General features: G+C 60.1%; 47 protein-coding genes (2 of these 47 cut by a window edge). 29 read left to right on the top strand and 18 right to left on the bottom strand.

The window, feature by feature from the left end:
- Together KGB20_RS26510 and KGB20_RS26505 are read right to left on the bottom strand one after the other, a co-directional pair.
- Positions 1-1,164, bottom strand: partial view of an amino acid ABC transporter permease gene (locus tag KGB20_RS26510; protein WP_057713400.1) — the 5' portion only. The gene continues 18 nt to the left of window position 1, outside the view; 1,164 of the gene's 1,182 nt are visible here — the first part of the coding sequence; the start codon lies at positions 1,162-1,164; the stop codon falls past the left edge of the window.
- Between the two features lie 65 nt (positions 1,165-1,229).
- Positions 1,230-2,261, bottom strand: a complete 1,032-nt coding sequence (locus tag KGB20_RS26505) for an amino acid ABC transporter substrate-binding protein (RefSeq protein ID WP_008018591.1) — start codon at positions 2,259-2,261, stop codon at positions 1,230-1,232.
- 469 nt (positions 2,262-2,730) lie between these two features.
- On the opposite strand from KGB20_RS26505, the gene KGB20_RS26500 reads away from it, so the two are divergent.
- The 5 genes from KGB20_RS26500 (at position 2,731) to KGB20_RS26480 (ending at position 8,069) form a co-directional block, all read left to right on the top strand.
- Positions 2,731-3,387 carry an alpha/beta hydrolase gene (locus KGB20_RS26500; RefSeq protein ID WP_154860478.1) on the top strand — a complete coding sequence of 219 codons (657 nt, stop codon included), beginning with the start codon at positions 2,731-2,733 and terminating at the stop codon, positions 3,385-3,387.
- Between the two features lie 98 nt (positions 3,388-3,485).
- Positions 3,486-4,976, top strand: coding sequence for an ATP-dependent RNA helicase RhlB (rhlB, locus tag KGB20_RS26495; protein WP_090457577.1), 1,491 nt, complete (start codon positions 3,486-3,488; stop codon positions 4,974-4,976).
- Between the two features lie 138 nt (positions 4,977-5,114).
- Complete coding sequence (locus KGB20_RS26490) at positions 5,115-6,059, top strand: ornithine cyclodeaminase family protein (RefSeq protein ID WP_154860479.1); 945 nt, start codon at positions 5,115-5,117, stop codon at positions 6,057-6,059.
- 150 nt (positions 6,060-6,209) lie between these two features.
- The gene (locus KGB20_RS26485) at positions 6,210-7,337 is read left to right on the top strand and encodes an NAD(P)/FAD-dependent oxidoreductase (protein WP_090457579.1); all 1,128 of its coding nucleotides are present in this window, start codon (positions 6,210-6,212) and stop codon (positions 7,335-7,337) included.
- Between the two features lie 90 nt (positions 7,338-7,427).
- On the top strand, positions 7,428-8,069 hold the full coding sequence (locus KGB20_RS26480) for a transcriptional regulator (RefSeq protein ID WP_007972668.1): 642 nt from the start codon (positions 7,428-7,430) through the stop codon (positions 8,067-8,069).
- Between the two features lie 134 nt (positions 8,070-8,203).
- Here the strand turns inward: KGB20_RS26480 and KGB20_RS26475 are convergent, their stop codons facing one another.
- The 4 genes from KGB20_RS26475 to moaC form a co-directional block, all read right to left on the bottom strand.
- Positions 8,204-8,980: an ABC transporter substrate-binding protein gene (locus KGB20_RS26475; RefSeq protein ID WP_150814303.1), complete on the bottom strand. Its 777-nt coding sequence runs from the start codon at positions 8,978-8,980 to the stop codon at positions 8,204-8,206.
- 306 nt (positions 8,981-9,286) lie between these two features.
- Positions 9,287-9,739 carry a molybdopterin synthase catalytic subunit MoaE gene (gene moaE / locus KGB20_RS26470; RefSeq protein ID WP_007989960.1) on the bottom strand — a complete coding sequence of 151 codons (453 nt, stop codon included), beginning with the start codon at positions 9,737-9,739 and terminating at the stop codon, positions 9,287-9,289.
- 3 nt (positions 9,740-9,742) lie between these two features.
- Positions 9,743-9,985: a molybdopterin converting factor subunit 1 gene (gene moaD, locus KGB20_RS26465; protein ID WP_057713393.1), complete on the bottom strand. Its 243-nt coding sequence runs from the start codon at positions 9,983-9,985 to the stop codon at positions 9,743-9,745.
- On the bottom strand, positions 9,982-10,455 hold the full coding sequence (gene moaC, locus KGB20_RS26460; RefSeq protein ID WP_057713392.1) for a cyclic pyranopterin monophosphate synthase MoaC: 474 nt from the start codon (positions 10,453-10,455) through the stop codon (positions 9,982-9,984). The genes moaD and moaC overlap by 4 nt, the downstream gene beginning before the upstream one ends.
- Before the next feature lie 738 nt (positions 10,456-11,193).
- On the opposite strand from moaC, the gene KGB20_RS26455 reads away from it, so the two are divergent.
- Complete coding sequence (locus KGB20_RS26455; RefSeq protein WP_154860481.1) at positions 11,194-11,637, top strand: HIT family protein; 444 nt, start codon at positions 11,194-11,196, stop codon at positions 11,635-11,637.
- Positions 11,638-11,765: 128 nt separating this feature from the next.
- Here KGB20_RS26455 and KGB20_RS26450 read toward each other — a convergent pair whose 3' ends face one another.
- Together KGB20_RS26450 and KGB20_RS26445 are read right to left on the bottom strand one after the other, a co-directional pair.
- Positions 11,766-13,160, bottom strand: coding sequence for a PhoH family protein (locus KGB20_RS26450; RefSeq protein WP_008050144.1), 1,395 nt, complete (start codon positions 13,158-13,160; stop codon positions 11,766-11,768).
- A gap of 336 nt (positions 13,161-13,496) precedes the next feature.
- A complete protein-coding gene (locus KGB20_RS26445; RefSeq protein WP_154860482.1) occupies positions 13,497-14,621 on the bottom strand; it encodes a polysaccharide deacetylase family protein in 1,125 nt (374 codons plus the stop codon).
- A gap of 266 nt (positions 14,622-14,887) precedes the next feature.
- Here KGB20_RS26445 and yaaA point away from each other — a divergent pair, with 266 nt between their 5' ends.
- The 16 genes from yaaA (at position 14,888) to KGB20_RS26365 (ending at position 35,220) form a co-directional block, all read left to right on the top strand.
- Positions 14,888-15,667: a peroxide stress protein YaaA gene (gene yaaA / locus KGB20_RS26440; protein WP_057713390.1), complete on the top strand. Its 780-nt coding sequence runs from the start codon at positions 14,888-14,890 to the stop codon at positions 15,665-15,667.
- A gap of 811 nt (positions 15,668-16,478) precedes the next feature.
- A complete protein-coding gene (locus KGB20_RS26435) occupies positions 16,479-17,795 on the top strand; it encodes a nucleotide sugar dehydrogenase (protein ID WP_057713389.1) in 1,317 nt (438 codons plus the stop codon).
- 95 nt (positions 17,796-17,890) lie between these two features.
- On the top strand, positions 17,891-19,372 hold the full coding sequence (alg8, locus tag KGB20_RS26430) for a mannuronan synthase (RefSeq protein ID WP_154860483.1): 1,482 nt from the start codon (positions 17,891-17,893) through the stop codon (positions 19,370-19,372).
- 36 nt (positions 19,373-19,408) lie between these two features.
- Positions 19,409-20,578: an alginate biosynthesis protein Alg44 gene (locus KGB20_RS26425; RefSeq protein WP_102671020.1), complete on the top strand. Its 1,170-nt coding sequence runs from the start codon at positions 19,409-19,411 to the stop codon at positions 20,576-20,578.
- A gap of 9 nt (positions 20,579-20,587) precedes the next feature.
- Positions 20,588-22,099 carry an alginate biosynthesis TPR repeat lipoprotein AlgK gene (gene algK, locus KGB20_RS26420; protein WP_411566951.1) on the top strand — a complete coding sequence of 504 codons (1,512 nt, stop codon included), beginning with the start codon at positions 20,588-20,590 and terminating at the stop codon, positions 22,097-22,099.
- On the top strand, positions 22,096-23,580 hold the full coding sequence (locus KGB20_RS26415; protein ID WP_154860485.1) for an alginate export family protein: 1,485 nt from the start codon (positions 22,096-22,098) through the stop codon (positions 23,578-23,580). Before algK ends, KGB20_RS26415 begins: the two co-directional genes overlap by 4 nt.
- Positions 23,581-23,606: 26 nt before the next feature.
- Entirely contained in the window at positions 23,607-25,181 is a 1,575-nt protein-coding gene (gene algG / locus KGB20_RS26410) for a mannuronan 5-epimerase AlgG (protein WP_154860486.1), read from the top strand.
- A 10-nt stretch (positions 25,182-25,191) separates the two neighbouring features.
- Positions 25,192-26,640 (top strand): alginate O-acetyltransferase, encoded by a 1,449-nt coding sequence (locus KGB20_RS26405; RefSeq protein WP_154860487.1) that lies wholly within the window; start codon positions 25,192-25,194, stop codon positions 26,638-26,640.
- 8 nt (positions 26,641-26,648) lie between these two features.
- The gene (locus KGB20_RS26400; protein ID WP_150814295.1) at positions 26,649-27,773 is read left to right on the top strand and encodes a mannuronate-specific alginate lyase; all 1,125 of its coding nucleotides are present in this window, start codon (positions 26,649-26,651) and stop codon (positions 27,771-27,773) included.
- A gap of 215 nt (positions 27,774-27,988) precedes the next feature.
- Complete coding sequence (locus KGB20_RS26395; protein WP_154860488.1) at positions 27,989-29,554, top strand: MBOAT family O-acyltransferase; 1,566 nt, start codon at positions 27,989-27,991, stop codon at positions 29,552-29,554.
- 11 nt (positions 29,555-29,565) lie between these two features.
- The gene (locus KGB20_RS26390) at positions 29,566-30,741 is read left to right on the top strand and encodes an alginate O-acetyltransferase (protein WP_057713380.1); all 1,176 of its coding nucleotides are present in this window, start codon (positions 29,566-29,568) and stop codon (positions 30,739-30,741) included.
- Positions 30,742-30,755: 14 nt separating this feature from the next.
- On the top strand, positions 30,756-31,412 hold the full coding sequence (locus KGB20_RS26385; RefSeq protein ID WP_057713379.1) for an alginate O-acetyltransferase AlgF: 657 nt from the start codon (positions 30,756-30,758) through the stop codon (positions 31,410-31,412).
- Between the two features lie 214 nt (positions 31,413-31,626).
- The gene (locus KGB20_RS26380) at positions 31,627-33,078 is read left to right on the top strand and encodes a mannose-1-phosphate guanylyltransferase/mannose-6-phosphate isomerase (RefSeq protein ID WP_057713378.1); all 1,452 of its coding nucleotides are present in this window, start codon (positions 31,627-31,629) and stop codon (positions 33,076-33,078) included.
- Between the two features lie 289 nt (positions 33,079-33,367).
- Entirely contained in the window at positions 33,368-33,832 is a 465-nt protein-coding gene (locus tag KGB20_RS26375; RefSeq protein WP_057713377.1) for a hypothetical protein, read from the top strand.
- Between the two features lie 34 nt (positions 33,833-33,866).
- A complete protein-coding gene (locus KGB20_RS26370; RefSeq protein WP_154860489.1) occupies positions 33,867-34,691 on the top strand; it encodes an SDR family oxidoreductase in 825 nt (274 codons plus the stop codon).
- 139 nt (positions 34,692-34,830) lie between these two features.
- Positions 34,831-35,220 carry a DUF4440 domain-containing protein gene (locus KGB20_RS26365; protein ID WP_154860490.1) on the top strand — a complete coding sequence of 130 codons (390 nt, stop codon included), beginning with the start codon at positions 34,831-34,833 and terminating at the stop codon, positions 35,218-35,220.
- Between the two features lie 127 nt (positions 35,221-35,347).
- On the opposite strand, the gene KGB20_RS26360 is transcribed toward KGB20_RS26365, so the two are convergent.
- The 4 genes from KGB20_RS26360 to KGB20_RS26345 all read right to left on the bottom strand — a co-directional run bounded on the left by KGB20_RS26360 (position 35,348) and on the right by KGB20_RS26345 (position 40,256).
- Complete coding sequence (locus tag KGB20_RS26360) at positions 35,348-36,211, bottom strand: HlyD family secretion protein (RefSeq protein ID WP_057395860.1); 864 nt, start codon at positions 36,209-36,211, stop codon at positions 35,348-35,350.
- Between the two features lie 24 nt (positions 36,212-36,235).
- Positions 36,236-36,436 carry a DUF1656 domain-containing protein gene (locus KGB20_RS26355; RefSeq protein ID WP_154860491.1) on the bottom strand — a complete coding sequence of 67 codons (201 nt, stop codon included), beginning with the start codon at positions 36,434-36,436 and terminating at the stop codon, positions 36,236-36,238.
- Positions 36,426-38,618 carry an FUSC family protein gene (locus KGB20_RS26350; protein ID WP_154860492.1) on the bottom strand — a complete coding sequence of 731 codons (2,193 nt, stop codon included), beginning with the start codon at positions 38,616-38,618 and terminating at the stop codon, positions 36,426-36,428. Before KGB20_RS26350 ends, KGB20_RS26355 begins: the two co-directional genes overlap by 11 nt.
- Positions 38,619-38,756: 138 nt before the next feature.
- The gene (locus KGB20_RS26345; RefSeq protein ID WP_154860493.1) at positions 38,757-40,256 is read right to left on the bottom strand and encodes an efflux transporter outer membrane subunit; all 1,500 of its coding nucleotides are present in this window, start codon (positions 40,254-40,256) and stop codon (positions 38,757-38,759) included.
- A 331-nt stretch (positions 40,257-40,587) separates the two neighbouring features.
- On the opposite strand from KGB20_RS26345, the gene KGB20_RS26340 reads away from it, so the two are divergent.
- The 7 genes from KGB20_RS26340 (at position 40,588) to KGB20_RS26310 (ending at position 50,779) form a co-directional block, all read left to right on the top strand.
- A complete protein-coding gene (locus tag KGB20_RS26340) occupies positions 40,588-41,556 on the top strand; it encodes a LysR family transcriptional regulator (RefSeq protein ID WP_150814291.1) in 969 nt (322 codons plus the stop codon).
- 701 nt (positions 41,557-42,257) lie between these two features.
- The gene (locus tag KGB20_RS26335; protein ID WP_057713371.1) at positions 42,258-43,418 is read left to right on the top strand and encodes an efflux RND transporter periplasmic adaptor subunit; all 1,161 of its coding nucleotides are present in this window, start codon (positions 42,258-42,260) and stop codon (positions 43,416-43,418) included.
- The gene (locus tag KGB20_RS26330; RefSeq protein ID WP_090457605.1) at positions 43,415-46,516 is read left to right on the top strand and encodes a multidrug efflux RND transporter permease subunit; all 3,102 of its coding nucleotides are present in this window, start codon (positions 43,415-43,417) and stop codon (positions 46,514-46,516) included. Before KGB20_RS26335 ends, KGB20_RS26330 begins: the two co-directional genes overlap by 4 nt.
- A 9-nt stretch (positions 46,517-46,525) precedes the next feature.
- Complete coding sequence (locus tag KGB20_RS26325; protein WP_056726212.1) at positions 46,526-47,203, top strand: heavy metal response regulator transcription factor; 678 nt, start codon at positions 46,526-46,528, stop codon at positions 47,201-47,203.
- Positions 47,193-48,557: a heavy metal sensor histidine kinase gene (locus tag KGB20_RS26320; RefSeq protein ID WP_150814289.1), complete on the top strand. Its 1,365-nt coding sequence runs from the start codon at positions 47,193-47,195 to the stop codon at positions 48,555-48,557. The genes KGB20_RS26325 and KGB20_RS26320 overlap by 11 nt, the downstream gene beginning before the upstream one ends.
- A 247-nt stretch (positions 48,558-48,804) precedes the next feature.
- Positions 48,805-49,029 (top strand): hypothetical protein, encoded by a 225-nt coding sequence (locus KGB20_RS26315; protein WP_057713368.1) that lies wholly within the window; start codon positions 48,805-48,807, stop codon positions 49,027-49,029.
- Between the two features lie 247 nt (positions 49,030-49,276).
- Positions 49,277-50,779 (top strand): sensor domain-containing diguanylate cyclase, encoded by a 1,503-nt coding sequence (locus KGB20_RS26310; protein ID WP_159390338.1) that lies wholly within the window; start codon positions 49,277-49,279, stop codon positions 50,777-50,779.
- Between the two features lie 172 nt (positions 50,780-50,951).
- Here KGB20_RS26310 and lpxC read toward each other — a convergent pair whose 3' ends face one another.
- From lpxC to murC, 6 genes are all read right to left on the bottom strand, one after another.
- Positions 50,952-51,863 (bottom strand): UDP-3-O-acyl-N-acetylglucosamine deacetylase, encoded by a 912-nt coding sequence (gene lpxC, locus KGB20_RS26305; protein WP_007916984.1) that lies wholly within the window; start codon positions 51,861-51,863, stop codon positions 50,952-50,954.
- Positions 51,864-51,975: 112 nt separating this feature from the next.
- Positions 51,976-53,169, bottom strand: a complete 1,194-nt coding sequence (gene ftsZ / locus KGB20_RS26300) for a cell division protein FtsZ (RefSeq protein ID WP_008016708.1) — start codon at positions 53,167-53,169, stop codon at positions 51,976-51,978.
- 73 nt (positions 53,170-53,242) lie between these two features.
- Positions 53,243-54,502: a cell division protein FtsA gene (gene ftsA / locus KGB20_RS26295; protein ID WP_007989901.1), complete on the bottom strand. Its 1,260-nt coding sequence runs from the start codon at positions 54,500-54,502 to the stop codon at positions 53,243-53,245.
- Between the two features lie 15 nt (positions 54,503-54,517).
- Complete coding sequence (locus tag KGB20_RS26290) at positions 54,518-55,387, bottom strand: cell division protein FtsQ/DivIB (RefSeq protein WP_154860495.1); 870 nt, start codon at positions 55,385-55,387, stop codon at positions 54,518-54,520.
- A 4-nt stretch (positions 55,388-55,391) separates the two neighbouring features.
- Positions 55,392-56,375 carry a D-alanine--D-alanine ligase gene (locus KGB20_RS26285; protein WP_154860496.1) on the bottom strand — a complete coding sequence of 328 codons (984 nt, stop codon included), beginning with the start codon at positions 56,373-56,375 and terminating at the stop codon, positions 55,392-55,394.
- On the bottom strand, positions 56,372-57,671 hold the 3' portion of the coding sequence (gene murC, locus KGB20_RS26280; protein WP_007989894.1) for a UDP-N-acetylmuramate--L-alanine ligase. Its footprint extends 161 nt past the window's final position; the window shows 1,300 of its 1,461 coding nt (coding positions 162-1,461); its start codon lies off the right edge, out of view; it ends in the stop codon at positions 56,372-56,374. The genes KGB20_RS26285 and murC overlap by 4 nt, the downstream gene beginning before the upstream one ends.

Genomic DNA, 57,671 nt, shown 5'->3' with positions numbered 1-57,671 from the left:
AATGCGCTTGTTGTACCAGTTCATCAGCAGGGAAATGCTGATACTGATCGCCAGGTACACGCTCATGGTGATGGCAATCACCTCGATCGCCTGGCCGGTCTGGTTGAGCACGGTCCCGGCAAACAGCGAGACCATTTCCGGATAACCGATACCGGCCGCCAGCGAGGAGTTCTTCGCCAGGTTCAGGTATTGGCTGGTCAGCGGCGGGATGATCACGCGCAGGGCTTGCGGGATGATCACCTTGCGCAGGGTCGGACCGTTGCGCAGGCCGAGGGAATGCGCCGCTTCGGTCTGGCCGTGGCTGACCGACTTGATGCCAGAGCGCACGATCTCGGCGATGAACGCCGCGGTGTACACGGTCAAAGCCAGCGTCAGCGCCAGCAGTTCCGGGATCAACACCCAGCCGCCGACGAAGTTGAAGCCTTGCAGCTTCGGCATTTCCCAGTGCACCGGTGCACCGAAAATCAGCGCACACAGCGCAGGGATGACCAGGAACATCGCCAGGCCAACCCAGAACTTGTGGAACGGCACACCGGTGGCTTCGAAGCGCTTGGTGGCCCAGCGGCTCATCAGCACGATGGCGACGATGGCGACTACAACACTGGTCATAAACGGCCAGAAGCCGTCCGCCATCAACGCGGCCGGCATGTTCAGGCCACGGCTGCTGACGAAGAAGGTGTCGCCGAAGTTATGACTGTTGCGCGGCCCCGGCATGGTCAGGAACACCGCGAAGTACCAGAACAGGATCTGCAGCAGCGGCGGAATGTTGCGGAAGACTTCCACATATACCGTCGCCAGCTTGGCGATGATCCAGTTCTTCGACAGCCGCGCCACACCCACGATGAAACCCAGGATCGTCGCCAGGATCACGCCGATGAAGGTCACCAGCAAGGTGTTGAGCAGACCAATGACAAACACCCGGGCGTATGTGTCCGCTTCGGTGTAGTCGATCAGGTGTTGAGCGATGCCGAAACCGGCACTGCGCTCCAGAAAGTCGAAACCGGAGGTGATGCCCCGGTGTTGCAGGTTGGTCTGGGTGTTATCGAACAGATACCAGCCCAGCGAGACCACCGCGATAATCGTGATGATCTGGAATACCCAAGCACGCACGCGTGGATCGCTGAGGCTGAGCCTCTGCTTTGGTGCGCCGATTGAATTTTGCATGAAGTGCCCCGGAAATAATGGAACAGAACATCACCCGGTGGTTGGCCCACCGGGTGATAGAACCATCAGCGCACTGGTGGTGCGTATTGAATGCCGCCAGCGTTCCACAGAGCGTTCAGCCCGCGGTCGATTTCCAGCGGAGTGCTCTTGCCGAGGTTTTTCTCGAACACTTCGCCGTAGTTGCCGACTTGCTTGATGATCTGCACGACCCAGTCTTTCTTCACTTTCAGGTCTTTGCCGTATTCACCGTCGGTACCCAGCAGACGGGCAACGTCAGGGTTCTTGGTGCCCTTGGCTTCGGCTTCGACGTTCTTCGAAGTGATGCCGGCCTCTTCAGCGTTGAGCATGGCGTAGCCAGTCCAGCGCACGATGGCCAGCCACTCGTCGTCGCCGTTACGCACGACCGGGCCCAGAGGTTCCTTGGAAATGGTTTCCGGCAGAACCACGTAATCCTTCGGCGAAGCCAGCTTGCTGCGCTGGGCGAACAGCTGGGACTTGTCGGAGGTCAGAACGTCGCAACGACCGGATTCCAGCGACTTGGCGCTTTCATCGGAGGTGTCGAAGGTGATCGGGGTGTACTTCAGGCCGTTGCCGCGGAAGTAGTCGGAAACGTTCAGCTCGGTAGTGGTACCGGCCTGGATGCAGATGGTTGCACCGTCCAGTTCCTTGGCGCTCTTGACGCCCAGCTTGTTGTTTACCAGGAAGCCGATACCGTCGTAGTAGGTAATGAAGCCCGGGAATTTCAGGCCCATGCCCGCGTCACGGGAGCTGGTCATGGTGGTGTTGCGCGACAGAATGTCGATTTCGCCGGACTGCAGCGCGGTGAAGCGCTCCTTGGCGTTCAACTGGCTGAACTTGACCTTGGTCGCGTCGCCGAAGACTGCCGCCGCTACTGCACGGCAGTAGTCAGCATCGATACCCACGATCTTGCCGGTGGAATCCGGAACCGAGAAGCCTGGCAAGCCATCGCTGACGCCACACTGCACGAAACCTTTCTTCATCACTGCATCCAGGGTTGCGCCCGCCTGGGCAAACCCGCTGACACCGAGTACTGCGGCTGCAGTCACGATAGCCAGGGTGGATTTCAACATCTTCATTCAAACCTCCAGTTTTGCTCTTGTTGTGTCGGAGCGTGAGTCCTGTCGCACCCTTTTGAGGCGTAGTCGACCCGTGTTGGCTTGTTTTGGGGGTCAACCGACGTAAGACGTTAGCTATGAGTCTAGTAGGAGAAAATCCACGTCATGGAAAACTCACTCTCACCAGTCGGCCGAACGGGCTGTAGCCCTTTCACGTTCGCGAAGCCCCATATCGGCCTTTGGCGAACATCCATCACCGGATTCTTTTCAATCCCACTAATAACCTTGGCCTGATAGTGTTACCGACAGGCGTGGGATTTTTCATACAGACTTCGCCATAGCAAAGCCCGTACCACACTGCTCTCCGAAGCGGTTCAGCTGCAGGTCAATAGCAAAACTTGTAACCTTGCGACATCTTCGTAACTGATCAACCAGACACGCACTCAGCCTTAGCACTCAATGAGAGCGCACGCACAATTTTGGAGCAGCCATGACCAACCCCTTGATTCTTGAACCCGTCAAGACCGCAGATGCCTGCGTTATCTGGCTGCACGGCCTGGGTGCCGATCGCTACGACTTCCTGCCAGTGGCCGAAGCCCTGCAGGAAACCCTGTTGAGCACCCGCGTTGTTTTGCCCCAGGCGCCGAGCCGCGCCGTCACCATCAATGGCGGATACGAGATGCCGAGCTGGTACGACATATTGGCCATGAGCCCCGCGCGCGCGATCAACCGCGAGCAATTGGAAGAATCTGCCAACTGGATCATCGAACTGATCGAAACGCAGAAGGCCAGCGGAATAGACGCCTCGCGGATTTTCCTGGCAGGTTTTTCACAGGGTGGTGCGGTGGTGCTCCACACCGCGTTTCTGAAATGGCAGGGACCACTGGGTGGCGTACTCGCCCTCTCCACTTATGCACCGACCTTCAGTGACCAACTGGAAATGTCCGCCAGCCAGCAGCGCATTCCAGTGCTGTGCCTGCACGGCCAGTACGACGATGTGGTGCAAAACTCGATGGGGCGCAGCGCCTACGAGCATTTGAAGCTGCGTGGTGTCACCGTGACATGGCAGGAATACCCAATGGGTCACGAAGTGTTACCCGAAGAAATTCGCGACATCGGCGTCTGGCTCGCCGAGTGCTTGCGTTAAGCATTTCTGTTTAAAAGCGCCCTTTGATCCATCCCACTACGCCGCGCCCGATTCTTGCATTACACTGCCCGGCGTACATTCCTTAACCAATTGATGAGATGACCGTGCTCAAAGCACTCAAGAAAATGTTCGGTAAAAGCGAGACTGAGCAACTCGCGCCAGTCCCCAGCGCTCCGTCTCACGCTCCCGGCCACCGCACCGACGGCAATCAGTCTGAACGGACCGCCACCACGACTGCACCCAAGCACGAGCCGAAGACCGTAGAAGACGCCCAGCCTGCGGCGATCACAGCCCCGGAGCAGCCGCGCAGCGACACGCCGAAACCCGCCAAACCGCGCCGCGAACCCAAGCCCAAGGCACCGGTCATCCCATGGAAACTCGAAGACTTCGTCGTCGAACCCCAGGAAGGCAAGACCCGCTTCCACGATTTCAAACTCGCCCCTGAACTGATGCACGCCATCCAGGACCTGGGCTTCCCGTATTGCACGCCGATCCAGGCACAGGTGCTGGGCTTCACCCTCGCGGGCAAAGACGCCATCGGCCGCGCCCAGACCGGTACCGGCAAGACCGCTGCGTTCCTGATCTCGATCATCACCCAGTTGCTGCAGACCCCGCCGCCGAAAGAGCGCTACATGGGTGAGCCACGGGCACTGATCATCGCGCCGACCCGCGAACTGGTGGTGCAGATCGCCAAGGACGCCGCCGACCTGACCAAGTACACCGGCCTCAACGTCATGACGTTCGTCGGTGGCATGGACTTCGACAAGCAGCTCAAGCACCTCGAAGCCCGCCACTGCGACATCCTCGTGGCCACGCCGGGCCGCCTGCTGGACTTCAACCAGCGCGGCGACGTGCATCTGGACATGGTCGAAGTGATGGTGCTGGACGAAGCCGACCGCATGCTCGACATGGGCTTCATCCCGCAAGTGCGCCAGATCATTCGCCAGACGCCGCCGAAGTCCGAGCGCCAGACGCTGCTGTTCTCCGCGACCTTCACCGAAGACGTGATGAACCTGGCCAAGCAATGGACCACCGATCCGTCGATCGTCGAGATCGAATCGCAGAACGTTGCCAACGAAAACGTCGAGCAGCACATCTACGCGGTGGCCGGTGCCGACAAGTACAAGCTGCTCTACAACCTGGTCAACGACAATGGTTGGGAGCGGGTCATTGTCTTCGCCAACCGCAAGGATGAAGTGCGGCGCATCGAAGAACGCCTGGTGCGCGACGGCATCAACGCCGCGCAACTGTCCGGCGACGTGCCGCAGCACAAGCGCATCAAGACCCTCGAAGGCTTCCGCGAAGGCAAGATCCGCGTACTGGTCGCCACCGATGTCGCCGGTCGCGGTATCCACATCGACGGCATCAGCCACGTGATCAACTTCACCCTGCCGGAAGTGCCGGACGACTACGTGCACCGCATCGGTCGTACCGGTCGTGCGGGTGCCGACGGTGTGTCCATCAGCTTTGCCGGTGAAGACGACTCCTACCAGTTACCGTCCATCGAGGAAAAGCTGGGGCGCAAGATCAGCTGTGAAACGCCACCGACGCATCTGTTGCGGGCGGTTGAGCGCAAGCGTCCTCATTAAGCGACGCTGAAAAGACAAGCGCAGCCGGAAACGGACTGCGCTTTTTTTTCGCCCGGCTTTTTTTCAACAGGAGCTTGCTCGCGATAACTAAAAGTCCATAATAGACAAATTAGTTTAATTCAAACTCCGGAGCCGACCATGTCCAGCACGCCCCAAGTGATCCCCCAAGCCCAGGCTCGCGAGCTACTGGCGCAGGTCGATGTACCGCAGATCCTGCGCAAACTGTTCCGCGAGCTGGCCGCCGGGCAGGCCGTACAACCGGCGCAGCAACTGGTGGAGTTTCCACAGGGCGCCGGCGATTTCATCAACTACCTGGGCGTGTTGGCTGAAGACGGCGTGTACGGGATCAAGACGTCACCGTACATCGTCCGTGAACAGGGGCCATTGGTGACTGCATGGACGCTGCTGATGTCGATGCAGACCGGCCAGCCGCTGTTGTTGTGCGATGCCGGAGAACTGACCACCGCGCGCACGGCGGCCACCACCGCCGTGGCGGTCGACGCCCTCGCGCCACTCACAGCCAATCGCCTGGCCATCATCGGCAGCGGTAAAGTGGCCCAGGCGCACCTGCACTATGTGAAAGGCTTGCGCGACTGGCAGAGCATCAGCCTGTACTCGCCTAGCCTTAACGAAGATGCCGAAACCGTGAGCCTGCTGAAAAACATCGAGCCACGCCTGAACATCGTCGACAGCCGCGAAGCTGCCGTTCAGGATGCCGACGTGATCATGCTCTGCACCTCGTCCGCCGGTCCGGTGATCGATCCGTCGAGCTTGCGCAAACCGGCGTTGATCACCTCCATCAGCACCAATGCGCCGCGTGCCCACGAAGTGCCGCCGCAGAGCCTCAACGACATGCAGGTGTTCTGCGACTATCGTCTGACCACCCCGGGCTCGGCCGGTGAAATGCTGATCGCCGCCGAACGGCACAGCTGGGACAAGGGCGCGATTGTCGGCGACCTGCCCGACCTGCTCAGCGAGAAGGTGCAGCGCCCCGACTACGACCGTCATGTGTTTTTCCGCTCCATCGGCCTGGGCCTGGAAGACATTGCGCTGGCCAATGCGATCTATCGCCTATCTCACTGACACCACCACTCATCTGTGGGAGCGAGCTTGCTCGCGATAGCGTCAAGTCAGTCGACATCCATGCTGAATGATTGACCGCAATCGCGAGCAAGCTCGCTCCCACAGAAAATTTCTTCACCATAGGCATTTACGCCCCATCAGGAGACGTTCATGAGCCAGGCAGATTTCATCATCATCGGCGGCGGAATTGCCGGTGCTTCCACAGGTTTCTGGTTGTCGCAGCACGGCCGCGTGATCGTGCTCGAACGCGAATCCCATCCGGCCTATCACTCCACCGGCCGTTCGGCGGCGCTGTACACCGCGGCCTACGGCACCCCGCAAGTACGGGCGCTGACCCTGGCCAGCCGGGACTTTTTCGACAACCCGCCCAGCGGTTTCTGCGAACACCCGCTGCTGACCCCGCGGGGCGAAATGACCGTGGACTTGACCGGCGACCCGGACGAACTTAACAGGCAATACCAGAGCGCAAAAACCACGGTCCCGGAGATGCAATTGCTTGGCGCCGACGAGGCCTGCGCGCTGGTGCCGATCCTGCGCCGGGAAAAGGTCCACGGCGCCATCTACGACCCGACCGCCAGCGACATTGACACCGATGCCCTGCACCAGGGCTATTTGCGCGGTATCCGCCGCAACCAGGGCGAAGTGCATACCGACAGCGAAGTCGTCGGCCTGAGCCGCGACGGCCAAGGTGTATGGCACGTTCAGACCAACAGCCAGACGTTCAGCGCGCCAATCATCATCAACGCCGCCGGCGCCTGGGCCGACAAGATCGGCGAACTGGCCGGCGCCAAACCCCTGGGCCTGCAACCCAAACGCCGTGCCGCGTTCATCTTCGCCGGCCCCGAAGGCGTGGACATCCACCATTGGCCGATGCTGGTCAGCCTCGATGAATCCTTCTACATGAAACCCGACGCCGGGATGTTCCTCGGCTCGCCGGCCAACGCCGACCCGGTGGAACCCCACGACGTGCAGCCCGAAGAGCTGGACATCGCCATGGGCATCTACCAGATCGAAGAAGCCACGACCCTGACCATTCGCCGCCCGACCCGCACCTGGGCTGGCCTGCGCAGCTTCGTCAGCGACGGCGACCTGTTGTCCGGCTTCGACCCACAGGTAGCGGGGCTGTTCTGGGTCGCGGCACAAGGCGGTTATGGCATCCAGACCTCGCCGGCCATGGGCCAGGCCAGCGCGGCACTGGTGCGCGGTGCCGCGTTGCCCGAATCGCTCGGCCGTTTCGGCCTGAATGCCGAAATGCTCTCCCCTGCCCGCCTTGGCTGATCCTGATCCTCAGGTGACGAGCCCACACGATTACGGCACACTTTCAGCGCCCCTTTGATGGGGCGCTGACGCTGCCTGGAGTTCCACTGTATGAACGCCCCCGAAAAAGACTCGGCCCTGGACGACACGTCCCTGGATAACTTCCACGCGATAGCCGACGCCATCGCCACGTTGTTTTTCCCCCACGCCGAAGTGGTGCTGCACGACCTGCGCACGCAAAAGGTCGACTACATCGCCAACAACCTGTCCAAGCGGGAAATCGGCGACGACTCGGCGCTGGAAGACATGCTCAGCGACGATGTCAGCGAACGAAATATCGGGCCGTACGAAAAGCTCAACTGGGATGGTCAGAAGATTCGCAGCCTCAGCACGGTGCTACGGGACAGCGAAGGTCATCCGCTGGCGGTGCTGTGCATCAACCTGAATATTTCTCTGTTCGAGAATGCCAAGGCCGCCCTGGACCTGTTCCTGTCGCCGACCAAGCTGATCCCGCAACCGGATGCACTGTTCCGCGATGACTGGCAGGAGCGGATCAACACCTTCCTCCACGCCTGGCTGCGCGAACGTCAGTTGAGCCTGAATCTGCTGACCCGCGACCACAAGCGTGAGCTGGTGCTGGCGTTGCACGCCGAAGGCGCGTTCAAGGGCAAAAGCGCCTCGAACTACGTGGCCAATGTGCTGAACATGGGCCGGGCGACGGTGTACAAGCATTTGAAGGAATTGAAGGGCTAGGCCCTGAGATTTGTATTGCTTGATCTGGCCTCTTCGCGAGCAAGCCCGCTCCCACACTGGTTCTGCGTCGAACACAAAATCTGTGTTTGGTAGAGATCCATTGTGGGAGCGGGCTTGCTCGCGAAAGCGGACTATCAGTCGCCGTAAATGTCGGACTTGAAGTACTTGTCCGAAATCTTCTGATACTCACCACTGGCGCGAATGCCATCAATGGCCGTGTTCAGCTCGCTGACCAACTCGGTGTTGCCCTTGCGCACGGCAATCCCGGCACCCTCGCCCACATATTTCGGATCTTTCAGCTCCGGCCCGACAAAGGCGTAACCCTTGCCTCGCGGCATCGACAGGAAGTCATTCAGTGGAATGGTGTCGGCAAAAATCGCGTCGAGGCGACCGGCGGCCAGATCCATGTAGATTTCTTCGTTATTGCTGTAGCGCTTGACGTTGATGCCCTTGGGCTCGAACACCTCGGAGGCGTAACGGTCGGTGGTGGTGGCGCGCTGCACACCGACAGTCTTGCCCTTGAGGCTGGCGTACTGGTCATCCACCACCGCGCCGTCCTTCATCACCAGACGCGACGAGGTGAAATAGTACTTGTGGGTGAAGTCCACCGACTTCTTGCGGTCTTCATTGATGGTCATGGACGACAGCGCCATGTCGATTTTCTTCACCTTCAGGGAAGGAATCAGACCGTCGAACTCGCCTTCGACCCACACACACTTGGCCTTCATCTGTGCGCACAAGGCATTGCCGATGTCATAGTCGAAACCGACGATTTCGCCTTTGTCGGTTTTCGAGGCGAACGGTGGATACGCCGCTTCGATACCGATGCGCAGGGTTTTCTCGGCGGCGAACACAGAGCTGCACGCCAACAGGCTCAGGGCCAGACCGGTAATGAGGGGGAACTTCTTCATGTTCGTTTTCTCGCGGTTGTTGTTGGTTTGGCAAGACAGAAGAAAAAGCTGAAACGGGTGGAAACCTTTTTTGTACTTATAATTCCATACTGGACTTTTATGTATGCATCGTCAATGAGGTAAATGCAGCTCGCGCCGGCCGGTGGTCGGGTGGTGGTTCTGCAAGGTATTGGGTGAGTCGGATGTCCCCTTCGCGAGCAAGCCCGCTCCCACAGGGTTCTGTGTCGTACACAAAATTTGTGTTCAACCAGATCCATTGTGGGAGCGGGCTTGCTCGCGAAGACGGACTAAAGAACGCCGCAGAAACTACTGCTTCCAGCGATCCGCCGCCGCATGATCACTGTCACGCCCCTCGACCCAACGCGGCCCGTCACTGGTGTTTTCTTTCTTCCAGAACGGCGCACGGGTTTTCAGGTAATCCATGACAAAGGCGCAGGCGTCGAATGCCGCCTGACGATGGGCGCTGGCCGCACCGACGAAGACAATCGGCTCGCCCGGCTCCAGGGCGCCGATGCGGTGCAGCACTTCCAGCTTGAGCAGCGGCCAGCGCTGCTCTGCCTCGATGGCGATCTTGCCCAACGCTTTTTCAGTCATGCCGGGATAGTGTTCGAGGAACATCCCGGCCACGTCGAGGCCGTCATTGAAGTCGCGCACGTAGCCGACAAAACTCACCACTGCACCCACGCCGACATTGGCATCGTGCATGGCATTGACTTCGGCCCCAGGGTCGAACGCCGTGGACTGCACGCGAATCGCCATGGTTCAGCCTCCGGTCACAGTCGGAAAGAACGCCACTTCATCGCCGTCGCTGACCGGCTCGTCGAGCTGGCACAGGTCTTCGTTGCGGGCGCACATCAGGTTCTGCTCGCTCAACACCTCGGCACCGTCACGTTGGGCCAACAGTGCGCGGACGTCGTCGACGGTGGCGAAGTTGCCTTCTACTTTCACCGAATCCAGACCCAACGCTTCACGATAACGGGCGAAAAACTTTACGGTAACGTTCATGACTGCTCCGCCTGGAAATGTCCGCTCTTGCCGCCGACCTTCTCCAGCAAACGCACGCTTTCGATGGTCATACCACGGTCCACGGCCTTGCACATGTCGTAGATCGTCAGCGCGGCGACGCTGGCAGCGGTCAGGGCCTCCATCTCGACGCCGGTCTGCCCTGACAGCTTGCAACGCGCCACGATGCGCACCGAATCCTCGCCTTCGGCACTGAGCTCGACCTTGACGCCGGTCAGCATCAGCGGATGGCACAGGGGAATCAGATCGCTGGTTTTCTTCGCCGCCTGGATGCCGGCAATGCGTGCCACGGCAAACACATCACCCTTGGGGTGGCCGCCACTGACGATCATCTGCAGGGTTTCGGGCAGCATGCGCACCAGCGCTTGAGCGGTCGCCTCACGGAACGTCACGGCTTTTTCAGTGACGTCGACCATGTTGGCGCGACCTTGGGAATCGAGATGAGTCAGCACGGGATTACTCCTGATCAGGAGCGTCGATTGTAAACCTGCGGGTCAGATTTCCGCACGCACGAATATCGGCTCACACAATCCCCCTGTAGGAGCGAGCCTGCTCGCGAAAAACGCAGGAACAACGCGGGCATTCAGACAACACGCGTTATCGTTGACGTCCATCGCGAGCAGGCTCGCTCCTACAGTTGGATTTGTGTTGGGCATAAAAAACCGGGTGACCTCGCGGCCGCCCGGTTCCGGTGGACAGTTACAGATGCGATTCATTATTAAGCTTACAAGCATTACCAAATAACAGAAACACATGTAACAAAATCCTACTGAAAATGCACTTTTTTGACATCGCCGAACGACTCAACCTTGTTCACCAGTTGATAACTTACTGATTATCCTATAACAAATCTCGACGTAAGAACTCTCCGAAAGTCCGCACCCATAACCTGCCGTGAAACTTCCTACAACTGAATGATTGACCGAGTTGTTAATTCGAGAAAAACTGACCAACAAAATTCACGACCCTACAAACTCAAGTCAGTGGTATCACAAAAGGTCATTGGCACGCGAATTCAGTAAATCCAACATCCAAGTCTACGCTATTGCTCCCGGCGCAGTTTCCGGCAGTCATCAGCCAGGATCTCCTGAAGAAATCATGAACACGCGCCCTTTTCTGCCGACCTCCGGCAGGAGCTCAACGGCGCGGGCCCTACACGCTAACCATGGTTGGCACACGGAAGGTTAGTCATGTCAGCACGGACAATTTACTCAGGAAAACACATCATGATCTCTCATTGCCGGGACTGTGACATCCCTGGCTACATGATTATTTCTCTTAAGCGGGACATAACAAGACTTGCAGAACTAAGCGCAGAGGAAAGTGCCGAACTGATGAGTGGGCTAGCATTTACGGAGCGAGCGTTAAACACTCTATTTTCTCCTGAAAAAATATACATAATGCGTATTTCCGAGCTCAATCATGAACTGCATTTTCACGTTTTCCCCAGGTATGCTTCCGTGACCAAGTTATATTTGTCGGAACACAATGAACATATTATTGATGGCCCCTTCTTTTTCAGTTGGGCGCGAAAAAAGTTTAGTAGCTCACAGCCTGAGCCGACCCAAGAGGTATTGAACGCTCAATCAATTCTTACGGAAACCCTCAAGGGCTATTTTTCGCAACCTCTGTAAACAAGACTGCTTTCGCCCCAGGCTTTGCAGAAACACATTCATCGGTATTGGGTCTGCCCTGAGGCACAGCCTTTACCTCGCGTACAAAAAACCGGGCGACCTTGCGGGCGCCCGGTTCCGGTGGACAGTTACAGATGCGATTCGGCGTATTCGGCCAGGATCGAACGTGGTACCCCTTGCAAGGTGATATGCACCCCGTTCGGGAAGTCCTTGAAGCGTTCAGTGAGGTAGGTCAGCCCGGAGCTGGTCGCGGACAGGTAAGGGGTGTCGATCTGTGCCAGGTTGCCCAGGCACACCACTTTGGAACCGGCACCGGCACGGGTGATGATGGTTTTCATCTGGTGCGGCGTGAGGTTCTGGCATTCGTCGATCAGAATCAGGCTCTGCTGGAAGCTGCGGCCCCGGATATAGTTGAGGGATTTGAACTGCAACGGCACTTTGCTGAGGATGTAGTCGACGCTGCCATGGGTGCTTTCGTCATCCATGTGCAAGGCTTCGAGGTTGTCGGTGATGGCGCCCAGCCACGGCTCCATTTTTTCCGCCTCGGTACCGGGCAGGAAGCCGATTTCCTGATCCAGGCCCTGCACGCTACGGGTAGCGATGATGCGACGATAACGTTTGCTGACCATGGTCTGCTCGATCGCAGCGGCCAGCGCCAGGATGGTTTTACCCGAACCCGCGGCACCCGACAGGTTGACCAGGTGGATATCCGGATCGAGCAAGGCGTACAACGCCAGGCTCTGATAGATATCACGCGGTTTGAGGCCCCAGGCTTCCTGGTGCAGCAGCGGTTCCTGGTGCAGGTCGAGGATCAGCAAGCGGTCCTCTTCAATCTCCTTGATCCAGCCGACAAAGCCCTGTTCATCAATGATGAATTCGTTGATGTGCACCGCCGGCAGGTTGTCGATCAATTGCACCTGATGCCAGGTGCGGCCGTGGTCCTGACGGGTTTCAACCTTGCTCACGCGGTCCCAGAAAGAGCCGGTCATGTTGTGGTAGCCATTGGGCAGCAAGGACACGTCATCGACCAGTTGGTCGGTGCTGTAGTCCTCGGCCGCGATTCCGCAGGCGCGCGCCTTGAGGCGCATGTTGATGTCTTTGGTGACCAGCACCACGGGCTTCTTCGGATCGCGCGCGTGCAGGTCGATCAGTTGATTGATGATTTTGTTGTCGTTCAGGTGCTCGGGCAGAATCAGGTTCGGCTCGGCATGCTTGCTCATCAAAATTGACAGCAAACCCTTGGGTCCGCTTTTGCCACGCTGGATCGGCACACCCTGCTCGACGTCCTCGGGTGAGGCATCGCCCAGAGTCTTGTCGATCAGGCGGATGGCCTGGCGGCATTCGGCGGCTACGCTGTGATGCCCGCTCTTGAGCTTGTCGAGCTCTTCAAGCACGGTCATCGGGATCGCGACGTGGTGTTCTTCGAAGTTAAGCAGCGCGTTTGGATCGTGAATCAATACGTTGGTATCGAGTACATAAAGGATTGGCTGGTTGGAAGAAGAGCTACGTCCGTGATCATCCATACTCGGTCACCTTTGTGGGAGCCATTCGACGCAATACCTTGACGGTGCTGCGCCTCGAAGTGACTGCCGAATACACCTGCGGGGACTCAAGTGTTCTGCATACATGCGGGGTCTTGGAAGACGCCACCTGTGTTGCAGGTTTCGGCGGTCTGTCTTCGTAATACTCCAAAACGTGTGACAGAAAAAAGTACTTTGACGCTTTTTTGAAGTTTATTTTGCAGATTGACCAATAGCACTTGGCGGACTGCCATCACCCGTTTAAAGTCGGAAGTCCACCTGCAACGAATCCCCTTCCAAAATTGCCAAAAACCCAATGTTTACGGGGTTTTGTCATTTTCAGCGAAACGCATCCTGGCAATCCTCCCAGCCGATCCCGACAGGCGCCGTTTGCGTGACCAGCCACGGCAACGCCGTTTTCACTGAATCCTGTTTCACATTGAAATTGATCACTCCGTGCCGCCACAGCAGCATCAGGGTCAGCACCCGTTGCGCACTCGGGTTGCCCTTGAGTTTGCCGGCACCATCCTGGGCGTCGATGTCCCACAACGCTACCTGCAACCCCTGAGTCTTGAAGAAGCCTTCGGCATCGGAACGGCGCTGGCCATCGGGCGGACGGAACAGGGGCACGTAGTTCTCCGGCAGCTTGCTCTTGACCAGTTCGGCGCTGCGGCGCACCGAGTCCTGCCAGTCCTGCCAGTGGCTGTGGGAACGGAACTCCCAGCCTTGTACGCCGATGCACTGGCTCGAGTAGGTCGCTTGCAGGTTACTCACCGAATGTTCGGCCAAACGGGCCTGGATGTCCTTGCCGAGGACGAAGAACGTCCCGCTCAGGTTCGACTTGCGCAGGTACTCGGCGACCCAGGCGGTGTTATCCGGTGCGGCGTTGGCCGCGCTGTCGAAGGTCAGCAGAAACAGCCGGTCATGCATCCCGCCGCCGCTGCGCTCATAGTCGCCAAAATGATCGACTTCGCTGCTGGCTTGCGGGAACAAAGCGGCCTTGTGCAACTGTTCGTCCAGGTACTGGGTGTGGAACACGCGGCTCGGCTCGGCCCACTTGATGTAATAGCTGTCTGCGCCGACCTGGAATTTGGCAGCCTGCTCGCGCAAGGTGGGCATGTCTTCGACCAGAAAACAGAAGGAGGCATCCTGGTCGCAACTCTGTTGGGCGAAGTTGTAGTTGGCCAGCAGCCGTTGCCACATGCGCTGACGAACCCGGTCGACCGACTCCAGATTGATCGTGCGCAGGCCCAGGCGCTGGGCCAGGGCGGGTTCATCCAGCGACTCGCTGGCCAACAGGACACTGGAAAACATGAGGATCTCGGCCCTGGACGCCACGTCGAACAGTGTCGGGTTGCCGAGTTTCTCCGGCCAGGTGCTGCGATCGAGCGTCGCCACATCGCCCGGAGCCGCGATGGCGCCGAAGCTCAGTAGCCAGATCGAAATGAGAAAAGCGATACGCAATGGGATGTCTCCATAACAAAACCCGCGCGGCACTATAGCTGATCCAGACACACCTCCTGCAGCAACACCGAACCACTGTGGGAGCGGGCTTGCTCGCGAAAGCGGTGTATCAGTCGACATTTTCGCTGAATGTCATACCGCATTCGCGAGCAAGCCCGCTCCCACAAGGGGTTGGTGGCGAACCGGCCATCACCTATGGACGCGATAGCTGGAGTCAACGAGGACAACCCCCTAGAATCGCCGCCACGATTAAAGGAGACGACTTCATGCTGATGGTGATTTCACCCGCCAAGACCCTCGACTATGAAACACCGCCGGCGACCCAGCGCTTCACCCAGCCGCAGTACCTCGACCACTCCCAGGAGTTGATCCTGCAATTGCGCGAGCTGACGCCCGCGCAAATCAGCGAATTGATGCACGTTTCCGACAAGATCGGCGGGCTCAACGCCGCGCGTTTCGGCAGCTGGACGCCCGCGTTCACCCCGGAAAACGCCAAGCAGGCGCTGCTGGCATTCAAGGGCGATGTGTACACCGGCATGAATGCGCAAACCCTCAGCGAAGCCGATTTCGATTACGCCCAAAAACACCTGCGCATGCTCTCGGGCCTCTATGGCCTGCTGCGCCCGCTGGACCTGATGCAACCCTATCGCCTGGAAATGGGCACCAAACTGGCCAACGCTCGGGGCAAGGATTTGTATGCCTTCTGGGGCACGCGCATCAGCGAATGGCTGAACGAAGCCCTGGTCGATCAAGGCGATGACGTGCTGCTCAACCTGGCGTCCAACGAGTACTTCTCGGCCGTCAAACGCAACGCCTTGAACGCGCGCATCATCAATACCGAATTCAAGGACCTGAAGAACGGCCAGTACAAGATCATCAGCTTCTACGCGAAAAAGGCCCGTGGCTTGATGAGTCGCTTCGTCATCGAAGAACGCATCAACGACCCGGCCACCCTCAAGCAGTTCGACGTTCAAGGCTATCGCTACAGCGCCGAACAGTCCAAGCCGGACAATCTGGTGTTTCTACGCGATCACGCACCAGAGTGATACATCCGGTCGGCGCACGACCTCCACAAACCCTCGTGCGCCGACCCTTGATTCACTTCAGACTTCCCCGCCATTTCGCCATTTTTTTGGCGCCATAAAAACACCAGCTGATTTTCTAACTTTAGTTTCACTCGACTTCAATCATTTTTTTGCGTAGTGGCACTGACTTTTTTTAACAGTAGTGGCAAAAAACTATCCGACCCAATTATCCGCCTATATATAAAGGGCGAAACGGTAAGTGCTATCAATTTGAGAGCAGTGCCATCTTTCTCAATATTTCAAGAAATTTCAGATTTCGCGATGAGCGGGCTGGAACTATGTCCAAACGCGCCGCTCATACCACCGGTAACGATTCTCGCCGAGCGTGTACGAGATAACTTACGCAGATAAGCGATTCGTGTAGCGAAGTTGTAATATTAACTTGCGCTGACTAATCACCGATTTGGACAACAGCAATCGGACAGGAGATAACGCGGTATGACTATCCCCTACAAGGCCACGACAGCGCCCCTATAAACGTGCTCACCCGAGCACCCAACCGCTTGATCTACGGGCTTTCGGCCTGACATCAGGCGTGCAAGGCCGTTGCGCCTGCATCCTCCGAAAGAGGGATCGGCTGCATAACAGGGCAAATCATAATAACAAGGCCTAGTTGCGCACACCTTGAGTGCATTTATTTAGACACTCGTAACTTATATGCCATCACAGAGCATTGTCGTGCCTGTAAGGCACACTTGCGAGTGCACTAAAACACGCTGAACACCATTAACTCCGGCCATCTAATGGCTTGATCAATACAGAGGTAATTGCGATGCGCATCAGCATTTTTGGTTTGGGTTACGTCGGCGCAGTATGTGCCGGTTGCCTGTCTGCACGGGGCCATGACGTCGTTGGCGTCGATGTGGCCAAAGACAAGATCGATATGATCAATGCCGGCAAATCGCCGATCGTTGAACCAGGCCTGGGTGAACTTCTGGCCCAAGGCATCCAGACAGGTCGTCTGCGTGGCACCACCAACTTCGCCGAGGCGATTCGCGACACCGACCTGTCGATGATCTGTGTGGGCACGCCGAGCAAGAAGAACGGCGATCTGGAACTGAACTACATCGAGGCAGTGTGCCGCGAAATCGGTTTTGTCCTGCGTGACAAGACCACCCGCCACACCATCGTGGTGCGCAGCACCGTACTGCCGGGTACCGTGGCCAATGTGGTCATCCCGATTCTCGAAGACTGCTCCGGCAAGAAGGCCGGTGTTGATTTCGGCGTGGCCGTGAACCCTGAGTTCCTGCGCGAAAGCACCGCCATCGCCGACTACGACCAGCCGCCAATGACCGTCATCGGTGAATTCGACAAGGCGTCCGGCGACGTTCTGCAATCGCTGTACGAAGAGCTCGACGCACCGATCATCCGCAAGGACATCGCGGTCGCCGAGATGATCAAGTACACCTGCAACGTGTGGCACGCCACCAAGGTCACCTTCGCCAACGAAATCGGCAACATCGCCAAGGCGGTCGGCGTCGACGGTCGTGAAGTGATGGACGTGGTCTGCCAGGACAAGACCCTCAACCTGTCCCAGTACTACATGCGCCCAGGCTTCGCCTTCGGCGGCTCGTGCCTGCCAAAAGACGTGCGTGCCCTGACCTACCGCGCCGGTTCCCTGGACGTGGAAGCCCCGTTGCTCAACTCGCTGATGCGCAGCAACGAATCCCAGGTGCAGAACGCTTTCGACATCGTTTCCAGCCACGACAAACGCAAAGTCGCCCTGCTGGGCTTGAGCTTCAAGGCCGGCACCGACGACCTGCGCGAAAGCCCGCTGGTCGACCTGGCAGAAATGCTGATCGGCAAGGGCTATGACCTGAGCATCTACGACAGCAACGTCGAGTACGCCCGCGTTCACGGTGCGAACAAGGACTACATCGAGTCGAAGATCCCTCACGTCTCGTCCTTGCTCAACTCCGACTTCGACGCGGTGATCAACAACTCCGACGTGATCATCCTCGGCAACCGCGACGAGAAGTTCCGCGCGCTGGTGCAGGAAGTTCCACACGGCAAGCAAGTGATCGACCTGGTCGGTTTCATGTCCAAGGCCACCAGCGTGACTGGCCGGACTGAAGGTATCTGCTGGTAAAGCAGCCGCAAGCTTCAAGCTCCAAGCCGCAAGTTCAAAGCTCCTCGCTTGGGGCTTGAAGCTTGGGGCTTGCAACTGACTTTAGGATTCCGATTATGCACAGGCTAAAACACGGCCTACTCCAGGCCGCCGGTTGGCTGTTCTACCTGAGTTTACTGATGGGCCTCGCCATGGCGCTGCCCGTGTCCACGTTCGACTCCGAGTCGAAGGACTTCATTTTCCTGATTGGCGCCGTGGGTATCTGGCGCTATTCGATGGGTGCCACCCACTTTGTGCGCGGCATGATTTTTCTGTACATCGTCTACCCGCACCTGCGGCGCAAAGTGCGCAAGCTGGGCAAAGCGGCTGACCCGTCCCACGTGTTCCTGATGGTCACCAGTTTCCGCATCGACGCCCTGACCACCGCACAGGTCTACAGCTCGGTGATCCGCGAAGCCATCGACTGCGGCCTGCCGACCACCGTGGTCTGCTCCATCGTGGAAATGTCCGATGAGCTGCTGGTCAAAAGCCTGTGGAAACGGATGAACCCGCCGTCCCGGGTCAAGCTCGACTTCGTGCGCATTCCCGGCACCGGCAAACGCGATGGCCTGGCCTACGGCTTCCGCGCCATCTCCCGGCACCTGCCGGATGATCGCGCCGTGGTCGCGGTGATCGATGGCGACACCGTGCTGGCCGAAGGCGTGGTGCTCAAGACCGTGCCGTGGTTCCAGATGTTCGGCAACGTCGGCGGCCTGACCACCAACGAATTCTGCGAAGTGCGCGGCGGCTACATCATGAGCGAATGGCACAAGCTGCGTTTCGCCCAGCGCCACATCAACATGTGCTCGATGGCCTTGTCCAAGCGCGTGCTGACCATGACCGGCCGCATGTCGGTGTTCCGCGCCACCGTGGTCACCAACCCGGACTTCATCGCCGACGTGGAAAGCGACTCGCTGCAACACTGGCGCCTGGGTCGCTTCAAGTTCCTTACCGGCGATGACAAGTCGAGCTGGTTCAGCCTGATGCGCCTGGGCTACGACACGTTCTACGTGCCCGACGCGGCGATCAACACCGTTGAACACCCGCCGGAAAAGAGCTTCATCAAGGCCAGCCGCAAGCTGATGTTCCGTTGGTACGGCAACAACCTGCGGCAGAACTCCCGTGCCCTGGGCCTGGGGATCAAACGCCTCGGCGTGTTCACTTCGGTGGTGCTGTTCGACCAGCGCGTGTCGATGTGGACCTCGCTGCTGGGCCTGACCGTGGCGTTGATCGCCAGCTTCAAGTACGGCACCGCGTTCATCCTGGTGTACCTGCTGTGGATCGGCATCACCCGGTTCATCCTGACCTTGTTGCTGTCGTGCTCCGGACACCGGATCGGCCCGGCTTACCCGGCGATTCTCTATTACAACCAGATCGTCGGCGCGCTGGTGAAGATCTACGTGTTCTTCCGCCTCGACCAACAGTCCTGGACCCGCCAACCCACGTCTCTGACCCGTGATCTCGCCAGCTTTCAACGTTGGTTCAACACTTGGTCGTCTCGGACCATGACCTTCTCTGCCGGCAGCATTTTTGTCGCCGTGCTGCTGTTGATGGTCTGACCGCCCCCTTATTGAATTAACCAGGAAATCGCCTTTATGAATACCGCCGTCAACGCCAACGTAGTGCACGAATCCGAAGCCCAGCGCCAACACGCCCGAGTGAAAATCCCGGCCAAGTTGCGTTTCTTCGGCCCTGACCGGACGCCGGTCGAAGCCCGGGTGATCGATCTGTCCGCCGGTGGCCTGGCGTTCAACGCCGGTCAACTGCCGCTGAAGATGGGTGACGTGTACAAGGCCCGCCTGCAATTCGTCATCGACAACCTCGGCCTGGCCATGGACGTCGAGTTGCAGGTCCGCTCTTTCGATCGCGAGACCGGACGCGCCGGCTGCCAGTTCCAGAACCTGGAACCACGGGACATCTCGACCCTGCGCCACCTGATCACTTCGCACCTGGCTGGCGACATCGTCAGCGTGGGTGAAATGCTGGCGACCCTGCAGCGCGACAACTTCACCAAGGCGCGCAAGGTCAAGGACGGCGGCCACGGCATGTCCGCGTTCGGACGCCTGAAAGCCGTGACCTTCAGCCTGGGGATCTTCGTTGTCGGCGTGGCTGCATTCGGCTTTGTCTTCAAATCGGTGTATGGCATGTACTTCGTCAGCCACGCCCAGGCCGGCCTGGTCAGCGTGCCGGGCGTGAACATCACCATGCCTCGCGACGGCACCGTGCAGAGCCTGGTGAAAGCCGACGGCGTGGCCGCCAAGGGCGCACCGCTGGCGACCTTCAGCACCAGCATGCTCGACGTGCTCAAGGGCCATCTGGACGAAGACCAACTGCAACCGGCCAAGGTTGAAGAACTGTTCGGCAAGCAGATGACCGGCACCCTGACCTCGCCTTGCGACTGCACCGTGGCCCAGCAAATGGTCGCCAACGGCCAGTACGCCAGCAAGGGCGACGTGATCTTCCAACTGGTGCCGCGTAACAGCGAAGCCAACGTAGAAGCGCGCTTCTCCTATCGCCAGTTCAGCGACGTGCGCCCGGGTACTTCAGTGCGCTTCCAGATCGCCGGCGAGGACAAGAGCCGCACCGGCAAGATCGTCAGCAGCACCAGCCTGAAAAGCGCCGACCTGTCTTCTGACATCCGCGTGCTGATCCAGCCGGACGAAACCCTGGACAGCTCCCTCGCCGGCCGCCCGGTGGAAGTGAACAGCGACCGTGGCCCGAACCTGAACTGGCTGATCGACAAAGCCATGGCTGTCGGTCTTTAAGTCGAGGACATGCCTGTGACTATCACAAAAATTCAAAACACGCCGCAGCCCCTGTGGGAGCGGGCTTGCTCGCGAATGCGGTTTAATATTCAACATCAATGTGGGATGACACACCGCTTTCGCGAGCAAGCCCGCTCCCACATGGGGTCTCTGTGTGCTGTGGCATTGGCGGTGAGCCTGGCCGGCTGCGCCGGCCTGCCCGACCAGCGCCTGGCCAACGAAGCGCTCAAACGTGGCGATACCGCCACCGCTGCGCAGAATTACCGGCAACTGGCCGACCTGGGCTACAGCGAAGCCCAGGTCGGCCTGGCCGATCTCCAGGTCGACAGCCGTGACCCGACGCAGATGAAACAGGCCGAGGCGACTTACCGCGCCGCGGCCAGCGTTTCGCCGCGCGCCCAGGCACGCCTCGGTCGTCTGCTGGTGGCCAAGCCCGGCTCCACCGAAGCGGAACAACACGAAGCCGAAACCCTGTTGAAAAAAGCCGCCGCGGCGGGCGAAGGCAATACGCTGATCCCGTTGGCGATGCTGTACCTGCAATACCCGCACAGCTTCCCCAACGTGAATGCCCAGCAGCAGATCAGCCAATGGCGCGCCGAAGGCAAGCCGGAAGCGGGTCTGGCGCAGGTGCTGCTCTATCGCACCCAGGGCACCTACGACCAGCATCTGGATGACGTGGAAAAAATCTGCAAGGCCGCGCTCAACACCAGCGACATCTGCTACGTCGAACTGGCCACGGTCTATCAGAAACAGGCCAAGCCAGAGCAACAGGCCGAGCTGATCAAGCAGATGCAAGCGGCTCATGCCTATGGCACCGTTTCGGCGCAGCGCGTCGACAGCGTCGCCCGCGTGCTCGCCGATGCCTCCCTGGGCAAGACAGACGAGAAAACCGCGCAGTCGCTGCTAGAGCCGATCGCACCGGGCTATCCGGCGTCGTGGGTCTCCCTCGCGCAACTGCTCTACGACTTCCCCGAACTGGGCGACGTCGACCAGATGATGAAGTACCTGGACAACGGCCGCGCCGCCGACCAGCCCCGCGCCGAGCTGTTGCTGGGCAAGCTCTACTTCGAAGGCAAACTGGTGCCGGCCGACGCCAAGGTCGCCGAAGCGCATTTCCAGAAAGCCGTCGGCCGTGAAGTCGCTGCCGATTACTACCTCGGCCAGATTTATCGCCGTGGCTACCTGGGCAAGGTCTATCCGCAGAAGGCCCTCGACCATCTGTTGACCGCTGCGCGCAACGGCCAGAACAGCGCCGACTTCGCCATCGCCCAACTGTTTTCCCAAGGCAAGGGCACCAAGCCGGATCCGCTGAACGCCTATGTCTTCAGCCAACTGGCCCTGGCCCAGAACACTCCGCAAGCCACCGAGCTTGCGCAAACAATCCAAACGCAGCTGCCGCCCGACCGGTTGGCCGAGGCCCAACGCCTGTTGAAACAAGAACAGGCCGTGCGCGGTGCCCTGAGCCCGAACACGCCGGAACTGCATGCCCTGCAAGAAGAAGATGGCGAGGAATCCCAATGAAGTTGAATCCATTCATGAAGGCCGGCATCGGCCTGACATTCGCGCTGATCTGGTCTTGCCCGACGCTGGCTGCCATGACTGAAGAAACCAAGAACTTCGGCCTGGACGTAAAAATCACCGGCCAGTCCGAAGACGACCGTGACCTCGGCACCGCCGACGGCGGCGACGTCAACGGCGTCGGTCTCGACCTGCGTCCGTGGGTCTATGGCGAAAGCGGCGCGTGGAGCGCCTACGCCATGGGTCAGGCAGTGACGTCCACCGACATCATCGAGACCGACACCCTGCAACAATCCGATGGCGCCGAGAACACCGACAATGGTGATCGCGAGACCAAGAAAAACTACCTGGCGATGCGTGAGTTCTGGGTCGGCTACAGCGGCTTCACGCCCTACCCCGGCGAGATCCTGAAGTTCGGTCGCCAGCGCCTGCGCAATGACGACGGCCAATGGCGCGACACCAACATCGAAGCCCTTAACTGGACCTTCGACACCACCCTGCTGCGCGCCAACGTCGGTATCGCCGAACGCTTCAGCGAGTACCGCACCGACCTCAAGGAGCTCGCACCAGAGGACAAGGATCGCCTGCACGCTTACGCCGATGCGGCGTACCAGTGGACACCGGGCAACTGGGTGGGCATCCGCGGTCATCACACCCACGACGACGGCAAACTCGACTACGCACAACCGGGCGTGCCGAGCGATTCGCTGGACAAAAAACAAAACGGCGACATCAGCTGGCTCGGCCTCACCGCCGACAGCGACGCCTACAACTGGCGCAATACCAACACAGTCAACTACTGGGGCAGCATCACCGGCATGAGCGGCGACCGTGACACGGTCAATCCGCTGAACGCCGATGGCACCGCTCCCGCACAAGCCAAGCGCAGCGGCGATGTCGATGGCTGGGCCACCGATCTGGGTGTTCGCCTGCGCCTCGATCCGCAATGGCAAGTCGGTGCGGCCTACGCCCGCGCCAGCGAAGACTATGAACAGAACGGTCTGGAAAGTAACCGCTCGAACTACACCGGTACCCGCTCGCGCGTGCACCGTTTCGGCGAAGCCTTCCGTGGCGAAATGAACAACATGCAGAGCGCCACTCTGTTCGGTTCGTGGATGCTCAACGACGAATACGACGCCAGCCTGATCTACCACAAATTCTGGCGCGTCGACGGCAACAAGCCGGTCGGCAGCAACGGCATCGACGCTGTGCAGAACAATACCGATGACGTGACTGGCGCGATCCTCTCCAGTACGTCCCTGCCACTGAACGATGGCGAGAAAGACCTCGGTCAGGAAATGGACCTGGTGGTGACCAAGTACTTCAAGCAAGGCCTGTTGCCAGTTTCGATGAGTCAGGCGATCGATGAGCCTTCGGCCCTGGTGCGCTTTCGTGGCGGCGTGTTCAAGCCAGGCGATGCGTACGGCAAGGAAGTCGATTCGTACATGCACCGCGCGTTCATCGACGTGATCTGGCGCTTCTGATGCACATTGCGAAGGGAGTCTTCCAGATGAATCATCCAGCCCGAAAAGGCTCGATCAGCCTGCTGGCCGGCGCGATGCTGCTGGCCAGTGCGACTGGCTTCGCCAATGTGGAGCCGGCGAAGCCGGCAACCACGGCCAAGGAACTGCAACAGGCCAAGACCTACACCGTCAGCAGCGCACCGACCGGGCCGCTGGAACTGGCCACGCCGAAACTGCCGGACGTTTCCGGCTACACAGCCGAAGCCATCGCCGCGAAGATCGTGCGCAGCAAACCGGGCAAGATCAGCCTGCGCCGGATGATGCAGGAAGACGCCCTGAAGGACTTCATCGGTGGCGACAACAAGATGGCCGAGTGGGTAGTGCGTCAGCACGGCATCCCCCAGGCGATCTTCGTCGACGACGGCTACATGAACCTCAAGGACCTGGCGAAAAAGGTCCCCAAGCAGTACTTCAGCGAAACCTCGCCGGGTGTGTTCCTGGCGAAGTTGCCGATCGTGGTCGGTCGCCACGGCATCCTGGAAATCGACAAGCAGACCCAGGAACTGCGCCTGTCCCAGGAGGCCGGCTCGTTCCTGGTCAACGACGGCCAGCTGTTCGTGCGTGACACAAAAATCACTGGCTGGCGCGAGAAGGACAACGGCCCGGCGACGTTCAATTCGCCCAAGGAATTCCGTCCGTTCCTGCTGTCCTGGGGCGGCACCGAAACCTACATCGCCAACAGCAAGATCGCCAGTTTCGGCTACGCCAACAGTAAATCCTACGGCGTGAGTATTTCCCAGTACACGCCGAACATGGCCAAGGTGCTCAAGCGTCCTGAGCCGACCGGCTGGATCGTCGGCTCCGAGTTCTCGGACATGTGGTACGGCTTCTACTGCTATGAAACCCGCGACTTCGTGGTCAAGGGCAACACCTACAAAGACAACATCGTCTACGGCATCGACCCCCACGACCGTTCCCACGGTCTGATCATTGCCGACAACACGGTGTACGGGACCAAGAAGAAGCACGGGATCATTATTTCCCGTGAGGTCAACGACAGCTTCATCTTCAACAACCGCAGCTACGACAACAAGTTGTCGGGCCTGGTGATCGACCGTAACAGCGTGAACAACCTGATCGCCCACAACGAGATCTACCAGAACCACACCGACGGCATCACCCTCTACGAGAGTGCCGACAACCTGCTGTGGGGCAACAAAGTCGTCAGCAACCGTCGCCACGGCATCCGCATTCGTAACAGCGTGAACATTCGCCTGTACGAAAACGTCGCCATGGCCAACGGCCTGACCGGCGTCTACGGGCACATCAAGGACCTGAGCAACACCGACCGTGACATCAAGCTCGACCCGTTCGACGCCCAGGTGTCGCTGATCGTGGTCGGCGGTGAGTTGGCGGCCAACGGTAGCGGGCCGCTGTCCATCGACTCGCCGCTGAGTGTCGAGTTGTATCGCGTGTCCATGCTCGCCCCGACCAAATCCAGCGGCATCAGCTTTTCGGGGATTCTCGGCGAGCGCCAGGATGAAATTCTCGACCTGCTGGTGCGCCAGCAGAAAGCCGTGCTGATCGACCCCGTCGAACGCCAGACCGAAATGCGGGACTGAGGATAATCTTATGCACCCACACTTGATCAAATTACTCAGCCTGTCGGCCCTGACCGCCGGCATTCTCGCCGCCAGCGGTGGTGCTCGCGCCGATGAGGTCAAAGCGCCTAGCTTCACCGCAGAACCGTGCTGCAGCCTGTGCCCGGCCGCCCACGATGCGAAGAACTACACCACCCGTTATCAGCAGAACTTCACCACGCTGGTACAGGCCCAGGGCGACTGGTTGTTCCGTACGCAAGAAGATTTGCGCACCGAATTCGACACCACGCCCGCCGGCTACAAACGCATGAAACAACTGCACGATGCGTTCAAGAGCAAAGGTGTCGAACTGGTCGTGGTCTATCAGCCGACCCGTGGCCTGGTGAACCGCAACAAGCTCAACCCGGCAGAGAAAGCCAGCTTCGACTTCGACAAGGCGCTGAGGAACTACAAGTCCATGCTCGGTCGTTTTGCGCAGATGGGCTATGTCGTTCCGGACCTGTCGCCGCTGACCAACGAGCAACTGCCCGACACCCTGCCCGCCCACGATTTCTACTTCCGTGGCGACCAGCACTGGACTCCATATGGTGCACAGCGCACGGCGAAAATCGTCGCCGAGAAGGTCAAGCAATTGCCTGAGTTCGCCGACATTCCCAAGCGCGAATTCGAGACCCACAAGTCGGGTCGCATGGGCAAGACCGGAACATTGCACAACATGGCCGGTCAACTCTGTGGCACCAGCTACGCGATCCAGTACATGGATCAGTTCACCACCGAGCCGAAGGGCGAAGCGGGCGATGGCGATCTGTTCGGCGATTCCGGCAATCCGGAAATCACCCTGGTCGGTACCTCCCACAGCGGCAAGAACTACAACTTCGCCGGTTTCCTCGAAGAGGCCATCGGCGCCGACATTCTCAACGTGGCGTTCCCCGGCGGCGGCCTGGAAGGTTCGATGCTGCAGTACCTGGGCAGCGACGAGTTCCAGAAGAACCCGCCGAAGATTCTCATCTGGGAATTCTCGCCGCTGTATCGCCTCGACCAGGAAACCATCTACCGCCAGATGATGGCGCTGCTGGACAACGGTTGCGAAGGCAAGGATGCGCAGATGTCCGGCAGCACCACCCTGAAGCCGGGCAAGAATGAACTGATGGTCAACAGCAAAAACCTGAACCTGCAAAACGGCAGTCACCAGGTCGACATCCGCTTCGCCGACACCTCGGTGAAAACCCTGCAAGCCACCCTCTGGTACATGAACGGACGCCACGAGGACATCAAGATCGACAAACCGGAAACCTCCGATACCGACGGGCGTTTCGCCTTCGAGTTGCGCACGGACGAAGACTGGGCCACGCAGAATCTGCTGGCCGTCGAAATCCTGGGGCCTGAAAACGCCACCACGCCACAGAAAGTCGAAGCGAAAATCTGCAAACGCAACGTATTCCCGAGCGCCGAACAGCGTACTGCTTCGGTCGGGCAATGAGGTCTGCTATGCGAAATCCGATACTTTCAAAATTGTTGGCACCCACCCTGTTAAGCCTGGCGATGTTCGCCGGTGCAGCGCAGGCTGCGGCGCCACTGCGCCCGCCGCAGGGATACTTCGCGCCGATTGAAAAAATCAAAACCGGCGACAAGAGCGAAGGCTGCGATGCGATGCCGACGCCGTACACCGGCTCGCTGCAATTTCGCAGCAAATACGAAGGTTCGGACAAGGCCCGCGCGACCCTGAACGAGCAGTCGGAAAAAGCCTTCCGCGAAAGCACCGCCGACATCACCAAGATCGAGCGAGGCATCAGTAAGCGCGTGATGCAGTTCATGCGTGACGGCCGCCCGGAACAACTGGAGTGCACGCTGACCTGGTTGACCGCCTGGGCCAAGGCCGATGCGCTGATGTCCAAGGACTTCAACCACACCGGCAAGTCCATGCGCAAATGGGCGTTGGGCAGCATGGCGTCGTCGTACATTCGCCTGAAATTCTCCGACTCCCGTCCGCTGGCCAACCATCAGCAAGAGTCGCAGCTGATCGAAGCCTGGTTCAGCAAGATGGCCGACCAGGTGGTCAGCGACTGGGACAACCTGCCGCTCGACCAGACCAACAACCACTCGTACTGGGCCGCCTGGTCAGTGATGGCCACGTCCGTCGCCACCAACCGTCGCGACCTGTTCGACTGGGCAGTGAAGGAATACAAGGTCGGCGCCAACCAGGTCGACGCCGACGGCTACCTGCCCAACGAACTCAAGCGTCAGCAACGGGCCCTGGCCTACCACAACTACGCCCTGCCGCCGCTGGCGATGATCGCCAGTTTCGCCCAGGTCAACGGTGTGGATTTGCGCCAGGAAAACAACGGCGCATTGAAACGCCTGGGTGATCGCGTGCTCGCCGGGGTGAAAGACCCGGATGAGTTCGAGGAAAAGAACGGCAAGGAACAGGACATGACCGACTTGAAGGTCGACTCGAAATTCGCCTGGCTCGAACCGTTCTGCTCGCTCTACACCTGCTCGCCCGAGGTGCTGGCGAAGAAGCACAAGATGCAACCGTTCAAGACCTTCCGCCTCGGCGGTGACCTGACCAAGGTCTACGACCCGGCCAATGAAAAGGGCAGCAAGGGTTCCTAGGACAAACTCAGATCCCCTGTGGGAGCGGGCTTGCTCGCGAATGCGGTCTGACATCCACCAAAGATGTCGACTGACGCACCGCTTTCGCGAGCAAGCCCGCTCCCACACTGGGTCAGTGCAAGACGTTAGTTGAGTGTGATGCCCCCCGGATTTCCGTGGGGGGTTTGGGGGGGCCGTTGGCCCTTGACTGTTGGTTCAAACAAGGAGAGATCGGGATGGTTTTTTCGTCCAACGTGTTCCTGTTTTTATTCTTGCCGATCTTCCTCGGCTTGTACTATCTGAGCGGGCAACGCTATCGCAATTTGCTGCTGCTGATTGCCAGTTACGTGTTCTACGCCTGGTGGCGTGTGGACTTCCTCGCGCTGTTCGCCGGCGTTACGCTGTGGAACTACTGGATCGGCCTGAAAGTCGGTGCCGCCGGGGTCAGAACCAAACCGGCGCAGCGCTGGCTGCTGCTCGGCGTGGCTGTCGACCTGTGCATCCTCGGCTACTTCAAGTACGCCAACTTCGGCGTCGACAGCATCAACGCAATGATGACGTCGGTGGGCCTGGAACCCTTCATCCTGACCCACGTGCTGCTGCCGATCGGGATCTCGTTCTACGTCTTCGAGTCCATCAGCTACATCATCGACGTCTACCGTGGCGACACCCCGGCGACCCGCAACCTGATCGACTTCGCAGCGTTCGTGGCGATCTTCCCACACTTGATCGCAGGCCCTGTGTTGCGTTTCCGTGACCTGGCCGACCAGTTCAACAACCGCACCCACACCCTCGACAAGTTCTCCGAGGGCTGCACGCGGTTCATGCAGGGTTTCATCAAGAAAGTCTTCATCGCCGACACCCTGGCGGTGGTGGCCGACCACTGCTTTGCCCTGCAAAACCCGAGCACGGGCGATGCCTGGCTCGGCGCCCTGGCGTATACCGCGCAGTTGTATTTCGACTTCTCCGGTTACAGCGACATGGCCATCGGCCTGGGCTTGATGATGGGTTTCCGCTTCATGGAAAACTTCAAGCAGCCGTACATCAGCCAATCGATCACCGAGTTCTGGCGGCGCTGGCACATCAGCCTGTCGACCTGGCTGCGTGACTACCTGTACATCACCCTCGGCGGTAACCGCAAAGGCACGCTGATGACCTATCGCAACCTGTTCCTGACCATGCTGCTTGGTGGTCTGTGGCACGGCGCGAACATCACCTACATCGTCTGGGGTGCGTGGCACGGCATGTGGCTGGCGATTGAAAAAGCCATCGGCCTGAACACCTCGCCACGCAGTTTCAACCCGATCCGCTGGGCACTGACCTTCCTGCTGGTGGTGATGGGCTGGGTGATCTTCCGCGCGGAAAACCTGCACGTCGCCGGGCGCATGTACGGTGCGATGTTCAGCTTCGGCGACTGGTCGCTGTCGGAACTCAACCAGGCCAGCCTCACCGGTCTGCAAGTGGCGACCCTGATCGTGGCCTACGTGACCCTGGCGTTCTTCGGCCTGCGCGATTTCTACACCAACCAGCCTCCGGTCAAGACCAAGCCTGCCGTGAGCGCCGACACCGACGGCCCGGCCGCTGCGACACCGGGAACGATCAAGGCCGCGCCTGGGGATAACCCGGCGAGCATCCACCAGCCAGGCTACACCGTCGGCGTCGAAGCCCAGGTGCAACCGGCCTACTGGACCGCTGACTGGTCGCGTTACGTGATGCGTGCGCTGGTGCTGCTGCTGTTCATTGCCTCGATTCTCAAACTCTCGGCGCAGAGCTTCTCGCCGTTCCTTTACTTCCAGTTCTGAGGGATCTGACCATGACCCGCTCATTACGCATCTTCTACATCGCGCTGTTCCTGGTGACCTTGCTGGTGCTCGGTCTGTGGTCGGTGCGCAGCTTCTTCGGCTTCAGCACCAACGCCGATGCGACTGTGCTCAACGGCCGCTGGAGCAAAGCCGTGGAAACGCACTACGACGACGAGTTCCCGATCAAACGCCTGGGCACCAACCTCTGGGCCGCGCTGGATTTCAAACTGTTCAACGAAGGTCGTCCGGGCGTGGTGCTCGGTCGCGACCAGTGGTTGTACAGCGATGAAGAATTCCACCCGGTAGTCAACGAAGAGCTGAACCTGCAAGGCAACTACGCGCTGGTCGAAGGCGTACGCCAGACCTTGAAGGAAAAAGGCGTGCAACTGGTGATGGCGGTGGTGCCGGCCAAGGTGCGCCTGTACCCGGAACACCTCGGTGAAGTGAAACCGGCGAGCATCCACGCCAACCTCTACAAGGACTTCCACCAGCGCCTGGCCGCCGACCGTATTCCGGCCCCTGACCTGCTCGGCCCGCTGCAACAGGCCAAGCAGAATGGCCAGCAAGTGTTCCTGCGCACCGACACCCACTGGACACCGCAAGGTGCCGAGATCGCCGCCAACCGTCTGGCCAGGACCATTGCCGACAAGTATCCGCTGAGCGGCGAGCCCCAGCGTTTCGTCACTGAACCTGCCGAAACCATTACGCACAAGGGCGACCTGCGTCTGTTCCTGCCACTGGACCCGCTGTTCGAAAACCTGATGCCTAAACAGGAGCAATTGCAGAAGCGCAATACGGTCGTGGCTGAAGATCAATCCGCCGGTGACGACGCGCTGTTCGCCAACACCGAAGTGCCGGTGGCCCTGATCGGCACCAGCTACAGCGCCAACCCCAACTGGAACTTCGTCGGGGCGCTCAAGCAAGCGCTGAACAGCGACGTGGTCAATTACGCCGAAGACGGCCACGGTCCGATTCTGCCGATGCTCAGCTACCTCAAGAGCGACGCCTTCAAGAACAGCCCGCCACAGGTGCTGATCTGGGAGTTCCCTGAACGATATCTGCCCGTGAACAACGAAATCGGCGACGCCGACCCGCAGTGGGTCGCAGAGCTTAAACAAGCCGGCGCCCGCCAACAAAACGTAGCTGCAAACACTAAATCCGAGACGCCCGACCGGGCGCAAAACTGAAAGAGAGGTACACCATGACTTTCACTACAACTCCTCGTCGTCTCGCTAAAAGCTTTGCCCTGGTTGCCGGCCTCAGCGTGCTGTCGGTACAGGCTTTCGCCGCAGGCGACGCCGCCCTGTACGGCCCGACCGCACCGAAAGGCTCGACCTTCGTGCGTATCTACAACGCCGGCAACGCCGAAGTCAGCGCCACCGTCGGCAGCACCAACCTGAGCGACGTCGCGCCACTGTCCAGCACTGACTTCAGCTTCATGCCGGGCGGCGACTACAGCGCCAAGGTTGGCAGCCAGACCCTGCCGGTGAAACTGGCCGGCGACCACTATTACACCCTGGTCAACAACGCCAGCGGCGCCCCGCAACTGATCGAAGAGCCGCCGTTCAAGAACAAACAGAAGTCCCTGGTACGCGTGCAAAACCTCAGCGACAAGGCGCTGACCCTGAAGACCGCCGACGGTAAGACCGACGTGGTCCCGAACGTTGCGCCCAAGGGTCGCGGCGAGCGTGAAATCAACCCGGTCAAGGTCAGCCTGGCCTTGTACGACGGCACCACCAAAGTCGGCGACGTGAAACCGGTCGCCCTGGAACGCGGTGAAGCCGCAGTGCTGTACGTCACTGGCAGCGGCAGCAGCCTGTCGCCGGTCTGGGTGAAACGCCCGGTGTCGACGCGCTAATGAATTTGCCGGATTGACCCCAATCCCCTTGTGGGAGCGGGCTTGCTCGCGAATACGGATTCACATTCAACGATGATGTTGACTGACCCACCGCTTTCGCGAGCAAGCCCGCTCCCACAGTAGATCGAGTAGTCAATCCGGACGCGGAACAAAAACAAGAGTGAAACGACAGAACGCAGTAGCTCTAACCAATCGATTTTCAAGGAGTAAAAACATGATTCCGGTGATCTTGTCAGGTGGTAGTGGCTCACGTCTTTGGCCGCTTTCCCGTAAGCAATTCCCCAAGCAGTTCCTGGCCCTGACCGGCGAACACACCCTGTTCCAGCAAACCCTGGAACGCCTGGTGTTCGAAGGCATGGATTCGCCAATCGTGGTCTGCAACAAGGACCACCGCTTTATCGTCAACGAGCAGTTGGCCGCGCGTAAGCTGGAAACCCAGCGCATCCTGATGGAACCGTTCGGTCGCAACACCGCGCCGGCCGTGGCCCTGACCGCGTTGATGCTGGTCAACGAAGGTCGCGACGAGCTGATGCTGGTGCTGCCGGCGGACCACGTGCTGGAAGACCAGAAAGCCCTGCAACGCGCCCTGGCCCTGGCCACCGTCGCCGCCGAAAACGGTGAAATGGTGCTGTTCGGCGTGCCGGCCACCAAGCCGGAAACCGGTTATGGCTACATCAAGTCGACCAACGACTCGCTGCTGCCTGAAGGCGTCAGCCGCGTCTCGCACTTCGTCGAAAAGCCCGACGTGAAGCGCGCCACCGAGTTCGTCCAGTCCGGCGGTTACTTCTGGAACAGCGGCATGTTCCTGTTCCGCGCCAGCCGCTTCCTTGAAGAACTGAAGAAGCACGATCCGGACATCTACGACACCTGCGTGCTGACCCTGGAGCGCAGCCACCAGGATGCCGACACCATCACCTTCGACGAAGCCACCTTCGCGTGCTGCCCGGACAATTCCATCGACTACTCGGTGATGGAAAAAACCCAACGCGCCTGCGTCGTGCCGCTGACCGCGGGCTGGAGCGATGTCGGCTGCTGGTCGTCGCTGTGGGAAGTCAATGCAAAAGACGCTAACGGCAACGTCACCAAAGGCGACGTGGTGATCCAGGACAGCAAAAACTGCATGATCCACGGCAACGGCAAGCTGGTGTCGGTGATCGGCCTGGAAAACATCGTCGTGGTCGAAACCAAGGACGCCATGATGATCGCCCACAAGGACAAGGTCCAAGGCGTGAAGCAGATGGTCAACACCCTCAACGAACAGGGCCGCAGCGAAACCCAGAACCACTGCGAGGTCTACCGTCCGTGGGGCTCCTACGACTCGGTGGACATGGGCGGCCGCTTCCAGGTCAAGCACATCTCGGTCAAACCGGGGGCTTGCCTGTCGCTGCAGATGCACCACCACCGCGCCGAGCACTGGATCGTGGTCAGCGGCACCGCCGAGGTGACCTGTGACGAGAACGTGTTCCTGCTGACCGAGAACCAGTCGACCTACATTCCGATCGCTTCGGTTCACCGTTTGCGCAACCCGGGCAAGATTCCGTTGGAGATCATCGAAGTTCAATCGGGCAGCTACCTGGGCGAAGACGATATCGAGCGGTTTGAAGATATCTACGGGCGCTCGACGCCGGTCGAGCGTGGCGTGTCGGTGAAAACCATCGCGCAGTAACGTTCAGTAAAACAAGAAGCCCCCGTCCAGCCTGCTGCGTTCCCTATCCGCAGCAGGCTGGGCGGGGGCTTTTTTTGTCTGGCTTTTTGCAGTGCCTCGACTGGCCTCTTCGTGAGCAAGCTCGCTCCCACAGGGTGTTGGGTTGATCACATATTTTGTGCTCGGCTCGGTACACTGTGGGAGCGAGCTTGCTCGCGATGGGGCCAGTCGGCACACCACCGAATCGCCCATCGCCAACCCCACCTGCGCTTAGGTAGGATGACCCTCTCTATTCCCGAGATTTCACGTCATGTTCATCGGCGTCCTGCTGGTCATCACCTGGCTGATCCTGTTGCTGCGCTATCCGGCCAAGGCCTTGCCCGTATCCGTGGCCGCCGCCGTGGGGCTGGGCATCGTCGCCACCTGGGTCATCTGGATGGACCACCACGAACTCAAGCAACTGCAACGCCTGGAGTTGCGCATCAGTTACGCACCGCAGCAGTGTCCCGCCGACCGCCCATTGCAATTAACCCTGAACAACGGCAATGACGTGCCGCTCACTGAGTTGCGCTGGCGGGTCGCGGCTTATGCACCGGGCGATACGGTGAACCTGGCCGACAATCAATACACCGCCCCGCGCTATCGTGGCCCTGGTGAATTGCAGGCCGGTGGCAACTGGGAAGACTGTTTGCCGCTGCCGCCACTGCGCCCTGGCTACCGTCCGGAAACCCTGGAGTTTCGCGCCGAGCGATTGCAGGGTAGTTTTTCCGACTGATCCCTCCCCCTCTCTTTTGCACAAGGAATGCGCCATGCCCGTTGCGTTGATTACCGGTTGCTCCAGCGGCATTGGCCGCGCCCTTGCCGACGCATTCAAAGTCGCCGGCTATGAAGTCTGGGCCAGTGCGCGCAAGACCGAAGATGTTGCCATGCTGAACGCTGCCGGATTTACCGCTGTGCAACTGGACGTAAACGACGGTGTTGCCCTTGAGCAGTTGAGCGAGCGCATCAACCAGGAGCGCGGTGGTCTCGACGTGCTGATCAACAACGCAGGTTATGGCGCCATGGGACCGCTGCTCGATGGTGGCGTACCAGCCATGCAGCGCCAGTTCGAAACCAATGTGTTCGCCATCGTCGGCGTCACTCGCGCGATGTTTCCCGTGCTGCGCCGGACCAAAGGATTGGTTGTGAATATCGGCAGCGTTTCGGGTGTGTTGGTCACGCCATTCGCCGGGGCCTACTGTGCCTCGAAAGCCGCCGTGCATGCCTTGAGCGATGCCTTGCGCATGGAACTGGCGCCGTTCGGTGTGCGGGTCATGGAAGTCCAGCCGGGAGCCATCGCTTCCAGTTTCGCCAGGAATGCCGGGCACGAAGCAGAGCAACTGATCAGCGAACAGTCGCCATGGTTTCCGCTGCGCGAAGGCATACGCGCCCGGGCCAAAGCCTCTCAGGACAACCCGACCCCGGCCAGTGAATTTGCCGTCGGTTTGCTCAAGGCTGTGCAGCAGGACAAGCCACCGCGACTGATTCGCCTGGGCAATGGCAGCCGCGCGTTGCCGCTGCTGGCGGGTTTGTTGCCCAAGGGTTGGCTCGAGTCCGGGCTGATGAAGCGGTTCGGGCTGCGTGGGCAGCTCTGAGACCGCGTCGACACCTTCGCGAGCAAGCCCGCTCCCACATTTGACCGAGTTGTTCCTGAAGAAACACAATTAATTGTGGGAGCGGGCTTGCTCGCGAAGAGGCCCGCACAGTCCCTACAAAACGTCAGGTAACTGCACAATGACCGACTACACCGAATACTTCGAAGAAGTGATCCAGGCCCACGTGGCCATCGAACAATGGCTGGCCGAAGAACGTGACGCGTGCGAACTCGAAAAACTGCTGACACGTTTTTCGCCGCAGTTCTCCATGGTCTCGCCGCTCGGCCGGGTGCTGGATTTTGACGCGCTGAACGAATTGTTCACATTGGCGGGCGGCAAGAAGCTCGGGTTCCGCATCGAGCTCAGTGAGTTGCGCGGTATTGCGTTGCATGACGGTGGCGCGACCGTGAGTTACCGTGAACAGCAGACCGATGCGACCGGACTGCACTCGGATCGTCGCTCGACCGTGGTGTTCGAGAAGGTGGAAGGCAGAATTCTTTGGCGGCATCTGCAAGAGACCTTCTGCTGAACACGACGACGATCAACTGTAGGAGCGAGCCTGCTCGCGATGGACGTCAACGATAACGCGTGCATTCTGAATACACGCGGCGCGCTCTGGTTCATCGCGAGCAGGCTCGCTCCTACAGGGGAATGGGTTAAGCACCATCGCCTTGTTTCACCACCACCGTACACGTAATCCCCGCCGCCAACAGCACACCCTCCGGCACTTCATCGATGTGAATCCGCACCGGCACCCGCTGCGCCAAACGCACCCAGTTAAACGTAGGGTTCACATCGGCAATCAGCTCTCGGCTCTCCGGGTTGTCGCGGTCGTAGATGCCACGCGAGATGCTTTCCACGTGGCCCTTGAGTACTTCACCGCTCATCAGTTGCATGTCGGCTTTATCACCCACGCGCACGTGGGGCAGCTTGGTTTCTTCGAAGAAGCCGTAGACCCAGAACGAGTTCATGTCGACCACGGCCATTTTCGCCTCGCCGATGCGCGCGTAGTCGCCGCGATGCACGTTGAGGTTGGTCACGTAGCCGTCCACCGCCGCGCGCACTTCAGTGCGTTTCAGGTTGAGCTCGGCGGCTTCCAGTTGCGCCTGGGCCTGCTGGTAATCGGCCAGGGCCGAGTCGGCGAGGTTACTGGCGTCGTCACGGTTTTCCCGGGAGATCACCAGGTTGTCCATATCGGCGCGACGATGGGCGTTGACCTTGCGCATCTCCCAGGTCGCCTTGCGCGATGCCACCAGACTCTGTGCCTGTTTCACTGCGAGACGGTAGTGCTCGGGGTCGATCTGCATCAGCAAATCGCCCTTCTTCACCAACTGGTTGTCGCGCACCGGCACGTCCACCACTTCGCCGGTGACGTCGGCGGCGACGTTGATGATATCGGCGCGCACGCGGCCGTCGCGGGTCCATGGCGTGTTCATGTAGTGCTCCCACAAGGAGCGGCCGATCCACAGCGCGAGAGCCAGCACCAGCAAGGTCGCGAGCAGGCTGAAAAACTTTTTCATCGGGGCATTCTCAGTGATAGAGAGTCAACGGTAGACAGTCAGCGCCAACGCGCCGAACAGACAGGTAAACAGGCTCAGGCGCAGCAACGCCGGATGCCAGAAAAAACGGTACAGGTCGAACCCGGACAGGAACCGGTCCAGCGCCCAGGAAAGCGCCGCGGTGAAGAAAAACATCAGGGTCATGGTCGGCATGTACACGCCGTGGAAGGCGATTTCACGAGGCATGTTCAAGTCCTTGGGGCTGGCTGCTTGCGAAGGTGGCGAGCGGTGATTGCGGATCGAGCAGAGAGGTGCGGATGAAGTGCAGGTAGCTCTTCACCCGGCGCAACGCCGAGGTATCGAAGTGCGGGGCGAAGGGTTCGTCGGTGGACTGCACACGGCTGATCGCGTGATCGACGGCAATCAGCGCGCGTTCGAGATTGCTGCTGTTCGGTTGCAGGAACAGCCGCACCAGCGCACGCCCCATCACCCGGATCGCCTGGCGCCACGGCTGGGATTCGGCATAGGCCGGATGCACCGGCAAAATTGCCTGTTCCTTGCGCAACTCGATGATCGCGTGGCCGACTTCCAGCACTACGAACATCCAGCGCAGCAAGTCCCGCTGCACTTGCGGTTGGCCCGCCGCGAAGCCGTAGGCCTGATGCACCAGATCGCGGGTGCGGCTTTCGAAACTCGATGCCAATCCCTTGAGTTTGCCGCTGATGGCGTACACCACCTGGCCGCGTAAATCCTGCTCCAGCCGACGCCACAGCCAGCGGCTGTTGGGCGGCAGAATGATCGCCCCGGCCGCTGCACACACCAGCATGCCCAGCACCATGGCGATGTAGTCGTTGATGAAGGTGTAGGGGTTGTAGACCGTGAGGTTGTCCGGCACCGAACCGGTGCTGAAGAAGATCAGCAAACCCAGGCCGACGCCGACGTATTGCGGCCGCGAAGTCAGGAACGAGCCCAGTACGATCACCGGCGCGAGCATCACGCACAGCAACGGAAATCCGTCGATCCACGGGAAAATGAAAAACATCTCGACGAAGCCGATCAGCGCCCCGAGCAATGTCCCGCACGCCATCTGAAAGGCCATGCGTTTCGGGTTCGGGGTGGCGGCGGACAGGCCCACCGTCGCGGCGGCAATCAGGGTCATGGTCGCCCCGCTCGGCCAGGCGGTTGCCACCCAATAGCTGCCCAATACCGCCAGAATGAACGCTGCGCGAATTCCCGATGCTGCCGCTGCCATCCAGTTGGTTTGCGGGGTGAACGGCTCGTCCCAGCGCTCCCGTTCGTGACTGTGATCGGCCAGGGAGGCGTGGGTCTGTGCATAACCGTGCAAGTCGTCGACGAAGCGATAAAGCAACTCGTACGCGGTGTGGAAATCCAGTTGCTCGGCATCGCTCGGATTGTGCTGCTGGAACGTTGCCCGCAGACAGCGCACTCGCGCCGGCAAACCTTCCTTGTAGGCGCTCAGCACCGCGACCAGGCGTGCCGCATCGGCGCTGGTCAGGGCACGTCCGCTGAAGCCGTCGAGCAACTCGGCGAGGTCCTGCAGACCCGGCTTGATGGCCGCCACCACGGTGTCCGCCGCGCTGCTGCGCAAGCGTTCAAGCAACTGGTGCAAGGCATTGAAGCGCGTGGTGATCCCCATGAACTCGCTGTTCAGGCGACTGAGCCGGCCATTGCGCCGACGCATGTGCGGGTCTTCGAACACCGTGACACTGCGCAAGCCTTCCAGGCCCACGGCTTCGGCGATGAAACGCACGTTACCGGCCTCGAACGCCTCCCGCCGGCTGCGACCGCGCAAGCCGTCGGTGACGAACAGGGCGAACACACCAAAACGCTGATACAAGGCATTGCGCATCGCCGCGCTAGCCGATTGCGGCAGGATGGCGGCACTGATCAGGGTCGAACAGAGAATGCCCAACGAGATTTCCAATACCCGCCAGACCGCCGCCATGAACGCGCCATCCGGGTGGGCCAGCGCGGGCAAGCCGACCATCGCCGCGGTGTATCCGGCGAGGACGAAACCGTAGGCGCGGAAGTTGCGGCAGCGGGCGGCGCCTGCCGTGCAGATACCGACCCAGATCGCCAGCGAACCGAGGAACAACTCAGTGTTCTGCGCAAACAGGGCGATCAGCGCGACCATCACCGCCGAACCGGCCAGGGTGCCGAGAAAACGATAGAAGCTCTTGGCGAACACCTGGCCGCTTTGCGGCTGCATGACGATGAACACCGTGATCATCGCCGTACGCGGTTGCGGCAGCTCCAGGCGCATGGCCAGCCATAACGTCAGGAATGCCGCGAACAGTACCTTGAAAATGTAGACCCAAGTCACGCCGTCGCTGCGTGCCCAGTCGAAGAAACCCCGGCGCCATTCCAGGGAGTACAGCCAGCGCAAGGGTGCGGGCAAGGGAGTCATGAAATCCTGCTCAATAAAAATAAGGTCAGACTCAGGACCTGTGGGAGCGGGCTTGCTCGCGAAGAGGGAGTGTCAGTCAGCATTTTTCCGCCTGACAAACCGCTTTCGCGAGCAAGCCCGCTCCCACAGGGTTCGTGTTCAACGCAAAAGGCTCGGGGTTTTCGGCACTTGAGTCTGTTCGGCGTTCGGCACGTCAATACCGGCACCGAGACCACCGCCCAACGCCGTCACCAGTTCGGCATGGGCACTGAGGCGCGCCGCCTGAACCTGCTGCTGCACTTGCTGCTGCTTGAACAACAAGGTCTGGGCATTGAGCACGTTGAGGTAGTCGGTCAGGCCACGCTGGTAGGCGATCATCGCGATGTCGTAGGTCTTCTGCGCAGTGGCCACCGACTCGGCGGCGAACGCCTGCTGTTTGTCCATGGACTCGCGGCGGATCAACTGGTCGGAGATGTTTTTCAGGGCATTGACCAGGGTCTGGTTGTACTTGGCCACGGCGATGTCATAACCCGCCGAGGCTTCGCCCAACTCCGAGCGCAAGCGCCCGCCATCGAAGATCGGCAACGAAATCGCCGGCCCCACGCTGTAGTTGAGTTTCTTGCCGGTCAAGAACTCCATTGCCCCACCGCCGGTGGCCATGTAGCCAAGGCTGCCGACCAGATCGACGTTCGGGTAGAAACCGGCATGGGCGACATCGATACCCCGCGCCTGCGCCGCCACTTGCCAGCGGCTGGCGACCACGTCCGGGCGTTGACCGAGCAATTGTGCCGGCAGCGACGACGGCAGCTTCAATGGCGCACCCAGTGACAGCGTTGGCCGCTGCAACTGCGCGCCCTCCCCCGGGCCCTTGCCGGCGAGGGCGGCGAGTTGGTTGCGGCTCAAGGCGATTTCTTCGTCGAGGGCGTCGATCTGACGATGGGTTTCCGGCAACGGTGTTTCAGCTTGGCTGACTTCGAAATGGGTGCCGATGCCACCGTCCAGACGCTTTTGCGCCAGTTCGAGAATCTGCTGTTGCTGCTTCAAGGTCGCTTCAACGATGTCCCGCTGGGCGTAATGCAACGACAACTCGATGTAGACCCGTACGATGTTGTCCTGCAATTCGAGCTGGGCCTGACGCGCTTCGGCAACGCTCATGTGCGCCATGTCCACGGCGCGCTCGGTGGCATTGCTTTCGCGGCCCCAGAGGTCGAGGGCATAACTGAAACCCAGCGCGGCGTTATTGTCCCAGGTGGTGCTGTTGGCCAGCTCACCGGGGCCATAGAACTGGTCGGTAGGCCAGTTGTGACGCTTGAGGGTGGACTCGCCATTGATCTGCAGCGATTCGGCCGCTTCGGCCACGCCGGCCATGGACCTGGCCTGACGCACCCGGGCGGCGGCCATGGCCAGGCTCGGGCTGCCTTGCAGGGCGAGGTCGATCCAGCGATTCAGTTGCGGGTCGCCGTAGGCTTGCCACCATTGTGCGGTGGGCCAGTGGGCATCCTGCGCGGCGCTCTGGATCGCTTCGTCGGTAGCCAGTGAGTTGGCTTCCAGCGCCTTGCCCTGTGGGGCAATACCTCCGGTTCCGATGCAGCCGCTGATTGCCAGGGTTAAAGCCAAAACACTGAGCGGCTGAAGCGCTCTGCTGATGCGACGCGGCACTGCTGCGATTTCCTGAAATAGGGGGAGGTACGAGATTTTCTGGAAACTGGAGTTCCGCTTTTGTGGGAGCGGGCTTGCTCGCGAAAGCGGTACATCAGTCGACATTGATGGTGAATGTCAGACCGTCTTCGCGAGCAAGCCCGCTCCCACAGGTTATGCGGTGGGTCGAGCCCCGGTTCCCCAAGTTGCGCAATTCTATGGAGCGGCCTGAATGGCGATAAGCTGGGATTCCTGTGAATCTTTGTTACCGTTAACGAGATAATCCTTAAGTCTGGGGTCTCAGACTCTGAAACTTCGTGTCACAATTTGCCATCGCACCCGAGAGCCCCCCATGGACACTTTGCAAAACATGCGCGCCTTCAGTTACGTGGCCGAAGCCGGCAGCTTCACCGCCGCCGCCGTGCAACTGGACACCACCACGGCCAACGTCTCGCGCGCGGTCTCCAACCTGGAAGCCCACCTGCAAACCCGCCTGCTCAACCGAACGACCCGCCGCATCGCCCTGACCGAAGCCGGCAAGCGCTACCTGTTGCGCTGCGAACAGATCCTGGCCTACGTCGAAGAAGCCGAAGCCGAGGCCAGCGACGCCCACGCACGCCCGGCCGGGCAACTGAAAGTGCACACCATGACCGGCATCGGCCAGCACTTCGTGATCGACGCCATCGCCCGCTACCGCAAGACCCACCCGGACGTGACCTTCGACCTGACCATGGCCAACCGCGTGCCGGACCTGCTCGACGAGGGTTACGACGTGTCCATCGTCCTCGCCAGCGAACTGCCAGACTCGGGTTTCGTCTCCCAGCGCCTGGGCATCACCTACAGCATCGTTTGCGCCTCGCCGGCCTACGTCAAAGCCAACGGCTGCGCACAAAAACCCAGCGACCTGCTCAACCACGCCTGCCTGCGCCTGGTCAGCCCGGTGATTCCGCTGGAGAAATGGGCCTTCGACGGCCCTGATGGCCAGGAAATGGTCACCATCAACAGCTCACCCTTCCTGGTGAACTCCGCCGACGCGATGAAAACCGCGATCATCAGCGGCATGGGCGTTGGGGTGCTGCCGCTGTACGCCGCGATAGAAGGCCTGCGCAACGGCACACTGGTGCGCGTGATGCCCAACTACCGCTCCCAGGAACTGAACCTGTATGCGATCTACCCGTCGCGCCAGTACCTGGATGCGAAGATCAAGACCTGGGTCGAGTATTTGCGTGGATCGTTGCCGGAATTGCTGGCGGCGCATCAGGCGGAATTGGCGGCGTATGAATTGAGCGGGAGTCTGGGTGGGGTTCGGGTGGCGAATTGATGGATGCCCGAGCCCGGCTCATATCAGATTGATCCCTTGTGGGAGCGAGCCTGTTCACGATGGCGTACTCACATTCAAATCTCTGTGAGCAGATACACCGCTTTCGCGAGCAGGCTCGCTCCCACAGTTGGATTTGCATCAATCTGCCAGAAATTGGCCGGCTGTCAGGCCGCCTTCGCGAGCAAGCCCGCTCCCACATTTTGAATTATGCACGGTCAGGAAAATCAGGCCGGCCGGTAGGCCGCCTCGGCTGCTTTTGATCTGCCCGCCCCCTCGGGAGGCTGAGTGGAGGCTTTCATCCGGGGATTGGCGCGCAGCGCCGTTCGACGCAGTCGAACTCATTGCATGTAGGTCGAAGCGAAGCCGACCGGAGGGCAATGCCCCCGGATGAATGCCGGAGCGAAGGAACGCCGAGCCCCAGCGAGGGGCCGGACGTTCGGGGCGAGCGCTTTTTTTGCTTACTTTTTTTGAGGCGCTTGTTAAAAAAGTGAGTCGCCGTAAGGGCGAAACCATAAGTGGCCGTTACCGAAGAAACGGATATGTACACGGTCAACCAAGAACATGGTCGGCCCAAAGGCCGCCAAGTCCCCCCAAACTGACAGCGCCGTCAGTTAGCCGTCACCCTCCTGACCAGCAAACAGGTTTATAAAGGAAACTACCTTACCCACCTACCGACCACCCAGCCCCGGCGCCCCACTCGCATGCGAATCCAGAAAAAATCCGCCCTGCTCGTCGCCCTTCTGATCGTCCTGGCAGCGCTGGGCCTGTGGTACGCCACCAAACCGGCCAAGGCCAAACTCGCCACCCCCACCGCCATCCCGGTGCGCGTGGTCGCCGTCGCCGAAAAAGACGTACCGCGCTACGTCAGCGGCATCGGTTCGGTACTGTCCCTGCACAGCGTCGTGGTCCGCCCGCAAATCGACGGCATCCTCACCAGATTGCTGGTCAAAGAAGGCCAACTGGTGAAAAAAGGTGACCTGCTGGCCACCATCGACGACCGGTCGATCCGCGCCAGCCTCGACCAGGCCCGGGCACAACTGGGCGAAAGCCAGGCGCAACTGCAAGTGGCGCTGGTCAACCTCAAGCGCTACAAGCTGTTGAGTGTCGACGACGGCGTGTCCAAGCAGACTTACGACCAGCAACAAGCCCTGGTCAACCAGCTCAAGGCCACCGCCCAAGGTAACCAGGCCTCGATTGACTCCGCCGAGGTACAGCTTTCCTACACACAAATTCGCTCCCCGGTCAGCGGTCGTGTCGGCATTCGTACCGTCGACGAAGGCAACTTCCTGCGCATGACCGACACCCAAGGCCTGTTCACCGTGACCCAGATCGACCCGATCGCTGTGGAATTCTCCCTGCCGCAGCAAATGCTGCCGACCCTGCAAGGCCTGATCAACGACCCACAGCACGCCCGGGTCAAGGCTTACATCGGGGCCGACACCGACGGCGAAACCGGCAACCTGCTCGGCGAAGGTCACCTGACCCTGATCGACAACCAGATCAACGCCAACACCGGCACCATCCGCGCCAAAGCCGAATTCGACAACGACGCACAGAAACTCTGGCCGGGCCTGCTGGTGACGGTAAAGATTCAGACAGCCCTGGATAAAGATGCGCTGGTGGTGCCGCCGACAGTCGTACAACGCGGCCTCGACCAGCACTTCGTGTACCGGGTCAATGGGGACAAGGTCGAAGCCGTGCAGGTACAGATGGTCTATCAAGGCAGCGGCCAGGACATCATCAAGGGTGTGAAGCCGGGTGATGTACTGGTCAGCGATGGCCAGTCGCGGCTCAAGCCCGGCGCTACTGTGCAAGTGCTGACCGAGCCACCTCAGGTGGTGCGATCGGAGGCGGCGCAATGAAGGGCCATGGTTCGATTTCAGCCTGGTGCATCGACCACCCGGTGGCCACGGTCCTGCTGACGTTCGCCCTGGTGCTGCTGGGTGTCATCGCGTTTCCGCGCCTGCCGGTAGCGCCGTTGCCGGAGGCAGAATTCCCGACCATCCAGGTGGCCGCGCAACTGCCCGGCGCCAGCCCGGAAACCATGGCTTCCTCGGTGGCCACGCCCCTTGAAGTGCAATTCAGTGCCATTCCCGGGGTAACCCAGATGACCTCGAGCAGTGCACTGGGCTCGACCAACCTGACCCTGCAATTCACCCTCGACAAGAGCATCGACACCGCCGCCCAGGAAGTGCAGGCGGCGATCAACACCGCCGCGGGCAAACTGCCCAAGGACATGCCGAACCTGCCGACCTGGCGCAAGGTCAACCCGGCCGACAGCCCGGTGCTGATCCTCAGCGTCAACTCCTCGCTGATGCCTGGCCCTGAGCTCAGTGACCTGACGGAAACCCTGTTGTCCCGTCAGCTCAGTCAGGTCGACGGTGTAGGCCAGGTCGTCATCACCGGTCAGCAGCGTCCGGCGATCCGTGTCCAGGTGTCCGCCGACAAACTCGCCGCCATCGGCCTGACCCTGGCGGACATTCGCCTGGCGATCCAGCAGACCAGCCTCAACCTGGCCAAAGGGGCGTTGTACGGCGAATCAAGCATTTCAACCCTGTCGACCAACGACCAGTTGTTCCACCCCGACGAATACAGCCAGTTGATCGTTTCCTACAAGGACGGTGCACCGGTTCACCTCAAGGATGTCGCGAAAGTCGTCAACGGTTCGGAAGATGCCTACGTTCAGGCCTGGGCGGGTTCGCAACCGGGCGTGAACCTTGTGATTTTCCGCCAGCCAGGCGCCAACATCGTCGAGACCGTGGATCGCATTCAGGCCGCGCTGCCGGCGCTGCAAGCGATGTTGCCCGCCTCGGTGCAGGTCAAGGTGTTGATCGACCGCACCCAGACTATCCGCGCCTCGCTGCACGAGGTGGAAATCACCTTGATGATCGCTGTGATGCTGGTGGTGGCGGTGATGGCGCTGTTCCTGCGCCAACTGTCGGCCACGCTGATCGTGTCGGCTGTGCTCGGTGTGTCGCTGATCGCCAGCTTTGCGCTGATGTACGTCATGGGCTTCAGCCTGAACAACCTCACGCTGGTGGCGATCGTGGTCGCCGTGGGCTTTGTGGTGGACGATGCGATCGTGGTGGTGGAGAACATTCACCGGCATCTGGAGGCCGGCGACGGCATGCGCGAGGCGGCGATCAAGGGCGCCGGCGAGATCGGTTTTACCGTGGTGTCGATCAGTTTCTCGCTGGTGGCGGCGTTCATTCCGCTGCTGTTCATGGGCGGTGTGGTCGGCCGGCTGTTCAAGGAGTTCGCCCTGACCGCCACCTCCACCATCATGATTTCGGTGGTGGTTTCGCTGACGTTGGCACCGACCCTCGCTGCGCTGTTCATGCGCGCGCCCGTGCATCATGCCCACGACAAACCGGGCTTTGGCGAGCGTCTGCTGGCATGGTACGAAAAAGGCCTGCGCCACGCCCTCGCCCATCAGCGCTTGATGATCGGCGTGTTCTGCCTGTCACTGGGCCTGGCCGTTGCCGGGTACATTCTGATCCCGAAAGGTTTCTTCCCGATCCAGGACACCGGTTTCGTCCTCGGCACCACCGAAGCCGCTGCCGACATTTCCTACGGCGACATGGTGAAAAAACACCTGGCAATGGCGGAAATCGTCGCCGCCGACCCTGCGGTGGAAACGTTCTCGCACTCGGTCGGGGTTTCCGGCAGCAACCAGACCATCGCCAACGGCCGCTTCTGGATCACCCTGAAAAAACGCAGCGACCGCGATGTCTCGGCCAGTCAGTTCATTGACCGGATTCGCCCGCAACTGATGAAAGTCCCGGGTATCGTCCTGTACCTGCGTGCAGGGCAAGACATCAACCTCAGCTCCGGCCCGAGCCGCGCCCAGTACCAATACGTGCTCAAGAGCAACGACGGTGCGACCCTCAGCACCTGGACCCAACGCTTGACGGAAAAACTGCGCAGCAACCCGGCGTTCCGCGATATTTCCAACGACCTGCAACTGGGCGGCAGCATCACCCACATCAGCATCGACCGTAGCGCCGCTGCACGTTTCGGCCTCACCGCCAGTGACGTCGACGAAGCCCTGTACGATGCTTTCGGCCAGCGTCAGGTCAATGAATTCCAGACCCAGATCAACCAGTACAACGTGATCCTGGAACTGGATACCAAGCAGCGCGGCAAGGCCGAAAGCCTCAACTACTTCTACCTGCGCTCGCCCCTGAGCGGGGAAATGGTGCCGCTGTCGGCCCTGGCCAGGTTCGATGCGCCGACTGTCGGCCCGCTGTCCATCGCCCATGACGGGATGTTCCCCGCCGCCAACCTGTCGTTCAACCTGGCCCCCGGCGTGGCACTGGGCGATGCGGTGATCATGCTCAACCAGGCCAAGGCCGACATCGGCATGCCGACCGCCATCAGCGGTAATTTCCAGGGCGCGGCCCAGGCGTTCCAGAGCTCGCTGGCCAGCCAGCCGTGGCTGATCCTGGCGGCGCTGTTGGCGGTGTACATCATTCTCGGCGTGCTCTACGAGAGCTTCGTGCACCCGCTGACGATCATTTCGACCTTGCCTTCGGCGGGCCTCGGCGCGGTGATCATGCTGTGGATTTGCGGCCAGGACTTTTCCATCATGGCGCTGATCGGGCTGGTGTTGCTGATCGGTATCGTCAAGAAGAACGGCATCCTGATGATCGACTTCGCCCTCGAAGCGCAGCGCAATGGCGGAATGTCGCCCGAGGACGCAATTTTCAAGGCCTGCATCACACGATTCCGGCCGATCATCATGACCACCCTCGCCGCCCTGCTCGGCGCTCTGCCGTTGATGCTCGGCTATGGCACCGGTGCCGAGCTGCGCCAGCCCCTGGGGATCGCGGTGGTCGGCGGTTTGCTGGTGAGCCAGGCGCTGACGCTGTTCACCACACCGGTCATATACTTGTGGCTTGAGCGGCTATTCCATCGACCTAAACCTGCGCCAGAACCGGTGCTGGCGACCACAGACTGAGGCGGGGTCATGCGCGTTCTGATTATCGAAGACGAAGAAAAAACCGCGGACTATCTACATCGCGGCCTGACGGAACAGGGTTTCACCGTAGATCTGGCCCGCGATGGTGTGGAAGGTCTGCACCTTGCGCTAGAGAGCGACTACGCGGTGATCGTCCTCGACGTCATGCTACCGGGCCTCGACGGCTTCGGTGTGTTGCGCGCCCTGCGTGCGCGCAAGCAAACCCCGGTGATCATGCTCACCGCCCGCGAGCGTGTGGAAGACCGCATCAAGGGCTTGCGTGAAGGCGCCGATGACTATCTGGGCAAACCGTTTTCCTTCCTTGAACTGGTGGCACGCCTGCAAGCGCTGACCCGGCGCAGCGGCGGTCATGAACCGGTGCAAGTGAGCATCGCCGACCTGTGGATAGATTTGATCAGCCGCAAGGCCACCCGCGCCGGTACACGCCTGGACCTGACCGCCAAGGAGTTCTCGCTGCTCAGTGTACTGGCCCGGCGCCAGGGTGAAATCCTCTCGAAAACCGCCATTGCCGAGATGGTCTGGGACATCAATTTCGACAGCGACGCCAACGTCGTCGAAGTCGCGATCAAACGCCTGCGGGCCAAGCTCGACGGGCCGTTCGAAGAGAAACTGCTGCACACCATTCGTGGCATGGGTTATGTGCTGGAGAGCCGTGGTGTCCAGTAATTCCATCGCCCTGCGTCTGAGCGCAATGTTCACGCTGGTGGCGCTGCTGGTGTTCCTGCTGATTGGCTGGGCGCTGTACCAGCAGGTCGACAAGGGCCTGGGCCTGCTGCCAGAAGCCGAACTCGATGCGCGCTACAGCGTGCTCGAATCCACGGTCGGCCGTTACGGCACGCCAGAGCACTGGGTGAAGATCAACAACAAGCTCAACCTGCTGAGCGAAGAAGACAAGCGCATCAGTTTCTGGATCATCAGCGGCGATCCACACTACGAATACGGCAACCTGACCTCGCAGATCCGTGCCTTTGCCCAAGGCCCGCTGGGTACGCGCGACATGCATCTGCCGGAGCACCCGTATCCGCTGAAAGTGCTGGTCAGCGAGTTCCCGGCCAAGGACCAGCGCCCAGCGTTGCGCTTCATGATCGCCATCGACACCGAAACGTTTTTCCATACCCAGCATCACCTGCTGGTCGCGCTGATCAGCCTGGCGATTGTCGGTGTGCTGCTGGCCTCGGCACTGGGTTATTGGGTGGCGCGGATCGGGCTCAAGCCGCTGATCAAACTGTCCCAGGAAGCCCAGCGCCTGGCCCCGCCGTTGCGCTCGGGGCGCTTGCGATTGTCACCGTTGCCGCCGGAACTCGATCAATTCGCCAGCTCGTTCAATTCGACCCTGGAACGGGTCGAGCAAGCCTACTCGCGCCTTGAGTCATTCAACGCCGATGTCGCCCACGAACTGCGCTCGCCACTGACCAATCTGATCGGCCAGACCCAGGTCGCATTGACCCGCGGGCGCTCCGCCGAGCATTACTTCGAAGTGCTGCAATCGAACCTCGAAGAGCTTGAGCGACTGCGCTCGATCATCAACGACATGCTGTTTCTCGCCAGCGCCGATCAGGGCAGCAAGGCGACCAAGCTCACCTCAACCTCGCTGGCCGACGAGGTGGCCACGACCCTGGAATATCTGGATTTCATTCTCGAAGACGCTCAGGTCCAGGTTGAGGTCAGTGGTGACGCGCAGGTGCGCATCGAGATCGCCCATCTGCGCCGGGCATTGATCAACTTGCTGAATAATGCGGTGCAGCACACCGCGCCCGGACAGGTGATTCAAGTGCGGATCGAAACCCAGGAGCATCAAGTCAGCATCGGCGTCGCCAACCCGGGTTCGCCGATTGCCAACGAACATCTGCCGCGCCTGTTCGAACGCTTCTACCGGGTCGATGCGTCGCGTAGCAACAGCGGCCACAATCACGGTCTGGGGCTGGCCATCGTCAAGGCAATTGCGTTGATGCATGGCGGCGATGTGTTCGTGCGCAGTGATCATGGGATGAATACTTTCGGGATTCATCTTCCCGTCTGAAACCCTCTCCTTTGTGGGAGCGAGCTTGCTCGCGATGCAGGCGACTCGGTGCAACTTCTGAACCGAGGTGATGCTATCGCGAGCAAGCTCGCTCCCACATTGGATTGGGTTGAACACATATAAGCGGCCAATCAACTATTGCCATAAGCGCAACAGTCCTTTCATGAATCCGCTCTTTTTCCCCTCGCCTCATATCCTTATCTTTGCCCGCACCAAACAGCACTTGCCAAGCAAGAAGGTTTTAAAAATGTCCAACAGTATGGGTATTGCCAGCGCTTTCGTTTTGTCCTCTTTGTTCCTGTCGCCATTGGCGATGGCGGAAGAATCGCAGACTTTCGTCGCGCATAACGCCGCACGCGCTGCAACGTTCGAAGAGCATCAGATCGAGATGACGGCCAAGGCTGCTCAAGACTCCCAAGCCCCGCAGGCATCCAGCATCCAGGCCCAGCCACTGGCCGAGAAAGACAGCTGATCCGCACCGATCACTCCCGTTTCCCTCGACACTTTTCATCGGCTCTTCCCTTTGAGAAGTTGTCTTCAAAGCCGCTGCTGTCAGCGGCTTTTTTTATAGTGGCGACTCGGCCTTCATTGCAATTTTCGCAACGAAAGTCACTGACGCCCACACCCAAGATCAATCGTTCGAGCAACGGGAACGATTCACTCGGCTGCTACGTTTATGCAACTACGCTTAGAGCGTCCCTTTAGCGAACGTCAGCCCTATGACCGCAAGCCGCACTGCACATTTTCAAGGCCCGACCGGGCGACCCGAGATCATGGTGATCTTCGGCAGTACCCTGACCGTCATCTCGATCCTGTGCATCGTCACTTTCCTGCTGATCCGCGAACACGCCTACGCCCAGCAGACCGCCACACGCAGCGCGACCACCATTGCGCAACTGATCGATACCGATGTCCTGCGTACGGTCGAGCTCTATGACTTGACCTTGCAGGGCCTGATCGCCGCCGCCCAACGGGACGACCTTAAACAGGTTGCACCGCAGATCCGTCATCTGGTGCTGTTCGACCGCTCCACCACTGCGCGCTACAAGGGCGACATCCTGCTGCTGGACAAGCACGGCGACGTGCTGGTCGACTCATCATTGATCGAACCGAAACCGGGCAACTTCGCTGACCGCGATTATTTCCTGGCCCATGCCTTCAATCACGACACCGGCATGTTTATCAGCCGACCGTTCAAGCCACGCTGCGACTGCGATGACAGCGACGAATGGCGCATCAGTTTCAGCCGGCGCATTTCTTCGCCCACGGGTGAGTTTGTGGGGGTCGCGGTGGCGTCGATGCGCATGAGCTACTTCGACCAACTGTTCAACAGCCTCGACATCGGCAACGGCAGTACGCTGGGCATCATTAACGATGACGGGATCCTCCTGGCGCAGAAACCGTACCGGGAGCAAAACGCCATCGGCAAAAGCTTCTCCAGCCGTCCCAACGTCGCACGCATGCTGCGCGAGCGCAGTGGTACCTTTGAAAGCGTGTCGAGTGTCGATCATCAACGGCGCCTGTACACCTTTACCCGGGTCGGCAATCTGCCGCTGACCGTCATCGTGGCCCTTTCCATCGACGAAGTGTTCGCCACCTGGAACCGCACGGCCTATGTGATCAGCGGTGCAACAGGGGTCTTGTGCATCGGCCTGTTGTGGCTGACCTGGCTGCTCTGCCGCGAGCTGCGACGGCGCCAAAGTGCCGAGCAGGAATTGGCGCAACTGGCGGCCACCGATGCCTTGACCGGCGTGGCCAACCGTCGATCCCTTGATCAGACCCTGCGCCATGAATGGTTTCGTGCGCAGCGCAGTGGCAGGCCGTTGTCGTTGCTGATGATCGATGCCGATCACTTCAAGGCCTTCAATGACCGGCACGGGCATCAGGCCGGCGACGAAGCCTTGCGGGCGTTGGCCGGGGTCCTGCGCGCCAATGTCCATCGCCCGACGGATCTGGTGGCTCGCTATGGCGGCGAGGAGTTTTCGGTGATCCTGGCCGAAACTGACAGTGAAGGCGCGAAGCAGATCGCCGAGCACATCCGCGAGGCGGTGCAGAAACTGCCACTGGTGGACGTCGGTGGACCGCCGATGAGTGTGAGTATCGGTATTGCCACCTGGACGGCGGCCAGCGATATCAACCTGGAGCAATTGCTGTTCAGTGCCGACAAGGCGCTGTATCAGGCCAAGGAAGGGGGGCGTAACCGGGTGGTTTGTGTCGAATAGGATTTTCATTGGATGGGAGGACGCCATCGCGAGCAAGCTCGCTCCCACAGGGGAATGCAATCAACTGTGGGAGCGAGCTTGCTCGCGATGAGGCCAGCCCAGGCACTACAAACTTCGGACATAAAAAAAGGCCACCCGAAGGTAGCCTTTAAAAACTAGAGAGGTTTTTTGCTTACACGGCCGCAACCGGGCGCATGTAAGAGATCGGTGCAGTGCTGGCGTCTTCGAACGTCACGACTTCCCAGGCATCTGTCTGCTCAATCAACTTGCGCAGCAGCTGGTTGTTCAGTGCGTGGCCGGACTTGAAGCCCTTGAACTCACCAATCAGGCTATTGCCCAGCAGGTAGAGGTCACCAATTGCATCGAGAATCTTGTGCTTCACGAATTCGTCTTCATAGCGAAGGCCGTCTTCGTTCAGTACGCCATCGGCGTCGACCACAATAGCGTTTTCAACGCTGCCGCCGAGTGCGAGGTTGTGCTTGCGCAGGTACTCGATGTCACTCATGAAACCGAAAGTACGGGCGCGGCTGACTTCTTTTACGAACGAAGTGCTGGAAAAATCCACGCTTGCACTTTGGGTGCGGTCCCGGAAAACCGGGTGATCGAAATCGATCTCGAAGCTCACCTTGAACCCTTCGAAAGGGACGAAAGTGGCGCGCTTGTCGCCGTCTTCCACTGTCACTTCACGCAGGATGCGGATGAATTTCTTGGCGGCGTCCTGTTCTTCCAGGCCTGCCGATTGAATCAGGAATACGAAGGGTCCAGCGCTGCCATCCATGATCGGGACTTCGGACGCGGAGAGCTCGACGTAGGCGTTATCGATGCCCAGGCCAGCCATGGCCGAGAGCAAGTGCTCTACCGTGTCCACTTTGACGTCGCCATTTATAAGCGTGGTCGACATAGTGGTTTCACCGACGTTTTCCGCGCGGGCAGGAATTTGCACCACAGGGTCGAGGTCAGCGCGACAAAACACAATGCCAGTGTCGACAGGCGCAGGCTTGAGGGTCAGGTAGACCTTCTCCCCGGAGTGCAGGCCTACACCTGTGGCACGGATAATATTTTTCAGTGTGCGTTGTTTAATCATGGCTTGGGCCGCTTCAGCGCAAATTGCGAACTGGTATCAACAAAGGCTGGCGATGATAGCAGACCACGCCTTTGCTGAACACCAATCACCTTCATAGCCCTGATACATTCCATCAATCGGCCTGACGACGCAGGAAAGCCGGGATGTCCAGGTAGTCCAGATCATCTTGCGGATTCATCTTCGCGGCAGTCGCAGCACCGGCCTGAGCCTGGTTGCGCATGACGGTCGGACGGTCCAGGTCACGGTAGTTCACCGCTGGAGCTTCCTGACGAACAGGGGCCTGTTGTTGTGGCTGTGCAGCCATCGAAGTGTGAACGGTGTTGTCGATGACCTTCACAGGCTTCTCGATTTTAGCGCCCAAACCTGTGGCAACGACAGTCACGTGCAGCTCGTCGCGCATGTCCGGATCGATAACGGTACCGACCTTGACCATCGCGTGCTCGGAGGCGAATGCCTCGATGATGCTACCCACGTCGGAGTATTCACCCAGGGACAGATCCGGACCGGCGGTAATGTTCACCAGGATGCCGCGAGCGCCTTGCAGGTTCACGTCTTCCAGCAGCGGGTTGCGGATGGCCGCTTCGGTCGCTTCACGTGCACGGTTCGGACCGCTGGCGCAGCCAGTGCCCATCATCGCCATGCCCATTTCACTCATCACGGTACGCACGTCGGCGAAGTCGACGTTGATCATGCCCGGACGCTTGATGATGTCGGAGATACCGCGGACGGCACCGGCCAGTACATCGTCTGCCTTGGCGAAAGCCGACAGCAGGCTGGCGTCTTTACCGAGGATGGTCAGCAGCTTCTCGTTGGGAATGGTGATCAACGAGTCGACGCTTTCGGAGAGCATGCGGATGCCTTCGTCGGCGATCTGCATACGCTTGCGGCCTTCGAACGGGAACGGACGGGTCACGACCGCAACGGTCAGGATGCCCATTTCCTTGGCCACTTCGGCGATGATCGGCGCAGCACCGGTACCGGTACCGCCGCCCATGCCGGTGGTGATGAACACCATGTTGGTGCCGGCCAGCACTTCGGCAATGCGCTCACGGTCTTCCAGAGCGGCTTGACGGCCGACTTCAGGGTTGGCGCCAGCGCCCAGGCCCTTGGTCACGCCGGTGCCCAGTTGCAGGATGGTCCGCGCGCCGATGTTTTTCAGCGCTTGAGCATCGGTGTTGGCGCAGATGAATTCGACGCCTTCGATGTTGCTCTTGACCATATGGTTGACAGCGTTGCCGCCGCCACCGCCGACACCGATAACTTTGATTACCGGGCTTGCGGGGATGTTGTCTACGAGTTCGAACATTTTCCCTCTCCTTTACATTCTCTAGTTTTTTCGCCTACTGCGTGCTTCGGTGTAACGGTATTGCGGTAAATCTTCAGAAATTGCCCTGGACCCACTTCTTCAGGCGGTCCAGCAGCGGAGCCTGTGGCTCTTCGTTGCTGTAGCTGTCGCGACTGCCGATGCCCGAGAACGAGATGCCGTCGGACTGCTTCTGCAGGCCGTACATCAACAGGCCGACGCCGGTGGAATAGATCGGGTTGCGTACCACGTCATCCAGACCTTTCACGCCGTGAGGCACGCCCAGGCGCACCGGCATGTGGAAGATTTCCTCGGCCAATTCGGTAGCGCCTTCCATCTTCGACGTACCGCCGGTCAGCACGATGCCGGCCGGGATCAGGTCTTCGTAACCACTGCGACGCAGTTCGGCCTGGATCAGCGTGAACAGCTCGTCGTAGCGCGGCTCGACCACTTCGGCCAAGGCCTGGCGGGACAGTTCGCGCGGCGGACGATCGCCAACGCTTGGCACCTTGATGGTTTCACCGGCACCGGCCAGTTTGGCCAGGGCACAGGCGTAGCGGATCTTGATTTCTTCGGCGTACTGGGTCGGAGTGCGCAACGCCATGGCGATGTCGTTGGTCACCTGGTCACCGGCAATCGGGATCACCGCGGTGTGACGGATCGCACCTTCGGTGAAGATCGCGATGTCGGTAGTACCGCCACCGATGTCCACCAGGCACACGCCCAGCTCTTTCTCGTCATCGGTCAGTACCGAGTACGCGGAAGCCAGTTGCTCGAGAATGATGTCGTCGATTTCCAGACCGCAGCGGCGCACGCATTTTTCAATGTTCTGTGCGGCGTTGACGGCGCAGGTGACCACGTGGACCTTGGCTTCCAGACGTACGCCGGACATGCCCAGCGGTTCGCGGACGCCTTCCTGGTTATCGATTACGTAATCCTGCGGCAGGGTGTGCAGCACGCGCTGGTCAGCCGGGATCGCCACGGCCTGGGCCGCGTCGAGCACACGCTCAAGGTCCGCCGAGCTGACTTCGCGATCACGAATCGCCACGATGCCGTGGGAGTTCAGGCTGCGGATGTGATTACCGGCCACGCCGACGAACGCCGAGTGAATGCGGCAACCAGCCATCAGCTGCGCTTCTTCGATGGCGCGCTGGATCGATTGCACGGTGGACTCGATGTTCACCACCACGCCTTTTTTCAGGCCACGGGACGGATGGGTGCCGATCCCGACGATTTCCAGCGTGCCGTCGTCCGCGACCTCGCCCACCAGCGCCACCACCTTGGAGGTGCCGATATCGAGACCGACGATCATTTTGCCGCTTTGCACGTTTGCCATGGGTCCTGCCTCTTCTTAATTCTTCGCGACAGCGGGTTGGGCTGCCGTGGGCGCTACAGGTTCCCGCCAGCCAACAGCGAGGCCGTTGGCGTAGCGCAGATCGATGCGCGCAATGTTCGTAATCTGTTCTTTGAGCGTCTTGTCATAGATGGCGATGAAACGGCGCATCTTTTCCACCTGGTTGCCGCGTCCCAGCAGCAGTTCTATCCCGGGACCCGCACTGCCGGGGCCGGTGGTCAGGAACCAGCTGCCGCGATCACGCAGTTCGAGGCGTGCAATCGAGAAGCCCAGCGGCCTGAGCATCTGGCTCAGTACCTGGTATTGCTGCATCACTTGCTGCTGAGCCCGCTGTGGGCCGAACAGCTGTGGCAGGTGTTCATAGTTCGCCAGCTCGCGCGGGGTGAAGGCCTGGCCCTGGTTGTTCAACAGCGACTCGTCGCCCCAACGGGCCACGGGCAGTTGTTCTTCCAGGCGGATCACCACTTGATCCGGCCACACCCTGCGCACTTCGGCGTGGGCAATCCATGGCATCTGTTCCAGCTCGGTGCGCATGCTCGCCAGGTCGATGGTGAAGAAGCTCGACGCCACGTAGGGGGCGATCCGCTGCTGCACCGCTTGCTGGCTGATGTAACTCAGGTCGCCCTGCACGTTGATCTTGGTGATCGGCCTGTCGGCATACGGCAACAACCGTGTCGCGCCTTCGTAAGTACCGAACCCCAAAGCCACCAGCAGTACCGGCCAGAACAACGCTTTGAGAAAACCGAAGTTGGCTTTCGGCAGGCGCGCGGACATCGGCTCTTTGGCCACCATTCGGCTGGCACCCCGCGGTACCGGCTTGCGGCCGATCGGTGCGGTGGGCTGATGTCTGAGCTGAGCGCCTTGCATGGCCTTAACCTCTCGTCGACTCTTGGTTACCGGCAGTCTTGCCGGCAACGCTCTCGGCCAGAATGGCCAGGACCAGTTGCTGGAAATCCAGACCGGCGGCACGGGCCGCCATCGGCACCAGGCTGTGATCGGTCATGCCCGGTGCGGTGTTGACCTCCAGGAACCAGAACTGCCCGTCGGCGTCCTGCATCACGTCTGCCCTGCCCCAACCGGCGATACCCAGCGCTTCACAGGCTTTCGCCGTGAGGTCCATGAGTTCCTTTTCCTTGGCGCTGTCCAGACCGCACGGAATGCGGTACTGGGTATCGTTGGCGATGTACTTGGCGTCGTAGTCGTAGAAGCTGTGCGTGGTGCCCAGGGCAATCGGCGGCAACACCTGGTCACGCAGGGTGGCGATGGTGAACTCCGGACCGTGAATCCATTGCTCGACCAACACTTGCGAATCGTAGGTACTGGCCGCTTTCCATGCGTCGATCAATTCGGACGCGGAACTCACTTTGGCCATACCGATACTTGAACCTTCATGGGCCGGTTTGACGATCAAAGGGAAGCCCAGTTCCGTCGCTGCCGAAATACAATCGGCCTCGCTGCTCAGTACCGCGTGACGTGGGGTTGGAATGCCCAGGCTGTGCCAGACCTGCTTGGTGCGCAGTTTGTCCATGGCCAGGGCGGAAGCCAGGATGCCGCTGCCGGTGTACGGAATGCCCAGGCATTCGAGCAGGCCCTGCATGCTGCCGTCTTCACCGCCACGGCCGTGGAGGATGATGAAGGCGCGGTCGATTTTTTCGTTGAGCAGACGCTGCAGCAGGTCATCGCCCACGTCGAGGCCGAACGCGTCCACACCGGCGCTTTGCAGCGCGTCCAGAACAGCGTTACCCGACTTCAGGGAGACCTCACGCTCGGCGCTCTTGCCGCCGAACAGCACGGCGACGCGGCCGAAGTCTTTCGGCGCGATCGTGGAGACCAGGTTGGCGTAGGCAACAGTCATTTCAACTTCCCCTTCTCCGGCGCGGCAACGGCACCGGCGAACAACTCACTTTTCAACAGTTTTGGTGCGAGACCGCCGATATCGCCGGCGCCCTGGCACAGCAGGATGTCGCCGGCGCGCAGCAGCGGCTTGACCACTGGCGCGAGGTCGACGCCACGCTCGATGTAGATCGGGTCGAGCTGGCCACGCTGACGGATGCTGTTGCACAGCTTGCGGCTGTCGGCGCCCGGAATCGGCTCTTCGCCGGCCGGATAGACTTCCATCAGCAGCAGTACGTTGGCGTCGGCCAGCACATTGACGAAATCGTCGTACAGGTCACGGGTGCGGCTGTAACGGTGCGGCTGGTAGACCATCACCAGGCGGCGCTCCGGCCAGCCACCGCGTACGGCCTTGATCACGGCCGCGACTTCCGTCGGGTGGTGACCGTAGTCATCGACCAGCATCACATTGCCGCCGTCCACCGGCAGTTCGCCGTAGACCTGGAAGCGTCGGCCGACCCCCTGGAACCCGGACAGGCCCTGGACGATGGCTTCATCGCTGACGCCTTCGTCGGTGGCGATGCAGATGGTCGCAAGGGCATTCAATACGTTGTGGTTGCCCGGCATGTTCACCGAAACATCCAGTGGCTCGCGGTCGGGACGCAGTACGGTGAAGAAGGTCTGCATGCCTTGCTGGCGCACATTGATGGCGCGCACGTCGCAATCTTCGCCAAAGCCATAGGTAACGGTCGGGCGCTTGACCTGCGGGAGGATTTCACGCACCACCGGATCGTCCAGGCACACCACGGCCAGGCCATAAAACGGCAGGTTGTGCAGGAACTCGACGAAGGTTTTCTTCAGTTTGTTGAAGTCACCGTCGTAGGTCGCCATATGATCGGCGTCGATGTTGGTGACCACAGCCACCAGCGGCTGCAAGTGCAGGAAGCTGGCGTCGCTTTCGTCGGCTTCGGCGATCAGGTAGCGGCTGGTGCCAAGCTGGGCATTGGTGCCCGCGGCATTAAGGCGGCCACCGATCACGAATGTCGGGTCCAGGCCACCGGCGGCGAACACCGAAGCGATCAGGCTGGTGGTCGTGGTTTTGCCGTGGGTACCGGCAACGGCGATACCGTGGCGATAACGCATCAGCTCAGCCAGCATCTCTGCACGCGGCACCACCGGGATACGGCGTTCCAGCGCGGTAGCGACTTCCGGGTTGGACGTGTTCACGGCGCTCGACACCACCAGCACGTCGGCGGCCGCGGCGTTCTCGGCGCGATGGCCGATGAAGATCTGCGCGCCGAAGGACTCCAGGCGTTCA

Origin of the sequence: Pseudomonas sp. BF-R-30 (assembly GCF_019956175.1) — a bacterium.
Lineage (GTDB): Bacteria > Pseudomonadota > Gammaproteobacteria > Pseudomonadales > Pseudomonadaceae > Aquipseudomonas > Aquipseudomonas jessenii.
This window is presented reverse-complemented; position numbering and strand designations above follow the sequence as displayed.

Coding starts and splice junctions, on each gene's coding strand:
- KGB20_RS26505 (WP_008018591.1), bottom strand. CDS start 2,261: ATGAAGATGTTGAAATCCACCCTGGCTATCGTGACTGCAGCCGCAGTA.
- KGB20_RS26500 (WP_154860478.1), top strand. CDS start 2,731: ATGACCAACCCCTTGATTCTTGAACCCGTCAAGACCGCAGATGCCTGC.
- rhlB (WP_090457577.1), top strand. CDS start 3,486: ATGACCGTGCTCAAAGCACTCAAGAAAATGTTCGGTAAAAGCGAGACT.
- KGB20_RS26490 (WP_154860479.1), top strand. CDS start 5,115: ATGTCCAGCACGCCCCAAGTGATCCCCCAAGCCCAGGCTCGCGAGCTA.
- KGB20_RS26485 (WP_090457579.1), top strand. CDS start 6,210: ATGAGCCAGGCAGATTTCATCATCATCGGCGGCGGAATTGCCGGTGCT.
- KGB20_RS26480 (WP_007972668.1), top strand. CDS start 7,428: ATGAACGCCCCCGAAAAAGACTCGGCCCTGGACGACACGTCCCTGGAT.
- KGB20_RS26475 (WP_150814303.1), bottom strand. CDS start 8,980: ATGAAGAAGTTCCCCCTCATTACCGGTCTGGCCCTGAGCCTGTTGGCG.
- moaE (WP_007989960.1), bottom strand. CDS start 9,739: ATGGCGATTCGCGTGCAGTCCACGGCGTTCGACCCTGGGGCCGAAGTC.
- moaD (WP_057713393.1), bottom strand. CDS start 9,985: ATGAACGTTACCGTAAAGTTTTTCGCCCGTTATCGTGAAGCGTTGGGT.
- KGB20_RS26455 (WP_154860481.1), top strand. CDS start 11,194: ATGTCAGCACGGACAATTTACTCAGGAAAACACATCATGATCTCTCAT.
- KGB20_RS26450 (WP_008050144.1), bottom strand. CDS start 13,160: ATGGATGATCACGGACGTAGCTCTTCTTCCAACCAGCCAATCCTTTAT.
- yaaA (WP_057713390.1), top strand. CDS start 14,888: ATGCTGATGGTGATTTCACCCGCCAAGACCCTCGACTATGAAACACCG.
- KGB20_RS26435 (WP_057713389.1), top strand. CDS start 16,479: ATGCGCATCAGCATTTTTGGTTTGGGTTACGTCGGCGCAGTATGTGCC.
- alg8 (WP_154860483.1), top strand. CDS start 17,891: ATGCACAGGCTAAAACACGGCCTACTCCAGGCCGCCGGTTGGCTGTTC.
- KGB20_RS26425 (WP_102671020.1), top strand. CDS start 19,409: ATGAATACCGCCGTCAACGCCAACGTAGTGCACGAATCCGAAGCCCAG.
- algK (WP_411566951.1), top strand. CDS start 20,588: ATGCCTGTGACTATCACAAAAATTCAAAACACGCCGCAGCCCCTGTGG.
- KGB20_RS26415 (WP_154860485.1), top strand. CDS start 22,096: ATGAAGTTGAATCCATTCATGAAGGCCGGCATCGGCCTGACATTCGCG.
- algG (WP_154860486.1), top strand. CDS start 23,607: ATGAATCATCCAGCCCGAAAAGGCTCGATCAGCCTGCTGGCCGGCGCG.
- KGB20_RS26405 (WP_154860487.1), top strand. CDS start 25,192: ATGCACCCACACTTGATCAAATTACTCAGCCTGTCGGCCCTGACCGCC.
- KGB20_RS26400 (WP_150814295.1), top strand. CDS start 26,649: ATGCGAAATCCGATACTTTCAAAATTGTTGGCACCCACCCTGTTAAGC.
- KGB20_RS26395 (WP_154860488.1), top strand. CDS start 27,989: ATGGTTTTTTCGTCCAACGTGTTCCTGTTTTTATTCTTGCCGATCTTC.
- KGB20_RS26390 (WP_057713380.1), top strand. CDS start 29,566: ATGACCCGCTCATTACGCATCTTCTACATCGCGCTGTTCCTGGTGACC.
- KGB20_RS26385 (WP_057713379.1), top strand. CDS start 30,756: ATGACTTTCACTACAACTCCTCGTCGTCTCGCTAAAAGCTTTGCCCTG.
- KGB20_RS26380 (WP_057713378.1), top strand. CDS start 31,627: ATGATTCCGGTGATCTTGTCAGGTGGTAGTGGCTCACGTCTTTGGCCG.
- KGB20_RS26375 (WP_057713377.1), top strand. CDS start 33,368: ATGTTCATCGGCGTCCTGCTGGTCATCACCTGGCTGATCCTGTTGCTG.
- KGB20_RS26370 (WP_154860489.1), top strand. CDS start 33,867: ATGCCCGTTGCGTTGATTACCGGTTGCTCCAGCGGCATTGGCCGCGCC.
- KGB20_RS26365 (WP_154860490.1), top strand. CDS start 34,831: ATGACCGACTACACCGAATACTTCGAAGAAGTGATCCAGGCCCACGTG.
- KGB20_RS26360 (WP_057395860.1), bottom strand. CDS start 36,211: ATGAAAAAGTTTTTCAGCCTGCTCGCGACCTTGCTGGTGCTGGCTCTC.
- KGB20_RS26355 (WP_154860491.1), bottom strand. CDS start 36,436: ATGCCTCGTGAAATCGCCTTCCACGGCGTGTACATGCCGACCATGACC.
- KGB20_RS26350 (WP_154860492.1), bottom strand. CDS start 38,618: ATGACTCCCTTGCCCGCACCCTTGCGCTGGCTGTACTCCCTGGAATGG.
- KGB20_RS26340 (WP_150814291.1), top strand. CDS start 40,588: ATGGACACTTTGCAAAACATGCGCGCCTTCAGTTACGTGGCCGAAGCC.
- KGB20_RS26335 (WP_057713371.1), top strand. CDS start 42,258: ATGCGAATCCAGAAAAAATCCGCCCTGCTCGTCGCCCTTCTGATCGTC.
- KGB20_RS26330 (WP_090457605.1), top strand. CDS start 43,415: ATGAAGGGCCATGGTTCGATTTCAGCCTGGTGCATCGACCACCCGGTG.
- KGB20_RS26325 (WP_056726212.1), top strand. CDS start 46,526: ATGCGCGTTCTGATTATCGAAGACGAAGAAAAAACCGCGGACTATCTA.
- KGB20_RS26315 (WP_057713368.1), top strand. CDS start 48,805: ATGTCCAACAGTATGGGTATTGCCAGCGCTTTCGTTTTGTCCTCTTTG.
- KGB20_RS26310 (WP_159390338.1), top strand. CDS start 49,277: ATGACCGCAAGCCGCACTGCACATTTTCAAGGCCCGACCGGGCGACCC.
- lpxC (WP_007916984.1), bottom strand. CDS start 51,863: ATGATTAAACAACGCACACTGAAAAATATTATCCGTGCCACAGGTGTA.
- ftsZ (WP_008016708.1), bottom strand. CDS start 53,169: ATGTTCGAACTCGTAGACAACATCCCCGCAAGCCCGGTAATCAAAGTT.
- ftsA (WP_007989901.1), bottom strand. CDS start 54,502: ATGGCAAACGTGCAAAGCGGCAAAATGATCGTCGGTCTCGATATCGGC.
- KGB20_RS26290 (WP_154860495.1), bottom strand. CDS start 55,387: ATGCAAGGCGCTCAGCTCAGACATCAGCCCACCGCACCGATCGGCCGC.
- KGB20_RS26285 (WP_154860496.1), bottom strand. CDS start 56,375: ATGACTGTTGCCTACGCCAACCTGGTCTCCACGATCGCGCCGAAAGAC.